The sequence below is a fragment of the Bradyrhizobium sp. MI1.11 genome, from assembly GCF_055811255.1.
Map to the genome: position 1 here is coordinate 1 of NZ_JBVVPM010000001.1, position 56697 is coordinate 56697.

The window sequence follows — 56697 nt, forward strand, 5'->3', positions numbered from 1 at the left end:
CCCCCCCCCCCCCCCCCCCCCCCCCCCCCCCCCCCCCCCCCCCCCCCCCCCCCCCCCCCCCCCCCCCCCCCCGGCCGGGACTTCGGTCATTCCGACGTTGCTGCGGCTAGGCGCGGCACTTGGTTATCACCTATCCCTCGTATTGATCCGGCCCCATCGCCCAAAGCGATTGATCGTGGCCGGATGCATAGTTCCGATTGTTCAGCGCCGGATTGCGATTGACCATCGGCCGCATGAACATCGGGTGGGTGGCGCTGCGCACCTCGTGCTCGACCGTGAACAGCGGCTTGCCGCTGTCGAGATCGACGATGTCGCAGAAGCGGTACTGGTATTGATTGTCCTCGCGCGAGATCAGATCGCGCGCCAGCAGCTTGCGATAAGGGCCGGAAAAATCGGTGATGTACATCTGCACGTGGTGGCCGTCATAGTCGCCTTGCGGCTGATCGGTCTCGCGGAACAACAGATGCTGGTCGCGGCCGGTCTTCACGGCGGCAACCGTGCCGTCGCCGTTCCGCAACTCGGATGGCATGCCCATGATCTCGGGGTAGAAGGTGCAGATGCGCGCGGCAGATCCCACCGGCACGTCGAACTCGACATAGGGAATGCCGAGCGCGACGCGACCGAAGCGCGCGGCGTCGGGCTCGTAACAGCGTAGCCGGTTGCCCCACGGACAAATCGCCTCGACATGGTCGTTACGCTCGGCGAAGGCGAACGCCGTGCCCTCGAGCTTCTTCGCGACTGACGCCAATCGCGCCAGCAGCGCCTCGCGGCCTGCGATGACCAGCCCGACATGACCGCGCAGCACTTGCGGCCGGCCGCTCGGCAAATGAAACTGGCTCCGTCCGGCGTTGATCCACATGTTGGTGTCGGACACCATCAGAAAGGGATCGCGGGTGAGCCCGAGGCCTGCGACATAGAACAGCGTGGCGAGGCGCTGGTCCGGGACCTGGATGTTGACGTGCTCGAAATGGATCGCGTTGCCGAGATCTTCTTTGGATCGATCGAATTGTTGCGGCATGGACGGGGCTCTGATTGGGGAGGGAGGTCCATACTAGAGCACAATTTCCGCCAGTCGAAATGATTCGCCGATCACATCTCGAGGGTGGGGCATGGCGTCCGTTGCCACCTTGCCGCAAATGCCAATCCCTGTAAGCTGACGAACAGCACAAAGGAAAGAGATCGATGGGAGGGGTTCTGGACGGCGTCCGGGTTCTCGATTTCGGGCGCTATATCGCGGGGCCCTATTGCGCGACCTTGCTGGCCGAATTCGGCGCCGAGGTCATTCGCGTGGAAAAGCGCGACGGCAGCGAGGATCGCTTCGTGGCGCCGGTCGGCGAAAATGGCGAAGGCGCGCTGTTCCTTCAGGTCAACCGCAACAAGAAGTGCCTCACGCTCGATCCGATGAAGCAGGAAGGGCAGGAGGTGATGCGCCGGCTGGTTGCGACCGCGGACGTGGTCGTCGCCAACTTGCCGCCGCAGACATTGCGCGCGATGAAGCTCGACTACGATTCGCTCAAGGCGATCAAGCCGGACATCATCCTGACGACGGCCACCGCGTTCGGCGGGCCGGGGCCATGGTCCGACCGCGTCGGCTTCGACGGTGTCGGCCAGGTCATGTCGGGATCGGTGTACATGACGGGCGCCGGCGATCCGCCCTACCGGGCTGCGGTCAACTGGGTCGATTTCGGGACCGCGCTGCATTGCGCGTTCGGCACGCTCGCCGCGCTGATCGAGCGCGGCAAATCCGGGCGCGGGCAGATCGTCGAGGGCGCATTGCTCGCCACCGCCTTGTCCTTCACCAATGCCACGCTGATCGAGCAGGCCGTCATCAACGTCAATCGGGTGCCGACAGGCAATCTCGGCCAGACCGCGGCGCCCGCCGACATCTATCGCACGAGGGACGGCTGGGTGCTGTGCCAGGTCACGGGGCATCCGCTGTTCAAGCGCTGGGCGAAACTGATGGGTGAGGAGGAGGTCTGGCTGAACGATCCGCGCTTTACCGACGACATCAGCCGCGGCAACAACGGCCCTGTCATCAGCGAGCGGATGGCGCGCTGGTGCGCCGAGCGCACCACGCAGGAGGCCGTCGACACCTTGGGCAAGGCCATGATTCCGACCGGCCCCGTGCTGAGCCCGCAGCAGGCGCTGGATCATCCGCACATCCGCTCCGCCGGATTCATGCAGGACGTCGACTATCCCGGCTTGCCGAAGCCCGCACCGGTGGCGCGCGCCGCCGTCCGCCTGTCGGAAACGCCCGGTGAAATCGCGACGCGCCCGCCCACGCTCGGCGAGCATACCGACCTTATCCTGGGCGAGCTCGGCTACGACAAGGCCGCGATCGCGGCGCTCCGGCAGGGCGGCATCGTCTAGCGGTGAACAACGGCACCTGCACGGCGGCTTGCCGTCGTGATCGCCGCGCTTTGCGGCACGCTGAGCAATTGCTTCAACGCCTGTGCATCGGCCGGCGCCGCGCTTTTCTGGTCGTTGTCGAAATAGACATAGACGTCGCAGCCCTGCCGCTTCCAGGACTTGATGCGCCGCGCCCATTGCGCCAGCGTGGGTTTCGCATAGTGCCCGTGATAGCGCCCGCTGGGCCCGTGTCCGCGCACATAGACGAAATCCGCCGTGCGCTTCCATGGCGCCGGCGCGTCGTGATGGTCGGACAGGCACAGCGAAATGTTCTCGTCGGCCAGCATCCGCAAGATGCGCGGTTGATACCAGCTCGGATGACGGAATTCGAAACTGTAACGCCGCTTCCGCGACAGCAGCTTGAAGAAGCCGGCGAGGCGGTCCGCGTCGGCCTCGAATTGCGGCGGCAGCTGGAACAGGATCGGGCCGGCCTTGCCGCCGAGCCGTGAGATGCGATCCTCGAGCAGCTCGAGGCTGTTCACCGAGCGATCCGAGAGGCGCTTCCAATGCGTGATGAATTTCGAGGCCTTCCAGGCAAAGACGAAATCGCGGCCGGTCTGCTCCCGCCAACCCTCGACGGCCTCCGGCGTCGGGGTGCGGTAGAACACGCCGTTCAGCTCGGTGGTGTCGAACTGTCCGGCGTAGTAGCTCAGCTGCTGCTTCAGCGTCACGCCCTCGGGAAAGAACGGGCCTCGCCAGGAGGCGTAATGCCAGCCGGAAGTTCCGATCAGAACGCGCGCCATGTTTGCCGTGTCCATCCGTTGCGATTTGCCGGATGGGAACGTCCGTGCGGCCGATACGTTGCTCGTGAGCTTGATCAACGCAGGACCGGAACCGATGTACGCGCTGTTCGAAGGCAATAAGCAGATCGGCGACCCCTTTCCCACCGAGAAGGAAGTGTGGGAAGCCGCCTTGATCGAGGGGCTGGTGACCGACGTGCCGGTCGCGGACGAGGAGGGCGGCCGGCTTCTGCCTGCCGGCTATCACGTCGCGCAGGTCGAGGAGACGTTCGAGCCGAAGCCGGGCTGGAAGCTGCCGCGCGAGATCTCTTGAGCGGGCGCGTGTTCGCAGGGCGGTGAGCTTACTACGCGCAGCCAGGCTTAGCCGGATGAATGCGCAAGACCCGGTGAGTTCGTTATCGCTTGAAGCACGGCAAGACGGTCGGGCCTCAAGATGATCCGCCGCGGCGGCTGATCGCCGACTTTCGAAATTGGTCCGTCGACGAAGTAGTGGCGCACCTCGTTGAGGCCCGTTCAGCGAGGCATGACGGATTTGGATTTGCTCAGGTTCAGTTCTTCGATGCCGCTATCGCGATGTCGGGCCGAAACCCGAAAGCTCGTCGAGACCGTCACATGGTTTGCATCGAGGTTAAAATGATACTTGGCAGATCTGACGGCATTTGGCTGAATGAGCCGAAACAATGGACCGAGGAGGGCAACAGCCTTGAAGTGGTCACTGACAATGCCACCGACTTCTGGCGCGAGACTCATTACGGCTTTATCCGCGACAACGGACATTTTCTCGGGTTTCTGGCCGGGGATGCCTTCACGGCCGAGTTGCGGGTGCGAGGTAATTTCCAAGCGCTCTACGATCAAGCCGGCATCATGGTGCGCGTAGACGCTAATCGCTGGCTTAAGGCCGGAATCGAATTTGCGGACGGACGGGCCATGCTTTCGAGCGTGTTGACGGATGGGCGGTCGGACTGGGCAACAGCACCCTATGAGCACGACGCACGTGACTTCCGATTGCGGGTAACCGTTGCTCATGGCGTTCTTCGTGTGCAAGCTTCGAACGATGGCAAGGTTTGGCCTCTCATGAGGCTTGCGCCGTTTGCCAAGAAACCTTCCTATCTTGTTGGACCGATGGCTTGCACGCCGGAGCGGGCCGGGCTGGAAGTGGCTTTTTCGGAGTTTCGGATGACGGCGCCGCTCGGCAAGGACCTTCACGATCTAGAATGAGGCTGCTGGCGCGGCCGGAGGCAGCGCTGAAGTCTGAAGTCGCCCATCGCCGTCGGTTGGCGCATTGCAGCGGCAGGTGTGGAGTCGGGGTAGGGCAGAAGCCGTTGCCCGGTGCAGACCGCCGCCTTTGACCCGTCGGAAGCATGGCGGGCATCAAGTGCAGTATCATTCACGGATGCACAGTCTAGTTCGAAGCCAGCGCCGCCTTGGCGACTTCCGCCATCCAGCCCGATGCGACCGGCAGGATCGCGTCGTTGAAATCATAGCGCGGGCCGTGCAGCTCGGCGCCGTCGCGCAATTCGCCATTGCCGATCCAGACGAAGGCGCCGGGGCGCCGCGAGAGAAAGTGGGCGAAATCCTCGCCTGCCATGCTGGGCGCGAGGTCGCGCCGCAGCTCGGCCCGTACCTTGTCCGCGGCGAGGCGGGCGAGATCCGCCTCGGCCGGCGTGTTGATCACGACGCCGACGCCCATGACGATCTCGGGCGTCACCTTGACGCCGAAGCTCGTGGCAATCCCGGCGCAGATCTGTTCGATCCGCGCCACGACGGTGTCCTTCACCGCATCGCGATGGTAGCGCAGCGTGCCGCCGATCGAGACGCGTCCGGCGATTTGGTTGCGTGCCGTGCCGCCTTCGAGCGTACAGAGCGAGAGCACGGCGGTGTCGAGCGGATCGACGCTGCGCGAGACGATCGATTGCAGCGCCACGATCAAATGGCCGGCCGCCATCACCGGATCGCGCGTCAAATGCGGCATGCCGGCGTGACCGGCATGGCCATCGATGGTGATGGTGATGCGCCCGCCGGAGGCCATGACGACGCCGTCATGGACCGCGATGGTGCCGGCGGCAAGCCCCGGCCAGTTGTGAAAACCGAACACCCGCTCCATTGGAAAGCGCTCGAACAGCCCGGCCGCGACCATCGCACGCGAGCCGCCATAACCTTCCTCGGCCGGCTGGAAGATGAAATCAACCGTCCCGCTCCAGCTGGTGTCGGCGGCGAGCAGCGCGGCGGCGCCGAGCAGCGAAGCGGTATGTCCGTCATGGCCGCAGGCATGCATCACACCGGGATTTTGCGAAGCGTAAGCTAGCCCCGTATCTTCGGTGATCGGCAGCGCATCCATGTCGGCGCGCAGGCCGACGCGGCCCTGTGCAGCCCCTCGCGTGAGGGTCGCGACGATACCGTGGCCGCCGATGCCTGACACGAAGGGAATGCCGAGCTCGGTGAGCTTGTCTTGCACGAAAGCGGCGGTGGCTTTCTCCTGGAGGGACAGTTCGGGATGCGCATGCAAATGCCGGCGCCACGCCGTCAGTTTCTGGTGCAGCTCGGGGGTCAAGGCGGGAATCTCTCGGCTTGTGTGTCGGCATCGACACCATAGCCGAATAACCGCAGCTTGCATCAAGCGTCAGCGAATGCCTCGCGTGCAGCAACGCGTTAGTGATTGCCGGGGCAGACCGACTGCGCTCCACTTCACCTCTCCCGCTTGCGGGAGAGGCCGGGAGAGGGCTCGATCGTCATTGGGGATCTCACTGCGGAGACACCCTCTCCCCAATCCTCTCCCGCAAGCGGGAGAGGGGGCGCACTCGCGCTCGTGGCTCCGCGCTACGCCGACAGCTTCGCCAGCCCGTCCCAATCGAAGCTGATGCCGTGGCCGATCCGGTCCGGCGCGAGCGCAAGCCCGTCCTCAAGCACCAGCGGATGCTCGATATATTTGTCGAGCCCAAAACCGTGCGCCTCCAGATACGACCGGTTCGGGCAGGCTGCGAGCAGGTGCACGGTGATGTCGTGCGCGCCGTGGCTGGTGACGGGCAGGTTGAACGCTTCCGCCAGCCGCGCGATCTTCATGAAGGCGGAGACGCCACCGCAATTGGTGACGTCAGGCTCGGGATAGGACACCGCGCCCGCGACGATGTAGTTCTTGAACTCCCACAGCGAGCGCAAATTTTCGCCCGCCGCGATCGGCACGCCACCGGCCTGCATGATGCGGGTGTGGCCCGCGACATCGTCGGGGATAACAGGCTCCTCGAGCCAGGTGAGGTCGTAGGGTTGGAACGCGCGGGCGGCGCGGATCGCGTCCTCGACCGTCCATTTCATGTTGGCATCCACCATCAGCGGAAAGCCGTCGCCGAGATGCTGCCGCATCGCCGCGACCCGGGCGACATCCGATTTCAGATCGGGGCGGCCTGCCTTCATCTTGATCGCGCGAAAACCCTTGGCGAGATTGCCGTCGGTCTGCTTCAGCAGCGCCTCGACCGAAAGATCGAGGTCGATGCCGCCGGCATAGCAGGGCACGCGCGCATCGAAGCCGCCGAGCAATCGATACAGCGGCAATTTCGCGCGCCGCGCCTTCAAATCCCACAGCGCGATATCGAGCGCCGAGAGCGCCAGCACGGCCGGTCCGCCGCGGCCGCCATAATGCAGGCCCCACCAGACCTGATGCCAGATCGCTTCGGTATCATCGGCCTCGCGTCCTTCGACCAGCGGCGGGATCTCGCGCTTGAGGATGTCGGCGACGGCGCCGCCATTGCGCCCGACCGTGTAGGTGTAGCCGACGCCCTCGGCGCCATCGGCATCGCGGATGCGGCAGGTGATCAGCTCGAATGCCGCGATGTCGCCATGGGTCGAGTCGGAGAGCATGACGGGGAGGGGGATCCGGTAGAATCCGGTCTCGATGGTCGAAATGCGCGGCATGCAGCCTCCCTTATTTTTTTCTTGTAGGATGGGTAGAGCGCAGCGAAACCCATCATCGTCATCTTCGCAAGTAGCGATGGGTTTCGCTGCGCTCTACCCATCCTACGAAGTTAGCTCACCGCATCGTTGCGAGCTGCACGGCCAGCGCGCAGGCGCGATCGTATTCGTCGAGATTGATCCACTCGTCGATGGTGTGCGCCTCGTTCTGGCCGGCGCCGAAGGTCACGGTCGGAACGCCGTGGCGGACCATCCAGTTGGCATCGAGGCCGCCATTGGCGGTGCGCACGTTCGGGGTGCCGCCGATGGCGGACACGGCCTCGACCGCGCGTTTGACGACGGGAAGGTTGTCCTTCATGCGGAACGGGAAATAATCGGTCTCGGCCTTGAACTTGACCTTGCCGGACTTGCCTTGCGCATTGGTGACTCTCTTGGCGGCCTTCTCGAACGCGGCTTTGTAGGCTTTCGTGATCTCCTTGAAGAACTTTCCGTCGTGGCTGCGGCTTTCGCCGCGCACATGCACGTAGTCGGTGACGACATTGGTGGCGTCGCCCGCAGGCCGCCCCTCGCCGCCGGTGACGGGGCCGACATTGCTGGTGCCTTGCTGCTTGCGCTTGACCACCTTGCCGAACCAGCCGCCGGCCTTCACGTCGGCGAGCGCGAGGGCCATGATCATGGTCGATGAAATGCCGCGCTCCGGCGCGACGCCGGCATGCGAGGCGCGGCCGAAGATCTCGACGGTCCAGCGGTCGGCACCCACAGCGCCGATGACGACGTTGGAGGCCGAGCCGCCGTCATAGTTGAACGCCATCACCGGCGAGCCGAGCTCGTCGAGATTGACGTGGCGCGCGCCGTAGAGCCCGCTCTCCTCGCGCACGCAGAACAGCAACGTGATCGGCGGATGATCGAGCTGCTGCTTCTCGAGCTCGGCCGCCAGCGTCACCAGCACGCCGCAGCCGCAGCGATTGTCGCCGCCGAGTGCGGTCTTGGCCTCGTTGACGATCTTGCGACCCGACTTCTTCGGCCTGGCGCCGGCGCAGAGCGGTACGGTGTCCATGTGGGTCATGAACATGATGCGCGGCTGGTTGTGCAGCGCGCCGCGGCCGGGCAGATCGACGATGAGGTTGCCGGTCTCGGTCGGCACCGGAATGCGCGTATTGGCGTCATCGAGCCGGATCGCCTTCGCCGGTACGCCGCTTTCCTTCAGCGCAGCCGTGAGCTCACGCCCGATCGCCGCCTCCTGTCCGGTGACGCCCTCGACGGCGAGAAAGCGCATGAGGCGGTCGGTGGCGGCTTTGGTGTCGACAGGCATGAGATGTCCCTTTGATGCACGGTGCCTGCCAGCATCCCCTGCGGCAACTTGTTTCGCAAGGCGGCCTCAACGCATGAACTGTGGCGCCGCGTTGCTGTGCGCGCATGGTCCCAGAACCAACCGCTATTCCCGTCCGATCAGTCGTGCACGATGGCCGTCGCCTCTATTTCGACACGAGCCCGGGCGGGGGTTAAAGCGGCTACCTGAACGAGCGTGCTTGCCGGACGCGTCGCCCCGAATGTTTCGCGATGGGCGCGGGCGACTTGGTGTGTGTCCGCCATATCGAGAACGTAGACGACTGTTCTCACCACGTGCCGCAGCTCCGCTCCAGCATCTGCAAGCGCCTCGGCGACTATCGCGATTGCGCCCAGCATCTGTATGTACGCATCCCCTTCGAGTGCTGGAGGACGAGCCGTCGTTCCGGAGACGAAGACATGGTCCCCGACACGGACGGCACGCGCATAGCCGTAGCTGTCCTCAAAAGGATAGCCGGACATGACGCTTTTCCTGATCAAAACGATTTCCCACGTCTGCATCTACGACATCAGCACGCCTTCCGCACCGGATGTCTGCGAATTGACATCCTCCTGCCGGGACTTCGCCGGCTACATCTGCCGGGCCGCCCCGGAGACCCGGATGCTCGCGCCGGGTTCGGCGCTGATCTCGGCACGCAGCCGCGACGGCACGCCCATGTCCTCGCCCTGACCGATATCAATCGTGCCGCCATGAGGCCAGCCAAGGTCCCGCAGATATCCGGCGAGGGCCGCGGCCGCGGCGCCTGTCGCGGCATCCTCGTAGACCCCGCCGGCTGCGAATGGATTGCGGGCGTGGAACAGCGTGTCGGTCTCGGCATGGACGAGGCTGATGGTGACGAGGCCGGCTGCAGTCATCAACTGCCGCCCTTGCTCCAAGTCATAATGCATCGCGGCCAGCTTCTGCCGGCTCGCCAGGGCCAGGACGAGATGCCGGGCGCCGGCCTCGGCGATCGCGGGAGGTAGGCGCGGGTCGAGATCGGCAACGCTGTACGAAAACAGGCCCAGCGCGGCCGCGACCAGTGCGTCGGGCGCCTGCGCGCTGCGCGTGCGCGGCGATTGCAGCGCCGCCATCAGTGCGGACTGCTTCCGCCAGCCTGTCACCGTGATCGCTGTGTCGTTGAGCTGGAGCGCGAAGGTGCCTTCGCCATGGGCAAGGGCGAGCGCGGCCCCGAGCGCGATCGTTGCATGGCCGCAGAACGGCACCTCGATCTCGGGGGCGAAGTAGCGTACCCGCCAGCCATCCTGGTTTGGCGCGGCGAAGACCGTCTCCGAATACCCGACCTCCGCCGCGATCGCCAGCATCCGGTCGGCCGGAGGCAGCGCGTCGCAGAGTACGACCCCGGCAGGGTTGCCCCCGTTCTCTCCTTGCGAAAAAGCGGCGATCCGCTGCACGTCCATTCGTCCCTCCAGAAGACCAGGAACTCCGAGCCTACCGGTTTTGGACGGTCCGCGTATAGGCCAGAAAGATGAGCGTACCGAACAGAAGCATGGCTGCCATGAACAACAGCACCGCCGGCAGTCCCGCGAACGCGGCCACCGCGCCGGTGATCGACTGCATCAGCGCCGCGCCGAGGAAGAAGGCGAGATTGATCGCCGCGAGCGCCTTGCCTGCCACTTGCGCATCGACGAGCTGCCGCGACATGCCGAACAGCAGCGGCTGTGCCGAGGTCGCCAAGCCAATGAGCACGAACAGTACGAGGTCGTATTGCGGCGGCATCACGGGAAGGCTGAGCAGCTTCGAGACGGCATAATGCGGCGCCCCTAGTGCCATCAGCGCCAGCAGCAATGCGCCGGCCAGGTGTGTTCCCGCCACCAGCGCGCGGCGGCGTCCGAGCCTGCGGTCGATCATGCCGACGAGAAGCGGACCTGCAATCATCGCCAGCGTGAACGCGCCGAGCTGGTTGCCGGCCTCGACCCGCGACAATCCCTTGACCTGCATCAGCCACGGCCCGCCCCACAGGCCGCGCAGCACCAGCGAGGTCGCAAGCGACACCAGCGCCAGCGCGATCAGGCCGCGCAAGGGCCGCGACAATCCGAGCCTGAGCACCTCGATCATCTGCGACAGCGGCGAGGATTCGTCCTTGTGCTCGGCCGGCTGGTTCGGCACCAGCAGGAACACCGCGAGCGCCACGGCGACGCCGCCGAGCGCCGAGATCCAGAACCCGGCGCGCCAGCCGTAGGTGTCGACCACGAAGGCGAGCGGGCTCGACGACAACAGCATGCCGATATTGCCGATCGAGAGGATCGCGCCCGACCACAGCCCGAAGCGCGCAGCCGACAATTGCTTGGCAGCCAATGTCATCGGGCACATCAGCATGCCGGAGGTGGCAACGCCCAGCAGCACCTGACCGACCGCGAAGCTTTCGGGGCCCGTCGCGAACCCCGACGCGATAGCGCCGACCACGGTTCCCGCGAGCAGGCTCAGCGACACCGGCCGCACGCCAAAGCGGTCCATCGCCGCACCGACCGGGATCTGCGCGGCCGCAAACGCGAACGGGTAGACCGAGGTGAGGCTCGCCAGCGCCTGCGGTTCGATGCCGAAATCCGCCGCCATCAAATCGAGGCTGACCGCCGGAATGGTGCGCAGTAAGGTCGAGAGCATGTGCCCGCAGGCCAGCGCAAGCAGCGCAAAGATCAGCGCGCGGGTGGCTCCCGCGTCGTTGGTGGCGGCGGTGGTCATGGGCGTTGCGTCCCGAGAAGGTTTCGGGTGGGGTTACATGATTGACGGGTGCGTGCCAACATCGGGAACGCCATGGCCGCAATGTCATGGATGCACAAGGCAAGTGACATCATGTATCTCGGCATCGACCTCGGCACCTCTGCCGTCAAAACCGTTCTGGTCGACGACGCGCAGCGCGTGGTGGCGAGCCGCAGCCGGTCGCTGACGGTCTCTTCGCCGCGTTCCGGCCATTGCGAGCAGGACCCGGCGCAGTGGATCGAGGCCACATTTGCGACGCTGGACGCGCTGAAGGCAGATCACGCGCGCGAACTGGCCGCGGTCGAGGGCATCGGCCTGTCCGGCCAGATGCACGGCGCGACGCTGCTCGACGCCGGTCACACGCCGTTGCGGCCCTGCATTCTCTGGAATGACGGACGGTCGTTTGCGGAATGCGCCGAGCTGGAGCGGCGCTGGCCCGCCTTGCGAATGACGACAGGCAACAAGGCGATGCCGGGATTCACGGCGCCAAAATTGCTGTGGGTCGCGAGGCACGAACCGGAGATCTTCGCGGCGACAACACTCGTGCTGCAACCCAAGGCCTATCTGCGCCTGGTGCTGACGGGCGAGGCGATTGAGGATGTCTCGGACGCCTCGGGTTCGCTGTGGCTCGACGTTGTCAGCCGCGATTGGTCGGATGAGGGGCTCGCCGCGACCGCGCTGTCGCGCCGGCGGATGCCGCGTCTGGTCGAGGGCTGCGCGCCGGCGGCACGGCTGCAGAGCGAGTTGGCGCAGCGCTGGGGCATGACCGGGCGGCCGATGGTCGCCGGCGGGGCCGGCGACAATCCGGCGGGAGCCGTCGGCATCGGCGCCATCAATCCCGGCGCAGCCTTCATTTCGCTCGGAACCTCCGGCGCATTGCTGGTGCCCACCGAGACGATCGCGGCCAATCCGGAGCGGGTCGTGCACACGTTCTGTCACGCCGTCCCCGACAGGTGGATACAAGCCGGCGCGATCCTCTCGGCGGCCTCGTGCCTGGCCTGGATCGCGCGGCTGTTGGGGACTTCCGAGGCCGACCTGCTGGCGCCGCTCGGGTGCCGCCCGCGGGCGCCGTCGCAGGTCAGCTTCCTGCCGTACCTCTCCGGCGAACGCACCCCGCACGATGATCCGGATGTGCGCGGCATGCTCGACGGGCTCAGTCACGCCACCGATCGTGATGCGATCGTGCAAGCCGTGCTCGAAGGCGTCGCCTTCGCGCTGGCGGATTGCCGGGACGTCCTTGCCGAGACCGGATTGGCGATCGCGGAGGCGGATGTCATCGGCGGCGGCTCGCGGTCGCGGTTCTGGCTTGCAGTGCTGGCCAATGTCCTGAACATCCCCATGCATCGCTTTGCCGACGGCGAGACGGGCGCGGCGTTTGGTGCGGCGCGGCTTGGCCGCCTCGCCGTCACCGGGGAGGCGATTGATGCCGTCTGCACTGCACCACGGCGCGTCGAGACCTTCGAGCCTGAGCCCGCGCTTGCGCAGGCCTATGCCGAGCGGCTTCCGCAATGGCGCCGCCTGTACCGGCCGCGACGCTGATCGCGATACGCGATGATGTGGCGAAGAAAAGGCATCACGCGCGGGATCGGTTCCGTCTGCAAAAGATAAAAGCAGCGCCGGACCGTTCGTCGGCATGCGTGAGGTATTGCCCTGCGCCACAACCTTTTGTTTAATGCTTGCACCCGCGCCGGGGACCAACGAGACGCGGGTGAGATTGCGATGCCGCCGTCGGCGCATGGGGGAGGTGTGATGAGCGAGCCCATCCTCGAGATGCGCCGGGTCTCTAAATCGTTTTTCAGCATCAAGGCGCTGCGCGACGTCGACCTCACCGTCTACGCGGGCGAGATCCACGCTTTGATGGGCGAGAACGGCGCCGGCAAATCCACCCTGATGAAGATCCTGTCGGGCGCCTACCGGCCGGACCCGGGCAGCGAAATCCGCATCGACGGCCAGCCCGTGCAGATCAGCGGTCCGCTCGGCGGCCGCGCGGCCGGCATCGCGATCATCTATCAGGAACTCTCGCTCGCCCCCAATCTGAGCGTCGCGGAGAACATCTATCTCGGTCGCGAGGTCTCCCGCGGCGGCTTGCTGGCGCGCGAGGCGATGCAGGCCGGCGTCGGTCCGATCCTGGCGCGGCTCGGCGCGGATTTCACGCCGCAGACGCAGGTCGCCAATCTCTCGATGGGCCAGCGCCAACTGGTCGAGATCGCGCGCGCGCTGCACGCCCGCTCCAGGATCCTGATCATGGACGAGCCGACCACCGCGCTGTCGGCCGGTGAGAGCGAAAGGTTGTTCGCGCTGATCCGCCAGCTGCGTGCCGAAGGGCTCGCCATCATCTACATCTCGCATCGCATGGACGAGGTCTATGCGCTCGGCGACCGCGTCACGGTGCTGCGTGACGGTACGCTGGTCGGTTCGCTCGACAAGGGCGACATCCGCGCCGACACCATCGTCCGGATGATGGTGGGTCGCGACGTCTCCTCCTTCTACAAGAAGGAGCATGATCCCAGGAATGATGCGCGGTCGGGAGCTCCCGTGCTCGCGGCCGTCGACATCGCCGACGGCAGGCGCGTCAAGGGATGTTCGCTGACGGTGCATGCGGGCGAGGTCGTCGGCCTTGCCGGCCTGGTCGGCGCCGGCCGCACCGAGCTTGCGCACCTCATCATCGGCGCCGCGCCGATGGTCTCCGGTCATGTCGAGATCGAGGGGCGCACGGTCTCGATCCGCACGCCCGGTGAGGCGCTGGATGCCGGCATTGCCTATCTCACCGAGGACAGGAAGGCGCTCGGCCTGTTCCTCGACATGTCCTGCCTCGACAACATCAATCTCGCGGTGCTCGGCCGGGATGCGAAATTCGGCGGCATCCTCGACCGCGACAAGGCCCGCGACCGCGCCAAACGCGCGTTTGCGGGGCTCGGCATCCGTGCTGCGAATGTCGCTGTTCCCGCCGGCGGGCTCTCCGGCGGCAACCAGCAGAAAGTGCTGCTGTCGCGGCTGCTCGCGATCGGCCCGAAGATCCTGATCCTCGACGAGCCGACGCGCGGCGTCGACGTCGGCGCCAAGTCCGAGATCTATTCGATCATCGACAATCTCGCGAAGTCAGGCACCGCGGTTCTCGTCATCTCGTCCGACCTGCCCGAGATCATCGGCATCTGCGACCGCGTCATCGTGATGCGCGCGGGACATATCGCCGGGCAGATCCGGCGCAACGCGACATCGCCGCTCAGCCAGGAGGACATCATGGCCCTCGCCACCGGAACGGAGCACCTCGATGCCTGAGAACGGCGCTTCCTCCAGCACCGCCCCCGCCAAAGCCGTCCCCGTCGCGCCCGGTCTTGCCGCCGCGCAGGAGACGAAGCGGCAGCGGACGCGGATGATCATTCGCGCGGTCGGCATGCTGCCGGTGCTGCTGCTGCTGTGCATCGGTTTTCACGTGCTGTCGGACGGCCGCTTCTTCACCGGCCAGAACATCGGCATCGTGGTGCAGCAGTCCGCGGTCAATACCGTACTGGCAGCAGGCATGACCTTCGTCATCCTCACTGGCGGCATCGACCTGTCGGTCGGCTCCATCCTGGCGGCGTCGGCGATGGCCGGGCTGATCATCTCCAAATTCCCCGATCTCGGGGCGCTGTGGTTGCCGGCCGCGGTGCTCACCGGCGCCGTCTTCGGCATTCTCAATGGCGGCTTGATCGCGCTGTTGCGCCTGCCGCCCTTCATCGTCACCCTGGGGTCGTTGACCGCCGTGCGCGGCGCGGCGCGTCTGCTCGGCGCCGACACCACGGTGTTCAATCCGTCGATCCCCTATGCCTTCATCGGCAACGGCGCTTTGACGCTCATTCCGGGCGTCGTATCGATTCCCTGGCTCTGGGTGATCGCGTTGCTGGTCATCCTGGTGTCGTGGCTGGTGCTCAAGCGCACCGTGCTCGGGGTCCATATCTACGCGGTCGGCGGCAACGAGAGCGCCGCGCGGCTCGCCGGCATCAAGGTCTGGGCCGTGCTGATCTTCGTCTATGGCGTGTCCGGCCTGCTCGCGGGGCTCGGCGGCGCGATGCAGGCGGCGCGCCTTTACGCCGCCAATGGCCTGCAGCTCGGCCAGTCCTACGAGCTCGACGCCATCACCGCCGTGATCCTGGGCGGCACCTCCTTCGTCGGCGGCATCGGCTCGATCTGGGGAACGCTGGTCGGCGCGCTGATCATTGCTGTGTTGTCGAACGGCCTGATCCTGATCGGCGTATCCGACGTCTGGCAATACGTGATCAAGGGCCTGGTGATCATCGGCGCGGTCGCGCTGGACCGCTATCGGCTGCAGGGCTCGGCCCGCACGTGAGCGCGGAAAAAATGCAGCGGGCGCTGCGCCGTCATGTTCATTTCGTCACGGCAACTGGTCGCCGTGCCGGAGCTTCAAACGGACCAGGGAGGAAGCCAATGTTGAAGTCGATCTCGTTTGCCGGCGCCGCGATGGCGCTCGTCCTGAGCTCCGCGCCGTCCTTTGCGAAGGAGCTCAAGTCGATCGGCGTTTCGCTGGGCTCGCTCGGCAATCCGTTCTTTGTCGCGTTGTCGAAGGGCGCCGAGTTCGAGGCCAAGAAGACCAACCCCAACGTCAAGATCACCACCGTCGGCTTCGAATATGACCTCGGCAAGCAGGTCACCCAGATCGACAATTTCATCGCCGCCGGCGTCGACCTGATCCTGCTCAACCCCGGCGATCCCAAGGCGGTCGGCCCGGCGATCAAGAAGGCGCAGGCCGCCGGCATCGTCGTCGTTGCCGTCGACACCGCGGCCGAAGGCGCCGACGCCACGGTGACCACCAACAACGTCCAGGCCGGCGAGATCTCCTGCCAGTACATCGTCGACAAGCTGGGAGGCAAAGGCGACGTCATCATCGAGAACGGCCCGCAGGTCTCCGCGGTGATCGACCGCGTCGTCGGCTGCAAGAACGTGTTCGGCAAGAACCCCGGCATCAAAGTCCTGTCCAACGACCAGGACGGCAAGGGCTCGCGCGAAGGCGGCCTCACGGTGGCGCAGGGCTATCTGACCCGCTTCGCCAAGATCGACGCCATCTTCGCCATCAACGATCCGCAGGCGATCGGCACCGACCTTGCGGCGCGCCAGCAGCAGCGCACCGGCATCATCATCACCGCGGTCGACGGCGCACCCGATATCGAAGCAGCCCTGAAGGACCCGCAGGCGCAGCAGATCCAGGCCTCCGCCTCGCAGGACCCGTTCTTCATGGCCCGCCGCGCCGTGCAGGTCGGCGTCAACATCCTCAACGGCCAGAAGCCGGCGTCCACGGTCGAGCTGCTGCCGTCGAAACTCGTGACGCGCGACAATGTCGGCGAGTACAAGGGCTGGACCTCGGACCGGTCGCAGTAGCGGGCGCGAGACGGCCGGCGCCGGATGTGGCGCTGGCCGGCTTGCGTGGCGTGGTGCTAGCTCGGCATGCAGCGTTTGACCGGGGCTGGGTCGACCGCGCTCTCGTTAGGCTCATGATCTTGAGGTCGCAGGTTCAATCCTGTCCCTAATCATACCCGCAGACTCAACCACCCGACGTCCGCTTTTCGACACGAAGCGGGCCCCTGGCTTTCAATGCACCAGTTCAGCTTGTGACCCATAGGAGACTTCCCACAGCGGTGGTTCCCTCGTTAAGCGGTCTCTACGGAGAGGACACGAACAGCACCGTGATCCTTAAGGTACGCGGAGAGACAGTCGCCAAACTCGTCAAGAAGTGCCAATCCAGCTCTATCAAAGTCATTCTTCCCGCACAGGATCAAGGTCCCGTTTTCATAACGACAGTGGACAGCTTGATGCCATCGACGGTGATCGCGGAATTCAGCTTCGATGTCTTGTGCGGCTATCGCCCCAGCAGAAGCATCGATCCCACTGCAAACAAGTGTGATCTTGAAACTCATCGGCCTCCGACGCCGGTCATGGAATTGCACCCAAATTACTATGCTATTTCGTCCGAGTGAAGGTCGCCTTTTGGCCCATAGCTGACCTGTCCCGCGCAGCCGGTCCATGACCGCTTGTGACCCTTAGCCGACCTCGCGCCGCTTTGGCTCAGGTGCGGACATCAAGTTGCACCAGAATTGCGATCGGACAATTCCACCGGCTTGCGCAGCGACATCGTGTGTTGGTGGGGTGCGCCGCCGCGTCAATGCGTTACCACGATGAAATCCGTGTCTTTTCCCGTCTCCTGGCTAATTCCGTTGTCGGAAACAATCAACGAAGAGGCCGGCGTCAGGAGTTCAGAGATCTTCTCAACCGTACCCTGGGGCATTTCGATGCGGTTGAGCGCCGCGTTGGCTTTGTCGGGTAACGGTTCCGGCGCGGTTTGCTTCGCGGGCGCTTCTCGCCGTTTCGTGGCAGCTTCGGACATACGGGGCAATTCCTCTGGAATCGACACGACGCTCCAGCGAATAGCCGTTCCCTCGTTCTGGAATTCCATTGCGGTAAACACGTGCGTTCCCAGCGGCTCCTCCGGATTTTCGATCTTGACCGGGACATCAAACAACGGCGTGAAGCCCTGACGCACGAACAGCTTGCTCAACTTACGACTGACGAAGATGGAGATCGGGACGATCTTTTTAGGCACGCTTGCAGCGGGAGCCGAGCCCGGCTCCTGGAGACTGGCGGCTTCTGGAGTCTCGGCGCTTGACACCAGTGATCCCTGCGTTGCCGCGGCTGCACCGATGCTCTTGGTTGCGACGGTGGCACTCTGGAATTCGGACGAACCGGACGCGGCTTTCGGTTGAAAAAGATGCGGATTGGTTATCTCGACCGGCTGGACATCACCATGCGCAATGATCACGCGCGTGCCGCGCTTCGTGAGATGCCAGAGTCGAACGGCAAAATCATTTTTCAAACGGATGCAGCCGTGTGACGCTGGATGCCCGGGCACGACACCGGCGTGCAACGCTATCCCTGACCAGGTGATGCGTTGCATGTAGGGCATGGGGGCGGCGCTATAAATATTTGAACGGTGCCATCGTTCTTTGCTGATGACGCTGAACACGCCGAGGGGAGTCGGATGCCCCTCCATTCCCGTGGACACCGAAGAGCGTGCAATCAGGGCCCCGTTGTCAAAAAGCGAGACCCGTTGGTCTGCGAGCGAGATGATGATCTGGAGCGGGCCCTTCGGAAGGGGCTCGGGCCGAACGCTCTTGGCCGTTTCAGAGTTTGTCTGCCGGTGGTGGTGCTTGTCTTTGTACGGAGCGTATGGGCTTCGCCAGAACGTGTGTTGGGGTCCAAACAGAAATTGAGCGTGTGCGATCCCCGCAGGGAGCATGAAAATGGCGAGTACAGCGGTTGTTATCGCGCGCTGCATTGCTGGTAATTCCTTAACGAGCATCGCCCGGTCCCGTAGGCGCGATTCCATCGTTTCGAGACGATGCGCGAAGCCGAAGCCTGATGCGTCATCCTGACAGCGCACCAAGCCTCTCCTCCAAATCTGGTCGCAGTGGGTCGAAAATTGGACCGTACTCACAATTACCGTGGGAGTTGCCGCTGAGACGGGCGCGATTGCTTGCGATCGACGCGTTGCAATCGGGCAACACGTTTCGGAAAAATTGACGAGCGGCCGTTTGCGCCATTGCGCGACCCACATTGAACCCAAGAATGAGCCTCTTCGCATGCTTGGCTTTTCTACACGGCTCCGGTGGAGCCTATGGGGGCAACGGCATCATGAACCCGCGGCGATTTGCGATAGTGGCGCCGACGTTTTGCGGAACGGTCGTTCTCGCGGGGTGGATCGCTGGCTGGCTGGCTGGCTTGGGTCCGGCCGGCACCGAGAACGCCCGCGCAGTGACCATCCAGGACCGCGCAGCATCTCTCGCCGCTACCGCGATGCTCGCGGATGAACCGCAGGCAATCGCAATGGGCAACACCGGACCCGCGAACGCCGCTGTTGCTAGCGCCGAAGTGGCGACGGCCGCTGAGCCCGCGGCGGGGACGGCCACCGACACCACGGCGGCCTCGGATAAATCGGAATCGATCGTCGTGGCCGCGTTGCCCGATTCGTCGCAAACGCTGTCGGCCGATTTACCGCCTGCGCAGGACTCGGTGGACTTGGGCCACCACGATGTCGCCCAGCTGGCGCCGACCACGTGCGGTGCATCCGGCGGTGCCTCCAGCACGGGGCCGCAGGATTTCCGGTATCTCATTTGTTATGTCTGGTCCGAACTGCCGCCTGCCGAGAAGCCGGCGGCGATCGTCTTGCGTTCGTTCAAGGACATCCCGGTCGGAACGCCGGTGGAAGAGATCAAGCGCGCGTCCGACGCTTTCGGTCTGGATTTCACTTTCATGAAGGCCGTGGCCAAGGTCGAGTCCGGTTTCGATCCCAAGCAGCGCACCGGGTCATATATCGGGCTGTTCCAGCTGAGCAAATACGAGTTCAGAAAATTCGGCTCCGGAGACATTCTTAGTCCCCGCGATAATGCCGTTGCGGCAGCCTACAAGGTCATCACGGAAGGCATTCTATTCCAGTGGGTGACGCACAGGAAGCCGGACTTGAACGATCTTTACCTGATCCATCAGCAGGGCTGGGAAGGCGCCGCGGAGCACCTCAGCCAACCCAATCGCATCGCCTGGAAATCGATGTGCGCCACCGGCGAAGGCAGGGAGAAGGGCGAAAAATGGTGCAGGCGCGCGATCTGGGGCAATACGCTTCCGGCCGTCAAAGAGGCGTGGAAATCCGTGGAGAAGCTGACGTCGGAGGCGTTCGTCGGAATGTGGCGCGAGCGGGTTGCTCATTTCCAATCGAAATACATGGGCACCGCGACCGCCGACGCCGAGCGGGCGCAGGCACCAGTGAACTCCCGTTGAGTGGTTAGCAGGAGTTGCCGCACCCGCGGGCGAGCGGGCCTTCCGTCGCTGGTCGCGCGGATGCGCTTTATATTGTTGCCTGATCAGTCATTCGCGCCGACATCGGTAAAAAGGAACCCCGCCGGCGTCTTGGTAAAGACGAAGATGACCTCGCCGCAGAAGACGAAGTAAGTGTCATTGTTCTCTTGATCGCGGTCGTAGACGGCCTTGCCGCGCTGGATACACGCGCGGTTTTTCGCCGTGAACGAGGTCGGATAGGTCTTGGCGCGAAATTGCGCGGCGTCACGAATTGCGCTGTCGTTCATGAACGGCAATCGTGTCATACCGGCGACGGCGGCGGAATCGTTTGTCCTCAGCGCCGCGCGAAACCTCTCGATGAAGGCATCGAATTCCTTCTGCAAGGCAGGAGAAGCGACGGCTTTCTTCGCTTGTACAACGGCTGGAGCAAGGTTCACGAAAGCGGTTGCGAGCATAATTCTCAGCAAAAATCCCAAGGGTCGGCTCCGTCCATCGACTAATCAAGGCCCTCCGACCGATCCAAATCCATGGTGTTCTGTTGCGTCAAGGGCTTTCTGGCGCGCCAGCGCAGCGTTAGCCCGCCCAGGCGTGGACCAACAGCATTTGCTTGGCGCCCACTGCTGCTTTTCAACCCTTAGCCGATCTCCAGGCTGGCGCCGAGCTTGTCCGCTCGTGACGGCGTAGCCGAGCAAAGCCCTCAGGGACTTTAAGAAAATGACCCACGGTGCAAGTCTGCAGGGCATCTGTTGCGGGTCTCTGCAAGCGTCCTCGTCAACAACAATTGCGATCTACGCTGGCTTGAGAATCTATTCGGCAACTCGCGACAGCTCCCCAAGTAGCTTCAACGCATCATCCAGCACCTCGTGAAGCTGCCTTCGTTCAGCGGCCGCATCACGCGTGAATGCGCCGTGCGTTTGCGCATTCTGATTTCCTTTCGGCGCGCCTGATCTCCGTGCGCCGCCGTGCATGCGGCAGCGAGACTTGCCGTGCACGGCGGGTGAGAAGACAGCTATTTTGATCTCGCTCCAATGCGAGCAACGCAAGGATCAGCGCGCGGGCACCGCCCGCGTCGTTGGTGGCGCGGTCCCCATCAGCGTCCCGTCCCGATCAGCTTTTCGGTGGCGTTACACGATCGGGCGGCCCGTGCGCAAGTGGCGCGCCGACAGACCATCGTTGCAGATGGCGAACGGTCAGATCACGGCGTGGAACATCATATACAGCAGGCCGGCGATCAGCATGGCCGCGGGCAATGTCAGAACCCATGCCAACACGATGTTCCTGATCGTGCCCGTCTGCAGCCCCGAGCCGTTAGCCGCCATGGTGCCGGCGACGCCGCTTGACAAGATATGCGTGGTCGACACCGGCATGCCGTAAAACTCAGCGCCGAGGATGGTGCCGGCGGCCACCAGTTCGGCCGAAGCACCTTGCGCGTAGGTCAGGTGCTGCTTGCCGATGCGCTCACCGACCGTCACGACGATCCGCCGCCAGCCGACCATGGTGCCGAGGCCAAGCGCGATCGCGACCGAGACCTTGACTCAGGTGGGAATGAAGCGCGTGCCGTCTTCCAGGCTGGTGCGATAGTTCTTCAGGATCGCGGCATCGGCCGGCTCGAGCTTGGCGCCCGCCTCGGGCAGCAGACGGATGGCGTCGGCTGCCAGGTACATGTCGTTGCGCATATTGGGCGTCGCCGCCGCCGGAACCCGGCTGATCGATCCGTAGCTCTTCACGCCATTGGCGACCTCGTCGGACAGGCTTGCGAGCGCTGCGAACACGTCCGGCCGGTTCAGGTTCCGGGTCTTGAGCGCGGTCCCGATCAGGCCGCGTGCATCGTTCGGACTGACCTGCTGAGCGCCTTGTGCATGCGCCGCGAACACCCACTTCGCCTTGCTGGTGATGTCGACGAACGCCGGCGTGCTCGAATCCGGCATGGTCCGGTTCAGAGCGTAGGCGGTCGGCGCCACGCCGATCAGGATCAGCATGATGAGGCCCATGCCCTTCTGCCCGTCATTGCCGCCATGCGCAAAGGACACGCCGGTGCAGGTCAGGATCAGGATGCCGCGGATCCACCACGGCGTCTTGCCCTTCGGCTCCTGGTACAGCTTCGGCACGGGAACGACGGCCTTCAGCAACAGCAGCAGCAAGGCCGACAACGCGAAGCCGACCACCGGACTGAACAGCAGCGCCTTGCCCACGCTCATGGCCTGGGTCCAGTCGACCCCCGACGTGGCCTGCCCGGCGGGGGCGAGAAGCTCGTTGGTAAGCCCGACGCCCATGATCGATCCGATCAGACAGTGCGACGAGCTGTTCGGGATGCCCATCGACCAAGTCGCGAGATTCCAGATGATTGCCGCGATCAGCAGGGCGAAGATCATGGCGTAGCCGGCGGCGCTGCCGACCTGGAGGATCAGGTCGACCGGCAACAGCGTGATCACGCTGTAGGCCACCGCGCCGGTGGAAACGAGCACGCCGAGAAAGTTGAACACGCCCGACCAGATCACCGCGGTCAGCGGCGGCAGGCTGTGGGTGTAGATGACGGTCGCGACTGCATTGGCGGTGTCATGGAAGCCGTTCACGAATTCGAAGCCGAGTGCGATCATGAGGGCGACGCCCAGCAGCAGCAGCGCACTGATCGCGAGTGGCTCGCCGACGCTTTGCGTATCGGTGAAGATGCCGTAGGCGGCATAGCCGATGCCGCTGACGAGGAAGAGCAGGAAGACCGCCACCATGCTGACATGGGGTTTCTTGTGGAGGTCGGGTTTGGCGGCGGCTTGCGCGGCCGGACGTGCATCGTTGAGTGCGAGATCGGACATGGGGATTGCTCGGCGGTCAGTCTGTCAGCGATGATCCCGGCGGATCAGGAAATCCATGGGAGCCTCAGCTCAGCCGCTGGGCACGGCGCGCAGCCGGCGCAACCGGTGCAGCTCCTTTGCCGCGTCCTTCATCAGGCCATCGGCGGCCTCGCGTTCCTGGCCGACGATGACCCCCGATGTGAAAGCCTGGGCGCGGCGGTGTGCAGGCGGCGCCGCCAGCGCAGCCTCGGTCGCCAGTTTGCGGTGTGTCATGAAGTCGTTCAGCGATCCCAGGGCCGATTGAATCTGCTTCAGCCGGCCGGAAAGAGCTGCAAGCTCCCTCTGGCCGCGATCGCCGTAAAGGCTGCTGAAGAAGTCGGTTGCATAGCGAATCTTCTTGATCTTGATCCGCAGCTTGTGGCGTTGCACCGGATCGAGATTATTCAGTCGCTTGCCTTGCTTTCGCGCCTTCCTGATGCGCCGATCCAGCACCTCCGCGGCGTAGGCGGCGATCGAGCGGTCGTCATCGACGCGAGGCCGTCCGGCTTCGATCCACTCGATCGTATCGATCAGCAGGCGGCGGTAACGCGCCGCCGCGACCGCGTCGCGGGCGCGCTTGAAAGCCGCCATCCTTTGCCTTGAGAACCTCTCGCGGATCGCCCGTGCGCCGCGTGCCGGGACGCCGTGCCTGGTGATCGGCTGTATGCTCTCCTTCAGAAACACGTCGATTTCACGCGCAGGCGCCAGTTCGTCGGTGAGCCATTTCAGCTCGGCCTTGATCCGCGCCGTGCTTGCTCGCGGCAGGATGTCGCCGAACAGCGAAATCGCCGCGCGCAGGCGCCGCAGCCCGACGCGCATCTGATGAACGCCCTCGGCATCGAGGTCACGCACAGGATCGGCGTTCGCCGTGATGTGACGCAGCGTCGAATGCGCGATCACGCGGAATGCCTCGTGCGGCGATTGCTCGGGAATGAGCTCGATCGCCTCGGCATGTTGCGCGCCGCCGCCGCTGTTCGCGACGAGCTGGTAACCGCGCTCGGCCTTGGAGCGCAGATCAAGCTCGGCCCCCGTTCGGCGTTCGAGATGGCGCGCGAGGCGGAACAGGTCCGCGACATGTCCGGATTTGAGTTCCAGCTCCAGTTCGGCAACGGGCCGTGACCGCCGCCCGGCGCTGATGCGGCCCCGGTCGACGGCGAGTTCGATCTGGCTCTTTCGTACGCGGCGGGCCTGCGCCATCCGACGGATGTCGGTCTGGAATACCGGCTTCAGCTTGCGGGGAAGTTTCCCCGTAGCAAGGCGCCGGAGCGGTGTATGGCTGGTCTTGGCAAGATCGGGATTTGCGCCGGAGACCTCGTGCTCCCATTCTCCGCGCCTTACGCCGCCCGCGCTGCCTGCTTTGACGGTTTGCACGTAGCGGTCCTCGATCTTGCGAACGCGTAGCGTTAGGCCGTGGCGCCTCAGCTTGTGCCTGTTCGTATCGTAGTAGGTCGATACCAGCGTCTGCTCGGATTTGTCGCGGCGCTGGCCCGCAGCGCCGCTCCGCAAAATCGACGACAGTTTGTGCGGTGAAATCCGGAATTTCAGTTCCGTTTCTGCATTCATGGCTGGATCTTTCCGTTGCCCATTCAAAGTGGCGCACCCGCGGGAAGTTCCGATGCTGCGAGCATTTCAAAGCGGCTGGCGATCAGGGGCGCCGCAAGTCATGGAAACTTCACGGAACCCGGCGCCAGCGTGCTCGATTGAGGAGCAGCACCACGATTGAAGGAGGCAGCCTTGAGGCGAACGAACGCAATTGCGATCCTGATCATCGTGCTCATCCTCGCTGGCGGTGCTGCTGCGCTTTATCGTCTGGATACCGGCGAAGGAACCCGTACCAGTCGCGCGGATTCGGCAAGGACGGCGTCGGATTGAGCCGGGCGGATCCTGCCGAGAGCCAGGCTTGCCGCAGCGATTGACCGGAGAGCAAATACGTCGATGTCCAGAACCGCGATCACCGTTCGAGACCTCACGGCCGGGGTGCTTGCCATTGTCCATGCGCATCCAGACTGCGAGCTCGTGAAGGAGATCGCGATCACGCCGGTTGAGATCACCGGCGTGGGAAGGACTTGGCACGCGAATCTCGTCGACAGCGGCGGCGCCGATGTGCAGCGCGCGGCCAGCGTCTTGAGGCAGGCGAGAGACGATCTCGAGCCGATGTTTGAATTGGTTGACGAACCGCCACCGAAGGACGAGCCATGAAAAAGCCCGCGATCCATCCAGATGACTTCCCGGTTGAGACCAGCAAGACGACCGTCAAGACCAACAAGTGTGAACCGCTTGCGGACGCCGAAAGCGAGCCGGTGGCGGAGGAGATCGCCGACCGTCTCAACGAGCATGCCTACCGCGAGGAGCACGATCGATGGTCGCCGTGACCTCCGGATATCCACGGTCGCAATCGACGCTACGCGCAACAGCCGTTCGCTGTCATTCCGCCGACGGACTGGCGCGGCTTAGTTCGCGAAGCAGTTCGCCTGCCTGATCCAGCAGCGTCCGAACGTTGTTCCGCTCCGCTACCGCTTCCCCCGTGAACATCCCATGCTTCCGCGCATTGCGGTTGCCGGGCGGCGCGCCTGTCCTTGCGGCGCCGCCATGCATGCGACATCGACTCTTGCCGCGCACCGCCGGCGCGCAACAGGGGGTACCACTACGAGCCCTTGCGCCGCAGCGGCGGCTCGCTTGCATCGGGCTGGTGTTGCGAACGTGATCGCTGCTCATGCGATGGCGCCGTCCTCTACGTCAACGTTCGGCTCCGCGACGATCATGCTGGCGTGTTGCGTGACGTTGCCTACGATCGCCCTGCCGCCGTCCTGCACCGACAAATTCCGGACCGTGATCGCGCGCTCGCCGTTGTTGCGGTGGCGGCTCAGTGCCTCGATCTGGCTTGCGAAGGTGCGGGCCAGCCGGGTCAGCGCGCGTGTGAGGCTCTCCTGCTGCGGGATGTCATCGGTGAGGGCGAGGCGGCAGGCGGAGCGCATCGCTGCGGCGTGAACGGACGCCATCTGCACTGCGAGCATGGCCTCGATCGAGTCCTTCGGCGCGATATTCTTCACCAGCGAGATCAGGAAGGCGAGGTTGGCTTCATCGGGCTTGCGCCCGATCACGCTGGCCTTCACCAATTGGCTGAGCAGACCATGCAGCGCGTCGCGGTCGGCGGCGCCGAGCGCCTCGGCCAGCAGCCGTTCGCCGGCTTGCGGGTCGGCATGAAGGATCGCAATCCCCCGCTTGTAGAGCTTGATCCGCGGGCTCGCGGCGGGGCCGCTGCGATCGTTTGCCGCAACCGGCAGCGTGCTGTGGCGTTTCGCAGATGTCGTCATGTGCTGTGTCCTTTGCCCGAGCGGGCTCATTGCGCGCGGCATCGATCGCTCGCTGCGCGCCTGTGGGATTTTCGGGATGTTGATGAAGGGCTTACGCACAATTGCCGCGAGGCGCCCCGTAGTCGGGCGGCGTGGACGCAGGCGAATGTTGCGATGATGGCATTCTGCCGGTGTTTTGCCCGACGAGTCAAACGAAGATTGCGAAGCGCGCAATCCTCGTTCGTGCAAATTCTGGTCCGTGGAAGTCCTTGTTCTTGCAGGTGCCGGCTACTGTGCATGGGGTTGTTTTCGCGTTTTTTGTTTTGAAGCTGCTCCGACCTGCCGCGCGACGGAATGCCGGCCTGCAAACGCGATTGCGAAATCCGGCACGGCCGCTCATCATGATCCGCGAATCCGCCGCGTCATGCAAAGCGGCGCGATTCGTCTGGGGAGAGAACGAATGCAACGAACGCTTCGCCTGCTGGCGATCGTCGCCGGATTGTGCGCGACGACGGAGGCCCTCGCGCAAAAATATCCGGTGCGGCCGGTCAAGATCATGGTCGGCTTCAGCGCGGGCGGCCCGGTCGACGTCGTCGCGCGCATCGTCGCCGATCGGCTGAGTAACAAGCTCGGACAAGCCTTCGTGGTCGAGAACCGCGCCGGCGCCAACGGCATGATCGCAGCCGAAGGCGTCGCCCGTGCAGAAGGCGACGGCTACACGATGCTGGCCTGCAACTCATCCACGATCACGCTCAACAAGACGCTGTTCAGGGATATCCGCTACGACCCGGAAAAGGACTTTTCGCCGCTCACCACCGTCGTGTCGGCGCCGCTCGTGCTCGTGGTCAACCCGGAGAATCCCAAGACGGCCAACATCAACACCGTCGCTGATCTCGTCGCCGCGGCAAAGGCTGCGCCCGGCGCGCTTGCCTACGGCTCGGGCGGCAACGGCAACCTCGCCCATCTCGCCATGGAGCTGCTCAGCCAGAAAGCCGGCGTCAGGATGATCCACGTGCCTTATCGCGGTGGTGCGGCGTCCGAGGTCGGCATCCTCGCGCAGGAGGTCCTGGCGGTGTTCGATCCCTTGTCCGCCGTGCCGCTGGTGAAGGCCGGCAAGCTGCGCGCGCTCGCGGTGTCCTCAGCCGAGCGGCTGCCGGCGCTGCCGGATGTGCCGACCGTCGCGGAAGCCGGCTATCCCGGTTTCGACATCTCGTTCTGGGTCGGCTTCTTCATGCCGAAGGCAACGCCCGCACCGACGCTCGAGATGCTGCACCGGGAGATCGTCGCCGCCGCCAACGATCCCGTGTTACGTGAGCGGCTGGAGACGCAGGGCGTCGTCAGCGTGCTCAGTCCGGCCGAGTACACCGCCAAGATCGCGAAGGAGACCAAGGAGCTTGCCGAAGTCGTGGCGGCGGCAAACATCAAGGCGGAGTAGGGCGTCTGCTTGGCGTGATGCCGACCACCTCAGCCAGCCGCTCGAGCAGCGGGCGCTGTCCTGTGTTGATCTTCCCGTGCGCTTCTGCGAGCGTGAACCATTCGGCACGATCGACCTCCGGAAAGGTCTGACGTTTGCCGCTGCGCGGCGGCCATTCCATCTCGAAACTGTTGCTGCGAATGCTGCGCACGTCGAGGTCCAACTCAGCCGCGAACGCGGTGACGATCTTGCCGCCGCGCTGCTTGACCTGACCAAGCGAAGTCAGCGGCACGGACAGCTCAAGTCCAAGCTCCTCGGCAAACTCCCGTCGCGCCGCGATGTCTGCGTCTTCTTCGTCCGCATACTCGCCCTTCGGGATCGACCAGGCACCGAGGTCCTTGTTGCGCCAGAACGGTCCTCCGGGATGAACGAGGAGAACCTCAATTCCCCGGCGCTTCCGATAGGCAATGATCCCGGCGCTTTTCGATGGCATCGCAGGTTCCCTGCAGGCGGCGCATTCGCCCGGGAAAAAGTGGAACAGACGGTTTTAGCGCAGGTTAATAGCCAACGCTTTGACCGAACAAGGGAGTGAACCATGATCCGCCTGTTGGCAACGACAGCCTTAGGGCTGGTGCTGGCGAACGCCGCCTTTGCGCAATCGCCAAGCACGAACACCAAATCCGAGCAGACGCCGCAATCCCAGTCGAATTCCGCAGCTCCGTCCAACACGTCGCCCTCTGGCGCGGCACAAACGCAACAGACCACGTCGCAGCCGCAGCAATCATCAACGCCGGCAGCGTCGACGCAGAATACCCAGGCGACCACACCGTCTTCCGGGTCTGCCAATTCCGGCTCCGGGACCAATGCCACCAACAGCGCGGACACGTCGTCCCGGCCATCCAGCGGTACGGCAAACTCGAACGCGGCCGGCAACCAGCCCGCCTCGCAGCAGAGCGCCAATCCGCCGGCGGCGAACGCGAACCAGACGCAGGATCGCTCCAATCCTCCGTCGAACAATACCAATCAGGCACAGCAGGCGCCCGGTGCATCTGGAACCAACCAGGCCCAGCAATCGCCAAACGCGCCGAGCAGCAATCAGGCGCAGGGCGAGCGGACCGGCGCCAATTCACAGACCGCCGCCCGCACTAACGTCAACCTCGACAAGCAGCAGGAGACCAAGATCAGCGCGTCCATCTCCCATCTCAACGTGCGGCCGCTGACCAGCGTCAATTTCTCGCTCAACGTCGGCACGGTGGTGCCGCGCGATGTCCAGCTGTCGACGCTGCCGCCCGACGTGGTCGAGATCGTGCCGCAATATCGCGGCTACAGCTTTGCGCTGGTGAAGGATGAGATCGTGGTGGTCGATCCGGCGACATACAAGATCGTGACGGTGCTGCCTTACTCGGGACAATCCACCGCGACAACGACGACCACGCGCGAGCGCAGCGCCAGCAAGTTTTCGGATCGCGATCGCGAAGTGATCCGCAAGCATGCGAAGACCCGCACCGAGGGACGGAGCGAACGACAGACCACCGGCAGCACTGCGCGGTCCGAAATTCATGTTGGTGACCGCGTTCCCGAGAGTGTCGAGGTCGAGGAATTCCCGAGCAGCGTCTACCGGGACGCCCCCGACCTGCGCGAATACCGCTACATTCACCGCGATACACGGACCTATGTCGTCGAGCCCAGCGAACGCCGCATCATCGAGGAGATCGACTAGTTCGCGGACCACCGGAAGCCGCTCCATCGAGCGGCTTCCGGATTTCGCATCAGCCCGAAGATCGTTCGCGCGCTGCAAAACGGATGGCGCGGGCCTTCGCGCTCTTTCCCGCCGCGCGCGCGGCGATCATGTTGCGTGCCTTACCGTGGGTGCTCTTCCGGATCAGGGACGCGAGCCGCTTGCGTGCGCGGCTGGCCGTCAATCGCGCCGCCAGCTGCTCCGCCTTGCGAATGATGGTCGTGACCGAGGGCGTCAGGTTCACCGGAACCCAGGCGACGTCTTTCGTCTTGGACAGGCTGCCGATGCCCTCGCAGGGAGCTTCGCGCGGCAGGTCGATCCGGATCGCGAGGGCTTCCGCGCGCTCGGTCCAGTCCTCGGCCCTGGTGCCGGTGATGATGCGGACATAGTCGCGTGTCTCACGCGGCAGCTCGCTCTCTTTGGCAAGCCATTTCTGGATCCGGCCGGGGCCTGCGTTGTAGGCGGCTGCGGCAAGTCCGAGATTGCCGAAATCGTCGCGTAGCTTGCGCAGGAATTTGGCCGACGCCGGCAGCGCCTTCATCGCATCGAACGGATCATCCAGCCCGACCTCCGCTGCGGTTTGCGGCATGAACTGTGCGACGCCTTGCGCGCCGGCCTGGCTGACCTCGTTCGACTTGAAGCGGCTCTCCTGCCAGATCAGGCGCGCAAAGAACGGCACTGGAATCCCGCTGGCCTCGGCCGCTCCACGAAGCGCGTGGCAGAAGCGCTCCGTCGGCGAAACCGGCGCCTGCGCGACGGGTTCGACCGTATCCGGCGGCTCGGACGTCTCCTCATAGGACGCACGCGCATTGGCGAGCTCAAGCGCCTGCACGCTTGCGAGGAACAGTTCGACCACCGGAACAAGTGGCGAGGCCTGAGTGTTTTGAAGAACGGTGTGATCGAAGGCTGACGTTTGGCGGGACACCGACGGATCGAAGTCGCACATCAGAATCATGAACGCGGCGCAAGCCGCGACGACAAATCGCATTTGCTGGAGCAACCTCGAACTGTGGGTGAACGGCCAGCGGTGCGCCGGCGATAAGGAGTTCTTAACCGTGCGATTGCGGCAAAGCTGCGGTCTCACCGGTTCCGCCGGTGTTACTACGGTGTTCCCGCCAGGAAACTCTTTTCTCCGCGAATTTGCGGGCATGGCGAATTGGGACGAGCAAGATGATGCGATGGATGCTTGGCGCGGTGATTTCGCTGTCGGTGATCTCTGCGGCGCTTGCAGGCAATCTTGATCCAGCAGCGGTGAACGACGCTGCGCGTCCCGCAAAGCAAATTGCTGCCGATAAGCTCAACGCATCGATCGTGAAGCTTGAGATTTTGCTCGACCGTGCGCGGTTCTCGCCGGGGGAGATCGACGGCAAGCTCGGGGAGAACGCGCAGAAGGCGCTGAAGGCATTCGCCGAGCAGAACGGCGTTGCATCCGACAAAACGATCGCACCGGAGCTTTGGGATAAGTTGAACGCCGCGAGCGAAGGCCCGGTCCTGATCGAATACAAGATCACGGATGCGGATGTGAAGGGGCCGTTTCTGAAGGAGCTGCCCGGCAAGCTTGATGACATGAAGCCGCTGAAGGCGCTGAGCTACACCAGTCCGCTCGAAGGGCTTGCCGAGAAATTCCACATGAGCGCAGATCTGCTCAGGGCGCTCAACCCGGACAAGGCCTTCGACAAGGCCGGAGTGACCATCGTCGTTGCAAACGTTCCGGCGCGGCGAGAGCTGCCGCACATCGCGCGGCTCGACATCGACAAGAAGAACGGCACGCTGAAAGCATTCGACGAGGGCGGCACCCTCATCGCATTCTATCCTGCGTCAATCGGAAGTCCGGATCGTCCCACGCCGAGCGGTACGCTCAAGGTCACCAGCGCCCACGAGAATCCGGTCTATCACTACAACCCCGACTACAAGTTCAGAAGCGTCAAATCGAAAAAGCCGTTCGATGTTCAGCCGGGCCCGAACAATCCGGTAGGAGCATACTGGATCGGCTTGTCCGCGCAGGGTTACGGCATCCACGGAACGGCGGAGCCCGACAGGGTCAGCAAGTCGGCGTCGCATGGCTGCGTCAGGCTGACCAATTGGGACGTGCGCGCGCTGGGCGAGCACGTCAAGCGCGGCACACCGGTGGTCTTCCTGGATGCGCCGACGGACTCCTCGTCCGAGCAGCGGCGGAAGTCCGTCGGCAGGCGCGCCTCGAACTAGTCTTTGGGAAAGTCCTTGCGCATCGCGATCTCGGCGGCATCGCCGGGCGATAGCACGGTCTGGTCGAACGCTGCTTGCGGCCTCGTCATGATGTCGTAAAGCGAGATGCCTTTGATCGGCTTGCCCATGAGCTCGCGGACGCAGTCGGCGAGCGTGCCGTCGTAGACGAGATAGGGCGGACCTCGATCCTTCTGCCTCTCGCCTTTCAGCGACGGCCACTTCTTCAGTTCGGCCGGCGCGTCATAGGCGATCGGCGATTTCTCTTTGAACATGCGCTTGGCCCCTGAAGGCGCGGGTAGCCCAGAAGCCTAGGGCGGCCCGGTAAAACGCTTGTTAAAGAATTAGTTCAAATCAGCCGGCAACAAAGGCGAGCAGAGTGCCGTTCGCCTTGGCCGGCGGCACGCAGATCGCAGACCCGCTGCGCACCGCTGCCGAACCAAGCGCCTTCTCGGTGGCCGCGAGATCGCCGCTCACGAGCACCAGGGCAGCGCCTCCGCGTTCGGAAAGACCCGCGAGCGGCACGCCGGGATAGCGTTTGCCGAGCTGCTCCAGCGTCAAGTAAACGAAATCGGCCCGATCGCCACCGGAGGGCACGGTCACCGCGCCATCGGTTTCACTCTTCGGCTCGCGGTCGATCAGCCGCCCCAGATGCGCAGCTTCCTTCGCGGGTTCGGGCGCTGCGATCAATGTCTGCTTGATCCGCTTGGCCGCATTGGCGTGCTTCATCAGCGCGGGAATCCACACCGTCTCCCGCGTCTTGTGCTGGCAGGCGAAAATGCGCACGCCGCCGGGCGCTTCCGCGGTCGGCCACATAAAGGTGCGGAATTTCGCTGCCGAGATCGTGCCGTCAGGCAGCGTCACGGGCCGTTCGAAATCGGTCGGGCCGATCGGCTCCAGGCCGCGTGCGCGGATTTCCTCTGCGCCGGCGGTGGAATCGACCGCGGTGAAGGCGATGCGCTCGATGCCTTCGCCGCGCTTGTCGAGGAAGGCACGCGCCGGCGCGTTGTGCTCGGTCGCCGCGAGCACGCCGAGCAGCTCCATATAATCCGGGTCGAACATGATGGTGTAGTTGCCGGTGCCCATATGTGCGCTGTGAGTGCCGCGCGGCGAGATGGTGAAGCCGAGCTGCCGGTAATTCTCGGCGGCCTTGTCGAGGTCCTGAACCATGACCACGGCGTGGTCGATACCGATGACGTTCTTGAGAGCCACTGTTCTTCCCCGGATGCAAACTGACTGGACCGCCGTTGACGGCCACAAATCCTGTCTACGCCGGATAGGCGGTCAAGTCATTTTCAAATCGGCGGGACATGCGGAAATTTCATTCCGCGAAAGGCGATATCGACGCGCAATGGTGTCAGCGAGCCTGCTCGAGATAGGCGGCGAGGATGGCGCGCTCCTCGCTGGTCATTTCGGTGATGTTGCCCGGCGGCATGGCATTGGACCAGGCGGCGACGCGGCCGATCAAGCGGATGTTGCGATGGATGTGCTCGGGCGCGTCGAGCAAGATGCCCTTCGGCGCGGTGACGATGCCGGCCCAGACCGGCTCGGCGGCGTGGCACATGCTGCAGCGGGACATCACGATCTCCTCGACATTGGCGAGGGTCGGCTGCGCTGACAGCGCGCTTGTCTTGACCTCGCGCGGGCCGGCCGCCGAGAGAAAGAGGATTGCGATCACGCCGGCCGCTGCAACGCCCCACACCCACCATGGCGATTTGCGCCCGGCATGCCCCTCGTTGAAGAAGTGCCGGATCACGGGGCCGAGCGCCAGGATGATGGCGACGATGATCCAGTTGTAGCGGGTGGCATAGAGTAGGGGATAGTGGTTGCTGATCATCAGCACGACGACAGGCAGCGTCAAATAGTTGTTGTGGACCGAGCGTTCCTTGCTGGCCTTGCCGAGCTTTGGATCGGGCGCCTGGCCCGCGAGCAGGGCGGCCACGATCTTCTTCTGGTTCGGGATGATCAGCGTGAAGACGTTGGCGACCATGATGGTGCCGATGATCGCCCCGATCTGGTTGAAGGCGCCGCGCCCGCTCAGCACGTGGGTGAAAGCATAGGTCAATGCCACCAGGAACAGATAGCCGCCGATGGCGAAGGGGAGCTCGCGCTGCGCGAGCCCGGTACGGCAGGCGCCTTCATAGAGCAGCCATGCCAGCGCGAGGCTGCAGAGGCTGAATAGGCCGGCCTGGAATGGCGTGAGGTCGAGGATCGACTTGTCGACCAGGAACAAATCGGCCTCGAGATAATACACCACAACCATCAGCGCGAAGCCGGACAGCCAGGTGGTGTAGGCCTCCCATTTGAACCAGGTCAGCTCGTCCGGCATCTGGGCCGGCGCGACCAGATATTTCATGATCCGATAGAACCCGCCGCCATGGACCTGCCAGGCCTCGCCCTGCACGCCGTCCGGCAGATCGCTGTCAGGCTTGAGGCTGAGGTCGAGGGCGATGAAATAGAAGGAGCTGCCGATCCAGGCGATCGCTGCGACCACGTGGAGCCAGCGGAGCAGCAGGCTAGCCCATTCCGATATGATGGATCCCCACATGATCACCCCAACAGATGCGACCCCAATGCCGCAGCCTTGATGACCGCAACCGGCGGCCCGCCCTTACAATGTGTCGCACCGATCAGCCGCATTTTCCAGTACGATGGGCTGCGGCTGATGCACATCGTGCGGGCATGAGCTGACGTGGGATTCGGCAGGCATTTGTCCTGTCGCAGAACGTTTGCGCGTCGTTGATGCGCCAGACGTGACGGCCGGGAGGAAACGACGTGAGGAACAGGATTTCGTTCGTAGCGATGTCCGCCGGGTGGCTGGTCGCGGTCGCGAGCTGCGCCCAGGCGGAGCCGGTGCTGCAGGGCAAGGATGCCTACGGCGATTGGCAGGCCGACAAGCCTGGCACGGTCAGATTGATCCGGCCGCAGGATCTGGTCAGGCCCGGCGCCACGCGGTCGGTTGCGAGGTCGTCGCGCGTGGTGCCGCGCCCACCGGAGGGTGCGCTTCAGGTGCCAACCGGCTTCAAGATCGAGCTGTTCGCCGAGGGCCTGCGGGCTCCGCGCATCGTGCGCGTGGCGCCGAACGGCGATATCTTCGTCGCCGAGACGCGCGCGGGCAACATCCGCGTGATGCGCGCCGGCGAAAACGGCAAGGCCGCGACCAATGAGGTGTTCGCTGCCGGACTGCGGCAGCCCTTCGGCATCGCCTTCTTTCCGAACGGCGATAATCCGCAATGGGTCTATGTCGCCAACACCGACAGCGTGGTCCGCTTTCCGTACCAGGCCGGCGATCTCAAGGCGCGCGGCAAGGCGGAGACGATCGTGGCGGGCCTGCCGCATGACGGCGGTCATTCCACCCGCGACATCGTCTTCACACCTGACAACAAGCGCATGCTGGTGTCGGTCGGCTCGCTCAGCAACGTCGCCGAGGGCATGGGTACGCCGCCGGGCGGATTGGATGTGTGGTCGAAAACCCATCCGCTTGGTGCGGCGTGGGCGAGCGAGACCGAGCGCGCCGCCGTGCTGGCCTTCAATCCTGATGGCAAGGAGCGGAAGATCTACGCCACTGGTATCCGCAACTGCGTCGGACTCGCGGTCCAGCCACAGACCGGGCTGCCGTGGTGCTCGACCAACGAACGCGACGGGCTCGGCGACGATCTCGTGCCTGACTATGTGACCAGCGTGAAGGAAGGCGCGTTCTACGGCTGGCCGTGGTTCTATATCGGCGGCAACGAAGACCCGCGCCATGCCGGCGCGCGGCCGGACCTCAAGGACAAGGTGACGATACCCGATGTGCTGGTGCAACCGCACTCGGCCTCGCTCGGCATGACCTTTTATCAGGGCACGCAGTTTCCATCCGAATACCAGGGCGATGCTTTCGCGGCCGAGCACGGCTCCTGGAACCGGTCGAAGCGCACCGGCTACAAGGTGATCCGCATCCGGATGAAGGACGGCAAGCCGACCGGCGAGTACGAGGATTTCGTCACGGGATTCGTGGTGAGCGACACCGAGGTGTGGGGGCGGCCGGTCGGTGTTGCTGTGGCGAAGGATGGATCGCTGCTGGTGTCGGAGGATGGCAACGGGACAATCTGGCGGGTGACAAGCGTGCGCTGAGCCGCGGTGGAGGTGTACCCTCGCCCCTTGCGGGAGAGGGTGGCTCGCCGCGCAGCGGCGAGACGGGCGAGGGGTTCTATCCGCGAACTCCCTTATATGCGTGTGCGGAGAGAAACCCCTCATCCGGCGCTTCGCGCCACCTTCTCCCGCAAGGGGAGAAGGAAGAGGCACTGCGCTTGCGGCGCCTACCCCCGTCTCACACTCGCCCCGCCATCCACCGGCAATGTCACGCCCGTGATGAAATTGGCCTCGTCCGACGCCAGGAACAGCGCGGCATTCGCGACGTCCCACCCCGTGCCCATCTTCCTGCGCAGCGGCACCTTGCTGTCGCGCTCGGCTTCGACTTCGGCGCGGGTCTTGTGCCATTCGCGGGCGCGGGTGTCGACGGCCATCGGCGTGTTCATCAGGCCCGGCAGGATGACGTTGGCGCGGATGCCGTGTTCCGCGTTCTGGTAGGCGAGCTGTTCGGTGAAGGCGATCATCGCCGACTTCGTCGCCTTGTAGGCGACATAGGGATAGGTGGTGATCGCCGCCATCGAGGAGATGTTGATAATCGCGCCGCTTCCTTGCGCGCGCATGATCGGGATCACCTCTTTCGCCGCCCAAATGCAGCTCTTCAGATTGATCGCGACGATACGGTCGAAGGCTTCCTCGGTGATCTGAAGCAACTCGGCGTCGCCGCCGGACAGGCTGACGCCGACGTTGTTGTGCAGCACGTCGATCCGGCCCCAGCGCGCCTGCGCGTCCGCGACCATCGCCTCGATGTCGGCGATCTTGGTCACGTCGGCCTTGAACGCCGCGGCGGTGCCATGCTTCGCGGCGATCATGGCGGCGGTTTCCTGTGCCGATTCCAGATGATGATCGACGCACAGCACCTTGGCGCCCTCGCGCGCGAAGGTCAGTGCGGTGGCGCGGCCGTTGCCCATGCCTTCGCCGGGGCTCTGGCCGGCGCCGACGATAATCGCAACCTTGTCCTTCACGCGCATGTCAGTTCACTCCCGGGATCGGGTACTGCTGGAGTACCTCTTTGTAATATGGCTCGTTGTCGATCTTCATGGTGGCGAGCACGCGCACCACGCCGCAATAGAAGGCGATGGTCAGCACGAGGTCGACCATGTGCTCGTCCGAGAGATGCTGCCTGATCTCGGTAAAGGTTGCGTCCGACATCGCGAGCTCGCGTACCATCTCGCGGGCACCTTTCAGGATCGCCTTCGCCTGTGGCTCGAGCGTCGAGGGTTTGCCGTCGGTCTCAGCCATCAGGCCGGCGATGTCATCGTCGGTGACGCCGAACTCCTTGCCGATCTTCACGTGGTGAGTGAACTCGTATTCCGATTTCTCCATCCAGCCGACCTGGAGGATCGCAAGCTCCCGCAGGCGCGGGTCGAGCTTGCTCTTGAAGCGAATGTATCCGCCGATGCCGTTGAAGGCGCGCGCCATCTCCGGCGAGTTGACCAACAGCTTGTGCAAATTGGTGTTGCGCTTGAGCATGTCGCGATATTCGGGCGCGACCTGGTCGGCCTCGAGATAGGGCAGGCGGGCCATCCCTGTGTTTCCTTCCTTGCTAGTGTTCTTGTGACTCGCGTTCGGGCGCTTGCAGCGTCACCCCGCCGTCCACCACCAGCACCTGTCCGGTGATATAGCGCGCAAAATTGCTGAGCAGGAATTTGACGGCGTGGCCGACGTCCCAGCCGGTGCCTTCCGTTTTCAGCAAAGACGCCTTGGCCCGCTGAGCGCGCGCCTGTTCGCTCATGCCGCGGCCATAGACCATCGGCGTGTACATCGGCCCGGGGCAGATGCAGTTGACGCGGATGCTGTCGCGGCCGTGATCGACCGCCATCGCGCGGGTGAGACCGATGATGGCGGCCTTCGATGTCGTGTAGCTCGTGAGCCCGCGCGGCCGCAGCGCCGAGATCGACGAGATGTTGACGATCGCGCCGCCCCGCGCGGTCTTGATCATCGCAGGGATAGCGTGTTTGGAGAGCAGGAACATGCTCGCGACATTGACCTGCATGACGCGGCGATACTGCTCGGGCGCTTCGTCCACCACGCTGCCGCGGCTGCCGATGCCCACATTGTTGTCGAGGAAATCGAGCCGGCCCCAATGGTCAAGCGTGGCTTCGACCAGCGTCCTGCAATCGCTCTCGCTGGTGACGTCACCGCCATGCGCCGCGGCCGTGCCGCCTTCGGCTGCGATCGTCTCGACGGTTCGTTCAGCGAGCTTGAGCTCGCGATCGGCCACCAGAACTTTGGCGCCGGCGCGGGCCAGCAGAATTGCGGCCGCGCGGCCGTTGCCAATGCCGTCGCCCGCAGCGCCGCCGCCGGTGACCAGCGCCACCTTGCCGGCGAGACCGGGATCGTCCTCGAGCCCCTGCATGTCGTTCATCCCGAATATTTTCGTGCACTCTAGCAATCGCCCCGAGCGGAGAGAAGGGCCGGGCTCCAGCTTTCATGTCATTGACATCGCATGGAATTGCATGCCGCCGCGCGAGAAGGGCGAACGATCGACCTGCCCCGTTAGGAACCGACCTCACACGATCGCGTTTGCTGCCGGAGCCGTTCCCACGTTAGGCTCTGTCCCGGGGCTTCCCAACCGCCAGTGGCTTGCCGATGAATCTGCTCGATCCACAAGGGCCTGTGGCTGCGGCCAACAGCACCATCCTGGTCGATTCCGTCTTCATCATGCTCGCGATCGTGGTGCCGACCATTTTCGCGATCCTGGCTTTTGCATTCTGGTTTCGCGCCTCGAATCCGAAAGCAAAATTTCAGCCGGACTTCGTCTATTCCGGGCGGGTGGAAATGGTGGTGTGGGCGATCCCCGCGCTCACCGTGATCCTGCTCGGCGGCGTCGCCTGGATCGGCTCGCATCAGCTCGATCCCGCAGCACCCGTGCCTGGCACCGGCAGCCCGGTCCGCATTCAGGCCGTCTCGCTCGACTGGAAATGGTTGTTCATCTATCCGGACCAGCGCATCGCCACCGTCAACACCCTGACGGTGCCGGCGGGCGCCGAACTGAATTTCCAGCTGACGTCGTCAAGCGTGATGAACACGTTCTTCATCCCGCAGCTCGGCAGCATGATCTACACCATGAACGGAATGGTGACGAAGCTGAACCTGCGCGCCGACAACGAGGGCAAGCTGCAGGGCCTGTCGGCCCATTTCTCCGGCGACGGGTTTCCGGACATGATGTTCGACGTCAACGTGATCTCGCCGCTCGCCTTTCCGGATTGGGTGGCGACCACGGCGAAAAGCGATGCCGTCCTCAATGAGGACAGCTACAAGAAGCTGATGCAGCAGGGCGTCGAGAAGGGCAGGCCGACCTACCGGCTCGACGATCCCCGGCTGTTCGACCTGATCGCGACCCAGCACATTCCGCCGGGGCCGGGCCCAGAGCTCGCATCCGAAGCAGGCCGGTCGCAAAGTGGAGGCCATGATGCTCGGTAAGCTCGATTGGTCGGCCATTCCGTTCGATCAGCCGATCCCCCTGATCGCTGGCGCGGTGGTGTTGGTCGGGATTCTCGCGGTGCTGGCCTGGGTCGTGGTGAAGGGGCATCTGCCCTATCTCTGGCACGAGTGGATCACCAGCGTCGATCACAAGCGAATCGGCGTGATGTACATCCTGCTGGCCTCGGTGATGCTGCTGCGCGGCGGCAGCGACGCCATCATGATGCGGATTCAGCAGGCTGTCGCATACCAGTCGCAGGGCTATCTGCCGCCGGAGCACTACAACCAGATATTCTCCGCGCACGGCACCATCATGATCTTCTTCGTGGCGATGCCGTTCGTCATCGGGCTGATGAATCTCATCGTGCCGCTCCAGCTTGGCGTGCGGGATGTCGCTTTCCCGACGCTCAATTCGGTCGGCTTCTGGCTGACAGCGACCGGTGCGCTGCTGGTCAATCTCTCGCTCGTGATTGGCGAGTTCGCCCGCACCGGCTGGCTCGCGTTTCCACCGCTGTCGGAACTGTCCTACTCGCCGGGCGTCGGTGTCGACTATTACGCGTGGTCGCTGCAGATATCCGGCGTCGGCACGCTGGTGGCCGGTATCAATCTCGTGACGACGGTGCTGAAGCTGCGCACCAAAGGCATGAACTATCTGCGCATGCCGATGTTTTGCTGGACCACGTTGGCCTCGAATCTTCTCATCGTCGCGGCCTTCCCGATTTTGACCGCCACCCTCGCGATGCTGCTGCTCGACCGCTATCTCGGCTTCCACTTCTTCACCAACGAGGCCGGCGGCAATGTCATGATGTTCATGAACCTGATCTGGGCCTGGGGACATCCCGAGGTCTATATCCTGGTGTTGCCGGCCTTCGGCATCTTCTCCGAGGTGGTTTCGACCTTCTCCGGCAAGGCGCTGTTCGGCTATCGTTCGATGGTGCTGGCGACCATGGCGATCTGCGTCATCTCCTTCATGGTCTGGCTGCATCACTTCTTCACGATGGGCGCGGGCCCCGACGTCAACGCCATCTTCGGCATCGCCAGCATGATCATCGCGATACCGACCGGGGTGAAGATCTACAACTGGCTGTTCACGATGTATGGCGGCCGCATCCGCTTCGAGACGCCGATGCTGTGGTCGATAGGCTTCATGGTCACCTTCATTATCGGCGGATTGACGGGCGTGCTGGTCGCGGTGCCGCCGGCCGATTTCATCCTCCACAACAGCATGTTCCTGGTCGCGCACTTCCACAACGTCATCATCGGCGGCGTGCTGTTCGGCGCTTTCGCCGGCTTCGAATACTGGTTTCCGAAGGCGTTCGGCTTTCGCCTCAACGACCGCTGGGGCAAGCTCGCGTTCTGGTTCACTTTCCTCGGCTTCTATGTCACCTTCATCCCGCTCTACGTCGCCGGCATGCTGGGCATGACGCGGCGCATGCAGCACTATGACGTCGCGGCGTGGCGGCCCTGGATGCTGGTTGCAGCCGTTGGCATGGCCGTGCTGACGATCGGCGTGATCTGCCAGATCATGCAGCTCGTGGTCAGCATCCGCAACCGCGAGGCCCTGCGCGACCACACTGGCGATCCCTGGGACGGCCGCTCGCTGGAATGGGCGACGTCCTCGCCGCCGCCGGTCTTCAACTTCGCTTTCAATCCCGATGTGCGCGGCGAGGATGCCTATTGGGATCTGAAGGCCCATGCCAAGCAGCAATCGCTCCAGCATGATGCGCCCGAGTATCATGACATCGAGATGCCCAGGAACTCGCCGACCGGGTTCGTCTGCGCGTTCTTCGCCACGGTCATGGGCTTTGCGCTGATCTGGCACATCTGGTGGATGGTGATTTTGGGCGGTATCGGAGCGTTCGCGACCTTCGTCGTGTTCGCCTGGCGCGACCATGACGAATACGTCATTCCGGCCGAGGAAGTCGCAGCGATAGACCGCGTCAATCTCGAGGAGCGGCGCAGTCTTGTCAGCATGGCGGGGACAGTCTGATGTCAATGACCGCGACCGCCGGCCGTGCGCACGCCGATCCCCACCACATCGGGCTCGTCATCGAGCATCCCGGCCCGGCGCCGAAGCGCATCGTGACCGCCTATGGCTTCTGGGTCTTCCTGCTCTCCGACATCGTGATGTTCTCCTGCTTTTTCGCGGCCTATGCGGTGCTGGCCGACCAGACCGCCGGCGGCCCGAAGGGTTCGGAGATATTCGAGCAGCGAAACGTCGCGATCGAGACGGTCTGCCTGCTGCTGTCGAGCTTCACCTGTGGCATGGCGAGTATCGCGGCCGATGTGCGCAACCGGCTCTGGTTCTATCTCGGGATGGCCGTGACGTGTTTGCTCGGCCTCATCTTTCTGGTCATCGAGTTTCGCGAGTTCGCCGATCTCGTCGCGCGAGGCTATGGCCCATCGCGCAGCGCGTTCCTGACTGCGTTTTTCTCCCTGGTCGGCTGCCACGGCCTCCACGTCTCGGCCGGCATATTGTGGCTCCTCACCATGATGGCCCAGGTCTTCGCAAAGGGTTTTCGTGCCGACGTGCTGCGCCGGATGATGTGCTTTGCGTTGTTCTGGCATGCACTCGACATTGTCTGGGTCGGGGTCTTCTCCGTCGTCTATTTGCTTGGGAGTGGCGTATGAGCGATCAGGCACATATGCGGACCGAACACGACCTCGCGCCGGGCGAGGAAGAGCAACACAGTGTCGGCACCAGGATTCTCGGCTATGTGGTCGGTCTCGTGCTTGCGCTGCTGCTGACGGCGACCTCGTTCTTCATCGCCGGCACGGATCTGGTCTGGCAGCCTTCCATTCCCGTCGCGCTGATCGTGCTGGCGATCGCGCAAATGGGCGTGCACCTTGTGTTCTTCCTGCACATCACCACCGGCCCCGATAACACCAACAACGTGCTGGCGCTCGCCTTCGGGCTGCTGGTCGTGTTCCTGGTGGTCGGTGGCACCGTCTGGATCATGGCGCATCTGAATGCGAACATGCCAGCCATGGATCAGATCATGCCAATGCGCCGCTAGCGCATTATGCAAAAAAGAAGAGCCGCTTGTTGTGACAAGCGGCCCAAGTCTAGGGAGGAAACGCCCGAGCAAAGCAATCGGGCCAGAGCCGGATTGCCGCCAAGGAAACGCTCGCGCAAAGCGCTCGCGTACGCTTACAAATGCAGAAACTCTCGATGGAGTTCAATTCCGGATGAATACTGTCTCCGGCTTGCGCTCACGGCTGCGTGATGAGCTTCGTCATTTCGGCCGTCGGCAATTGTAGGCCTTGCGGAAGCCCGCAGCCTGGGCGTCGTCTTCCGAGCAGAACCAGCGATCCGGCTTGGTGGTCGCGGGGTAGCTCGGGCAGCCCCGTAAATGGTAGATGCCGATATTGCCGGTCACGCGCGCGCGCACCGCAAGCTTGCCCTTGATGCCACAGCTCGGCGGCATCGTCAGATCCTCGGGAAATAACGCCGCGCGAATCTCCTTGTCGCGGTCGGCGCGGCAGGCGGCGCCCAGCAGCGCGCCATCCTTCTTGCCGGTGCGGAATTCTTGCGGTGCGACAAAACAGCCCTTCCAAATTCCGGCCGAGGTCGATTTTGCGTCGGCCGCGGCCGACTTGACGTTCGCCTTGACCGGCTCGCGGGCAATGGCATAGCCGAGCTTGACCAGCTGCTCGTTCAAGCTGGTCTTGTCGCCTTCGGCCGTGCAGATCGCGCGGTGCCGCTTGCCGAAACTCTTTTCCGGTCCGACATCGTCGCAACGCACCGATCGCTTGCCAATCAGCTTGGCGAGCTGATCTCGGGCCTCGATGCCGCAGGTCCAGGGATCGGCGTGATCGTCGATGCAGACCTGGTCCAGCTCGGGCGCGTCGACGCCGTCGAGACGATAGGTGACGTCGCCGAGCTGGATGGCGTTGCCGTCGCGGACCGTCGCTGCGGCGGTCAGCGCGGAGGCGGGGCCGGTGGTGCCCAGAAATCCGGACAGGGCGAGAAAGGAAACGAACGCAAAAGCGCGGGCGCTGGCAAAGGAGTTTCGGAAGGACATAAGGTCTCGCTATCGATGGCTCGTGCGCCTTGTTCCTAGCATCCGGATGTGGCGATACCAATGGTCTGCGCCCCGCGAAGTGCGACATTCCGGCCTCGTGGCTTTACTCGGCCGTAGCTCTGATCCTATCGTTCGCCGGCCTTGCAGAGCGGAGGCCGAATCGCCCGGGAAGCGGCGAAGGGAGGAAAATTTCGCGATGAAAGACCCCGTGGACGTCCTGATCATCGGCGCCGGCGCTTCAGGCGCGGCGGTGGCGTGGTCACTGGCCGAGACCAAGATGCACATTCTCTGCCTGGAGCAGGGCGGCTGGATGAACCCGGCGGAATATCCCAGCACGGGCCGGGACTGGGAGGCCAAGTTCTACGGCGAGTGGTCGTCCAGCCCCAACGTCCGCGGCCGGCCCGAGGACTATCCGATCAACGACGACAATTCGCCGATCAAGGTCGTCAACTACAATGCGGTCGGCGGCTCGACGGTGATGTACACCGCGCACTGGCCGCGGTTGCATCCTTCCGATTTCAAGGTGAGGACGCTCGACGGCGTCGCCGACGACTGGCCGATCGACTACGACGCACTGACCCCGTTCTTCGAAGAGAACGACCGGATGATGGGCACGTCCGGCCTGTCGGGTGACCCGCTGTCACCGCTGACGCATCCGCCGATGCCGCAACAGCCGCTCGGATTGTCCGGTGCGATCATCGGCAAGGCCATGAACAAGCTCGGCTGGCACTGGTGGCCCTCGGACACGACGGTCGCGACCATGGACTACGAGGGCCGCGCGCGCTGCATCAATCTCGGCCATTGCACGCCGGCCTGCGCGCAAGGCGCTAAATCCTCGACGGACATCACCTATTGGCCGCACGCGGTCCGCGCTGGCGTCGAGCTGCGTACGCACTGCCGGGTGCGCGAGATCACCACGGACGAGAACGGCATGGCCACCGGCGTGGTCTACTACGACAAGGACGGCGTCGAGCAGTTCCAGCCGGCGCATGTCGTCATCATCGCCTGCAACGGCGTCGGCACGCCGCGACTGCTGCTGAACTCGGCGTCGAACCGCTTTCCGAACGGGCTTGCCAATTCGTCGGGCCTCGTCGGCAAGAACCTGATGTTCCATCCCTATGCGCAGATCTACGGCTATGTGAAGGAGCCGACCGATAGCAACCGCGCGCCGCCGACCTGCCTGTGGAGCAAGGAATGGTATGACACGGACCTCTCGCGCGGCTTCGTGCGCGGCTACGGCGTCCAGTTCGTGCGCGGCGCCGGGCCGGTGTTCGAGGCTGTCGTCAGCGAGCAGAAGGGCATTTTGCCGTGGGGCGCCGATCATCACCGCATCTTCCGCAAGCTCAACGGCCACCGGCTCGGCTTTTCCGCGATTTGCGAGGACCTGCCGGAGGAGCACAACCAAGTCACGCTCGATCCGGTCTTGAAGGATGGCCACGGCATTCCCGCGCCGAAGATCAATTACACGATCAGCGAGAACAGCCGGAAGATGATGGAGCATGCGCTGGCGAGGGGCCGGGAGATTCTCGAAACGGCGGGGGCGAGCGACATCTGCGTCAACTCGCCGATCCCGTGGGGCGGCTGGCACCTGCTCGGCACGGCACGCATGGGCACCGATCCCGAACGCTCCGTCGTCAACGAATGGGGCCGCTCGCACGATGTCAAAAACCTTTTCATCGTCGACGGCAGCATCTTCGTCACCTCGGGCGGGGTTAACCCGACGTCCACCATCCAGGCCCTCGCGCTCTACATCGCCGACCAGATGAAGCAGCGCCTCGCCAATCTGTTCGATTGAGGCCGTCATGTCCGCAGACAATCAACTGACGCGCGCCCAGCGCGACGACCTTCGCACCATCGCCGCGATGATCGTTCCCGCGAGCGACGAGTACAAGGTGCCCGGCGCCGACGACCCCGCGATCCAGGCCGACATGCTGGCGACGCTGGGGCGTGACGCAAAATTGGTGGCGGCGGCACTCGACCATCTGGCGCGGCTCGCGGGGCAGCCGTTCGCCGAGCTCGATGCTGCCAGGAGCGATGCGGTGGCGCAGGAGTTTCGCAGTTCCGGCGGGGCGGCTGCGGCCACGCTCGTCCGCGTGGTGCTGCAATGCTATTACCGCGACGATCGGGTGCTGCGCTCGCTCGGCCTCGAACTGCGCGCGCCGTTTCCGAAGGGCTATGTGCTCCCTGATGGCGACTGGTCGCTGCTGGATCCGGTCAAGGCCAAGGCAGGCACGCTGCGGCGAGTGCCCTAGCCATCTGGGCAGTCCAGACTTGCGCCCCGGACGGGTCCCTTGCGCCTGACGGAGCAGGCCACCATCTGTGTGAGCCTCAAGGACTCCTATCATGCTGGATTTCACCTCAGATACCGTCGATGACGCCGCGTCATCGCGAACGGAAACGGCCGCTCCGGTCGATGACCGGGCCCTGCTGGACGCCTACTCCAATGCCGTGATCGACGTGACCGACCGCGTCGGTCCGGCCGTCGTGCGCGTCGAGACCGGACCGAAGGTGCCGAACGGCCGCGAGCGCGGCGGGCTCGGCTCGGGCATCGTGATCTCGCCGGACGGGCTCGTTCTCACCAATAGCCACGTGGTCGGCTCCTCGAAGGAGATCCGGCTGCGCGACGTCGAGGGCCATGTCGGCGACGCCCGGGTGCTCGGCGTCGATCCCGACACTGATCTTGCGTTGCTTCGCGCCAACGGTGTGCGGGACTTGCCCTATGCGGCGCTCGGCAACTCCAAGACCTTGCGGCGCGGCCAGCTCGTGATCGCGATCGGCAATCCGCTCGGCTTTGAATCGACCGTCACTGCCGGCGTGGTCTCGGCGCTCGGGCGCTCGATCCGCTCGGTCAGTGGCCGCACCATCGAGGACGTGATCCAGACCGATGCTGCGCTCAATCCCGGAAATTCGGGCGGGCCGCTGGTGTCGTCGAATGCCGAGGTGATCGGCATCAACACCGCGATCATCAATGGCGCGCAAGGGATCTGCTTTGCGGTCGCCAGCAACACCGCGCAGTTCGTGCTGTCGGAGATCATCCGCCACGGCTATGTCCGTCGCGCCTATATCGGCGTGGCCGGCCAGACCGCGCCGATCCCGCGGCGGCACGCGGTGCTGGCCCGCGTCGAGAACAAAATGGGCGCGCTGCTGGCGCAGATCGAGCCGGACGGGCCGGCGGCGAAGGCGGGCCTGTTGTCCGGCGATGTCGTGATCGGCCTCGACGGCGTCGAGATCAACGGCGTGGACGATCTGATCCGTGTGCTCGACCGCGACCGGATCGGCCGGCGGCTGGCTATGGACGTGCTGCGGCTCGGCCGCCTGCGGGCGATCGAGATCGACCCGGTCGAGCGCAAGCCGGCGCGCTAGCGTGCGGGCGCCCAAGCGGGGTATGACGGTGTCATGGCTCGCTTCGGGAACCCCGCCGCATGATGCCGGCGCATGAGACCTACGATGTCATTGTCGTCGGCGCCGGCGCCGGTGGCATAACGGCCGCGGCCGTCGCCGCCGCTGAGGGCCTGCGCGTGCTAGTGATCGAGAAGACCGCTTTCGCCGGCGGCACCACCGCTTGGTCCGACGGCATGATCTGGATTCCCGCCAATGCCAAAATGAAAGAGGCGGGGCTCTCCGATAGCGTCACAGACGCCGTGCAATATTTGTCGAACACGGTGCCCGAGCCCGCCAATGCGGGTCTCCGCGCCGCTTTCCTCGCGCGCGGACCGGAGGCGGTCGCCTATCTCGAAGCCAACACGCAAGTGCGGCTCCAGCCGGTGAAAGCCTGTCCGGACTATTATCTGGAGCGGCTGGGCGCGACCGCGGGCGGGCGCGTGCTCGAGCCGGTCGTCTTCGACGGCACGCGGCTGGGCGCGCATTTCGCGCGGCTGCGCGCACCGCTGCCGGAGTTCACGCGATTCGGCGGGATGATGGTCAACCGCCTCGACATCCCGCATCTGCGCCGGGCCGGAAGATCGCTGCGCTCGACTGTTCGCGCGATGCGGCTGGTTTCGGAGTATGCGTGGCAGCGGCTGCGGAGCTCGCGCGGCACGACGCTGCATCTCGGCAATGCGCTCGCCGCACGACTGTATGCCTCGCTGCTGGCGCGGCAGGTCGAGATTCTCTTCAGTGCGGACGTCGAGGATTTGTCGATGCAGGGCGAGCGCGTCGGCGGTGTAATTATCCGTCATGGCGCGCGCGATCGCCTGATCGCCGCGCGGCGCGGTGTGGTGCTCGCGACCGGCGGCTTTTCGCACGACGCGACCTTGCGAAAACACTTCTTCCCACCCGCGGCCGGATTCATCTCGGCGACCCACACGTCCGCTACTGGCGACGGGCTCCGCCTTGCGACTGCAACCGGCGCCGCGCTCAATACGGATGCGACGAGCCCGGCCTATTGGGTGCCGGCCTCGCTGTTCCGGCGCGCCGATGGGAGCCGAGGCGTTTTCCCGCACATTGTGACCGACCGCGCCAAGCCCGGCGTGATCGCGGTCAATGCAGCCGGCCGGCGCTTCGTCAACGAGGCGCTGTCGTACCACGAGTTCGTGCTCGCCATGCTGCGCGATGGCAATGGCGACCCGGACCGGCCGTTCTATCTGATCTGCGACCGTCCGTTCCTGTGGAGCTACGGCCTAGGCCGTATCAGGCCGTTCACGCGCAATATCAGGCGCTATGCGGCGGGCGGCGAGTTAATCGAGGCCGCTGATATCGCGCAGCTCGCAGCGAGGATCGGCATCAAGCCGTCGACACTCGCGGCGACGATCGCAAACTACAATTCCGATGCGAAGGACGGCCGAGATCCGGAATTCGGTCGCGGCAGCACCATCTATCAGCGATACCTCGGCGATATCAGCCATAAGCCGAACCCCTGCGTCGCGCCCATCCTCTGCGCGCCGTTCTTTGCGATGCGCATCTATCCAGCCGATCTCGGCACGGCGATCGGCATGAAGGTCGATGCCCAGGCCCGCGTGTTGCGCGAGGATGGCACGCCGGTTACGGGCCTCTACGCCTGCGGCAACGACATGGGCTCGATCATGAACGGCAATTGCCCCGGGCCGGGCATCACGCTCGGGCCGGCGCTGACATTCGGCTACATCGCGGGAAGGCATCTGGCGGAGGGGAGTGTGGCCGGGGCGAGTGCGGCCACAGCGTTGGTCTAGCCTTTACCACCGCTGTCATGCCCCGCGAAGGCGGGGCATCCAGTACGCCGCAGCCCATCGACTAATCACAACCGGCTCGGAGTACTGGATCGCCCGCCTTCGCGGGCGATGACACCGAGAATGTAGCACCAGTCTTCCGCTACTCCGCCGCCACCGCAAAGCGGCTGTTCTCCAGTTCCGCTTCCAGCCGCGCCTTCTCCGCCGCCGCCACCTTGATGTTGGCTTCTTTGATATGCCCGAAGCCGCGGATCGTCTCCGGCAGCCGCGCGAGCCTCGCCAATAGCGGGATCTGCTCCGCTTTCAGCCCGGCGATCCGCTGATCGATCATGTCGAGATAATCCGCGACCAGCTTCCGCTCGGTCCGGCGCTCCTCGGTGCGGCCGAACGGATCGAACGCGCCGCCGCGGAGGAATTTCAGTTTGGCCAGCACGCGGAAGGCGTGGATCATCCAGCCGCCGAATTCCTTCTTCTGGAGATGTCCGGTGGTCTTGTCGCGCTGTGCGAAGATCGGCGGGGCCAGATAGAACTTCAGCTTGAAGTCGCCGTCGAATTTCTCCGAGACCTTCTTGGAGAAGCTGCCGTCGGTGTAGAGCCGCGCGACCTCGTACTCGTCCTTGTAGGACATCAGCTTGAACAGGTTTTTCGCGACAGCTTCGGTCAACTCCGTGGATGACGGCGAGACCGCCTTCTCCGCCTTCCGCACCTTGGCAACGGCCGCGAGGTAGCGGTCCGCGTAGGCCTTGTCCTGATAGCCGGTCAAAAACTCGGCGCGCGTCGCGATGATGTCGTCGAGCGACTTCGCCGGCGTGGAGGCCCGGCTCCTGAACTGCAGAACGCTGCGCACCCGCGACATGTCGTGGGCGGCGAGACGTCCCCAGGTGAAGGCGAGCTTGTTCATCTCGATCGCGGCGCCGTTGATCTCGATGGCGCGGAGCAGCGCTTCCAGCGACAGCGGGATCGCGCCCTTCTGGAAGGCGAAGCCGAGCATGAAGGGATTTGTCGCGATCGAATCGCCCATCAGCGCGGAGGCAATACCTGTGGCGTCGATGATGTCGAGGTTGTTGTCGCCGACGGCGTCGCGCAGCACGGTCTGCATCGTGCCCATCTCGAAATCGAGATCGGGGTTTTGCACGAAGCTCGCGGTCGGCTGGAGATCGGCATTGATATACGCTTTCGTGGTTCCGCGTTCGGCGCGGCTGAGCGCCGAGGGACCTGCCGAGACGATCATGTCGCAGCCGAGGATGACGTCCGCGCCGCCGGTGGTGATCCGGACCGCGGAGATGTCTTCCGGCTTCGCGGCGATGCGCACATGGCTCATCACCGCGCCGTTCTTCTGCGACAGACCGGTGAAATCCAGCGCCGAGCAGCCGCGGCCGTCAACATGGGCGGCCATGCCGAGCAGCGCGCCGATGGTGATGACACCGGTGCCGCCGATGCCGGTGACAAGGATGTTGTAGGGGGCGTCCAGCTCACGCGCGGGTGGCAGCGGCAGGTCGACAAACAGCTGGCCTGAGTCGACTGTCGATGTCTTGATCCGCTTGAGCGTGCCGCCATGCACGGTGACAAAACTCGGACAAAAGCCCTCGACGCAGGAAAAGTCCTTGTTGCAGTTCGACTGGTCGATCTGGCGCTTGCGGCCGAACTCGGTCTCCAGCGGCTGCACCGAGACACAGTTCGAGGCTTGCGAGCAGTCGCCGCAGCCTTCGCAGACCAGCTCGTTGATGAAGGCGCGCTTGGCGGGATCCGGATACAGCCCGCGCTTGCGGCGGCGGCGCTTTTCCGCGGCGCAGGTCTGGTCGTAGACGATGACCGTAAGGCCCTTGATGTCGCGCAGCTCGCGCTGAACGGCGTCAAGCTCGCGGCGATGATGGATGGTCGCGCCTTGCGGGAAGTAATTGCCGTCAGGGTACTTGGTGGGATCGTCGGAGACGATCGCGAGGCGCTTGACGCCCTCGGCCCAGACCTGTTGAGCGATCTGGGCAACGTTGAAGCCGCCCTCGGCCGGCTGGCCGCCGGTCATCGCGACGGCGTCGTTGTAGAGGATCTTGTAGGTGATGCTGATGCCGGCGGCCGATGCCGCGCGAAGGGCAAGCAGTCCGGAATGGGTGTAGGTGCCGTCGCCGAGGTTCTGGAAGATGTGCTGCTCGGTGGTGAAGGGCGCTTGTCCGATCCAGTTCACGCCCTCGGCGCCCATATGCGAGATCAGATCGGTGCGGCGGGTCGGCATGCTCAGGGCCATGCCGTGGCAGCCGATGCCGGCCATGGCGCGGCTTCCCTCGGGCACGCGCGTCGAGGTGTTGTGCGGGCAGCCCGAGCAGAAGAATGGCGTGCGCGCCAGTTTGATTTGCTGGGAGGCCGGAACAGGAGTGTCGAAGGCCTCGAGCCGGGCGAGGCGCTGCTCAAGCACCGGGCTGTGGTGGCCGAGCTTGCGCAGCCGCGCCACCAGTGCGGCTGCAACGACGGTCGGCGTCAGTTCGCCCTCGCTCGGCAATAGCGGCGCGCCTCGCTCGTCGCGTTTTCCCGTCACGGTCGGGCGCCGGGACGCATCGATGTTGTAGAGGATGCGCATCAGCTGGTCTTCGATGAAACCGCGCTTCTCCTCGACGACCAGCACGTCCTGAAGCCCTTCGGCGAAGCGCTTGGCGCCGGTTTCCTCGAGCGGCCAGGTCAGTGCGACCTTGTAGATGCGCAGGCCCAAATCCTGCGCATCCTTGTCGGTGATGCCCAGATCGGCCAGCGCCTGCCGCAGATCGAGATAAGCCTTGCCGGTCGCGACGATGCCGAGCCGTGCCGGCCTGGAGTCGAGCACGATGCGATCGAGCTGGTTGGCACGCGCAAAGGCCTGCACCGCCGCCATCTTCGGGCCGAACAGGCGCCTCTCGGCGTCCAGCGGCGGATCGGGCCAGCGGATGTTGAGGCCGCCGGGCGGCATCTCGAAATCGTTGGGGAGCTTGATCTGGATGCGTTCGGGATCGCTGTCAATCGAGGCCGAACTCTCCACGGTCTCGCTGATCGCCTTGAAGCCGACCCAGCAGCCGGAGAAGCGCGACAGCGCAAAGCCGTAGAGGCCGAGGTCAAGATAGTCCTGCAGTGTCGCTGGGTTGATCACAGGGATCAGCGCCGCTGCGAAGACCTGCTCGCTCTGGTGCGCCAGTGTCGAGGACTGGCAGCCGTGGTCGTCGCCGGCGAGCGCGAGCACGCCGCCGTTGAGCGAGGTGCCGGCGGCATTCGCATGCTTGAGCGCGTCGACCGAGCGATCAACGCCCGGCCCCTTGCCGTACCAGATGCCGAACACGCCATCGACCTTCGCGCCGGGAAACAGGCCGACCTGCTGGCTGCCCCAGACGGCGGTCGCCGCGAGGTCCTCGTTCAAGCCGGGAACGAAGGCGATGTCGTGCTGCTGGAGGTGTGACTTCGCGCGCCACAATGCGTGGTCGTACATGCCGAGCGGGGAACCGCGATAGCCCGAGATGAAGCCGCCGGTGTTGAGGCCCTGAAGCCGGTCGCGTTCGCGCTGCAACATGGGCAGGCGGACCAGCGCCTGCGTGCCAGACAGGAAGATCCGCTTCGATTCGAGCCGGTATTTGTCGTCCAGCTCGACCTGCATCAGCGTCATTCGGAAGTCCTCGTCTCTTGTTTGGCTTTTCTTCGACTTGGGGTTTGCGCTGCGGGAGGGAGGAGCGGCTGCGCGACGCGAATTGTGACAGTCAAAGGCATGCACAGGCGAAGTCAATATCGCTGGCCGCATCCGTGGCGCTCCTGCTGGTCATGGCTTGCTTGCGGAGGACATCGTGACTGCAAGCGCGCTCGACACTGAGATCACGGAGACAGCTGAGGCTCCGATCGGGCCATGGCGCCACCCGCGCCAGATGCTCCAAGCAGAGGTATTGCGCGGTACGGCCGATATCGTTGCTGCGCCGACAGCCCTCGACGTCTTCGCGAACTCATGCCGCTGGCGACCCCATGATCCTCAAGACCTGAAGGTCGCTCTACATGACGACGCTGAAGGCCTCTTGCGCGCACCATGGGGAGGAGCATCGGGGGCTGTATGGAGCGGGTCGCTAGCGCCACCTTCGTCGTTCCGGGGCGCGCGTCGCGCGAGCCCGGATCGATTTCAGCGCGTGTTTAGCCGCCCGATGGATTCCGGGTTCGACGCTTACGCATCGCCCCGGAATAACGACGGAGAGCGCTCATCCTTTGGGCAAATGCACGCCGCAAAGCCGCCGCACAGCGAATAAGCAGACCCCGGCTTTCCTAATAACATTCTGACAGCGCAGTAAATTTTCCTGCGCCGTCGGCTTAATCGCAATTGTACACAATGGCATGGCGCTTGCAGAACTCCTGCAGAGAGAGTTCTCGCGGGGGCCTTGAGTCATGTTGAACTCAACCAAGCCGACACTGGGTGTCATCAGCGCCGAACCGGAGCCGGTCAAGCTCGACTGGCCGGCCACCGCGCTTCTCATCATCGACATGCAGCGCGACTTCATGGAGCCCGGCGGTTTCGGCGAGACGCTGGGCAACGACGTCAGCCAGCTCGCGCGTGCGGTGAAGCCGATCGGTGCCGTGCTGAAGGCCGCGCGGGATACCGGCATGCTGGTGATCCACACGCGCGAGGGCCATCTGCCCGATCTCTCCGACGCGCCGCCGGCGAAAGTCGAGCGCGGCGCGCCATCCCTTCGCATCGGCGACCCCGGTCCCATGGGACGCATTCTCATTCGCGGCGAGGCCGGCCACGACATCATCCCGGAACTCTATCCGCTCGACAGCGAGATCGTGATCGACAAGCCCGGCAAGGGCGCATTCTACGCCACCGAGCTCACCGACGTGCTGGAGAAATACGGCATCGAAAATCTGCTGGTGTGCGGCGTCACCACCGAAGTGTGTGTCAACACCACCGTGCGCGAGGCCAACGACCGCGGCTATCGCTGCGTCGTCATCTCGGACGGCTGCGCGTCCTACTTCCCCGAATTTCACGAGATGGGCCTGAAGATGATCAAGGCCCAGGGCGGCATCTTCGGCTGGGTCGCAAGCTCAGCCGCGGTTCTGGAGGCGATGAAGATTTCCACATCAGCGTAGGGGCATCACCATGAGCACAAGCACGACGGGGACGGCCGGCACCTTCGAGTTCAAGCCGGCACTATGGACACCGGGCGACTGGAACGCGTTTTTCGGCTTCGGCACCAACATCCTCGTCAACATGCTGGTGCTCACGGGCCTGCTGCGCTTCGTCCTGAAGATGCCTGACAGTCTCGTGTTCGGCCGCATCCTTCCCGCACTCGGGTTGATGATGTGCCTTTCCACCTTCTACTACGCGTACCTCGCCTATCGTCTCGCGCAGAAGACCGGTCGCAACGACGTCTGTGCGTTGCCGTCAGGCGTCAGCGTGCCGCATATGTTCATCGTCACCTTCGTGATCATGCTGCCGATCACGATCAAGACCGGCGATCCGCTCAAGGGCTGGTCGGCCGGCCTGGTCTGGGTGTTCTTCCAGAGCTTCATCCTGATGATCGGCGGGTTCATTGCGCCTTTCATTCGAAAAATCACGCCGCGCGCGGCGCTGCTCGGTACGCTCGCCGGCGTCTCCGTCACCTTCATCTCGATGCGACCGGCGCTCGAAATGTACATGACGCCACAGATCGGCCTGGTCTGCTTCGCCATCATCCTGGTGAGCTGGTTCGGCGGCGTGAAATATTGGCGCGGCATTCCCGCCGGTCTCGTTGCGATCGCGGTGGGCATGGTTATCGCCTGGGGCTCGAACCTGTTCGGCCTTGGTCTCGGCGGGCTCAGCGTCAAGGGCGTCAGTGATGCCTTCGCGAATTTCGGCTTCTCGGTGCCGATCCCGGCGGTGGGCTACGTCTTCTCCGGATTCGAATTCCTTGGCGTCATCCTGGTCACTGCCATTCCGTTCGGCATCTATGATCTCGTCGAGGCCATGGACAATGTCGAGAGCGCGGAAGCCGCCGGCGACGAATATCCGACCACGCGCGTGCTCACCGCCGACGGAATCGTCAGCCTGATCGGCTGCCTGATGGGCAACCCCTTTATCAACGCCGTCTATATCGGCCATCCCGGCTGGAAGGCGATGGGCGGCCGCATCGGCTATTCGGCCGCGACCGGCATCATGGTGGTGGTGCTGGCCTGGTTCGGCATCATCTCGGTGCTGCTGGCGCTGGTCCCGGTCGTCGCGATCTCGCCGATCCTGCTCTATATCGGCATGCTCATTGGCGCGCAGGCGTTCCAGACCACGCCGGTCAAGCACGCGCCCGCGATCGTGCTGGCGCTGACGCCGCATTTGGCCGCCTGGGCCAAGCTCCAGATCGACACCATGCTGGGCTCGACCATGAACGCGGCTGCGACCGTCGGCGGAATGGCCGCCGACAAGGCCGACGCGGTCAAGGCTGCCGCGATTGCAGCGCTGCCGCAGCAGGGCGTGTTCTATCACGGACTCGAAGTGATGGGCGGCGGCTCCATCCTCGGCGGCCTGATCCTGGGTGCGATCGGCGTCTTCATCATCGAGCGCGACTTCGAGAAAGCCTCGGCATTCGCGCTGGTTGGTGCGGTCCTGACTTACTTCGGCTTCATGCACGGCGAAGCCGTCGGCATCGGCGGCGGATTTGGCGTCACGCCCGCGGTCGCGTTCGCCTATGCCGTGATGGCCGCCGGTCTGTTCGCGGCCAGCAGGCTCGGCGCGAGCGAGCCTTACATGCCGCACGCGGACATGCACGCGGCACCGGCGGAGTAGCTACCCGCCCTTGACGGCACCAGCGGTGAGCCCGGCGACGATCTGTCGCTGGGCGAACACCGTCAGCAGCAGCACCGGGAGGGTGACGATCAGCGCGGCGGCCGCGAGCGGCCCCCAGCTCAACTGGTCGAACGAAATCATGTTGTAGACGGCGACCGGCAGGGTGCGGGTCTCGCGTCCGGCCAGCACGATGCCGAACACAAAGTTGTTCCAGGAGAAGATCACAGCCAGGATGAAGGCAACGGCGATGCCGGGCTTGGCGATTGGCAGGGCAACGTGCCGAAAGACCTGCCAGCGCGTGGCGCCGTCGATGAGGGCTGCTTCTTCCAGCTCCATCGGCGTCGTCTCGAAATAGCCGATCATAATCCAGATCACGATCGGCACCGTGACCACGAGGTGGATGATGATCTGCGGCACCAGCGTGCCCAGCAATCCCAGCCATTGAAACATGAGAAACAGCGGGATCAGATAGGACAATCCCGGCGTGATACGGGCGATCAGGATCACGATCGCAGATCTGTGCGCGGCCATCCGCGCGATGCCGTAGCCGGCGGGAACGCCGACGAGCAGCGCAAGCAACGTCGCGCTGCCGGTCACGATCAGGCTGTTGATGAAATAGGTCAGGAAGCGGTTGGAGGCGAGCACGTCGGCATAGTTCTTCCAGGCGACATGCTCGGGGAAGAACACCGGCGGGTAGGCGGCGTTGTCGATCTCGAATTTGAGCGACAGCGACAGCATCCAGAGAAAGAACAGGATCGCCGGCGACACGATGACGAACACCGAGAACCACAGGCCGATCTTGCCGACGATTTGCCTTGGAGTCATGTGCCGCTCGCGATCTCGGTCCACAGCATGCGCTGGCGCGCGTAGAGCATCACCGCCGCAAGCAGGACGATCAGCAGGAAGAACACGACAGCAATCGCCGAGCCGTAGCCGAGGTCGTAGTAGGAGAAGGCGACGCTGTAGAGATAGATGTTGATCGTCTCCGACGCCGATCCCGGTCCGCCCTGGGTGATTGCGAAAATGATGTCGAAGCTCTTCACGGCGTCGATCATGCGGATCATGCCCGCGATGAACAGGAACGGCATGATCAGCGGCAGGGTGATGAAGCGGAACACCTGCCAGATGCTGGCGCCGTCGATCTGTGCGCTTTCATAAGGCTCGGTCGGGATCGCGGCGAGGCCGCCGAGCACGATCAGCATGACCAGCGGCGTCCATTGCCAGGTCTCGACCAGCACCAGCGAAGGAATGACGGTCGCGGGATGGAATACCCAGAGCTGCGCAGGGATTCCGACCAGTGACAGCAGATAGTTCAGCACGCCGAGCTGCGGGTGGAACATCATGGTCCAGACCAGCGCGATCGCCACCGGCGTCGCCATCATCGGCATGATGAAGACGCCGCGCAGAAAGCCGCGGCCGGGAAATTTCTGGTGAAACACCACGGCCGCAAACGTGCCGAGCACGAGCGGCAGCAGCACGGACAATATGGTGTAGACCAGTGTATGTCCGACGGCCTCGATGAAGCGGGGATCGCTCGTCAGCCGCAGATAATTGGACAACCCGACGAAGGTGGTCGAGGAGCCGACCTTCCACTCGTTCAGGCTCATCCAGATCGTGAAGACCCACGGGAAGATGATGATCGCGATCACGACGACCAGCGCCGGCACCACGAACGGCCAGTACGACGGCGGCCGCAACGCTTTCTCCGGCGCGACATCAGACTGTGCCGCGCCCGGAGTCGATTGTGTCAACGCACTCACGCCTTCTCGCTACGCTCCAGGATCGGCCGGTACTGATCGTTGGCCTTCTTCAGCTCGGC

The 56697-nt window shown here is 64.3% G+C and carries 52 protein-coding genes and 1 pseudogene (1 of these 53 only partly in view); 25 read left to right on the forward strand and 28 right to left on the reverse strand.

Annotation, left to right across the window (positions count from 1 at the left end):
* Window positions 1–130: 130 nt before the first annotated feature.
* Entirely contained in the window at window positions 131–1018 is an 888-nt protein-coding gene (locus AC0L30_RS00005) for a VOC family protein (protein ID WP_007594178.1), read from the reverse strand.
* 164 nt (window positions 1019–1182) lie between these two features.
* On the opposite strand from AC0L30_RS00005, the gene AC0L30_RS00010 reads away from it, so the two are divergent.
* Window positions 1183–2370, forward strand: coding sequence for a CaiB/BaiF CoA transferase family protein (locus tag AC0L30_RS00010; protein ID WP_473403610.1), 1188 nt, complete (start codon window positions 1183–1185; stop codon window positions 2368–2370).
* On the opposite strand, the gene AC0L30_RS00015 is transcribed toward AC0L30_RS00010, so the two are convergent.
* Window positions 2367–3152: a DUF72 domain-containing protein gene (locus tag AC0L30_RS00015; RefSeq protein WP_007594176.1), complete on the reverse strand. Its 786-nt coding sequence runs from the start codon at window positions 3150–3152 to the stop codon at window positions 2367–2369. The two genes, AC0L30_RS00010 and AC0L30_RS00015, sit on opposite strands and share 4 nt — an antisense overlap.
* A gap of 94 nt (window positions 3153–3246) precedes the next feature.
* Here AC0L30_RS00015 and AC0L30_RS00020 point away from each other — a divergent pair, with 94 nt between their 5' ends.
* Together AC0L30_RS00020 and AC0L30_RS00025 are read left to right on the forward strand one after the other, a co-directional pair.
* Window positions 3247–3462 carry a hypothetical protein gene (locus tag AC0L30_RS00020; protein ID WP_007594172.1) on the forward strand — a complete coding sequence of 72 codons (216 nt, stop codon included), beginning with the start codon at window positions 3247–3249 and terminating at the stop codon, window positions 3460–3462.
* Window positions 3463–3782: 320 nt separating this feature from the next.
* A complete protein-coding gene (locus AC0L30_RS00025) occupies window positions 3783–4367 on the forward strand; it encodes a DUF1349 domain-containing protein (RefSeq protein WP_007594171.1) in 585 nt (194 codons plus the stop codon).
* Window positions 4368–4551: 184 nt separating this feature from the next.
* On the opposite strand, the gene AC0L30_RS00030 is transcribed toward AC0L30_RS00025, so the two are convergent.
* From AC0L30_RS00030 to AC0L30_RS00055, 6 genes are all read right to left on the reverse strand, one after another.
* Entirely contained in the window at window positions 4552–5700 is a 1149-nt protein-coding gene (locus tag AC0L30_RS00030; protein ID WP_473403611.1) for an amidohydrolase, read from the reverse strand.
* A 266-nt stretch (window positions 5701–5966) separates the two neighbouring features.
* The gene (locus AC0L30_RS00035; RefSeq protein WP_007594167.1) at window positions 5967–7055 is read right to left on the reverse strand and encodes a mandelate racemase/muconate lactonizing enzyme family protein; all 1089 of its coding nucleotides are present in this window, start codon (window positions 7053–7055) and stop codon (window positions 5967–5969) included.
* Between the two features lie 115 nt (window positions 7056–7170).
* Window positions 7171–8364, reverse strand: coding sequence for a M20/M25/M40 family metallo-hydrolase (locus AC0L30_RS00040; protein ID WP_007594165.1), 1194 nt, complete (start codon window positions 8362–8364; stop codon window positions 7171–7173).
* Window positions 8365–8501: 137 nt separating this feature from the next.
* The gene (locus AC0L30_RS00045; RefSeq protein ID WP_354127298.1) at window positions 8502–8900 is read right to left on the reverse strand and encodes a Rid family hydrolase; all 399 of its coding nucleotides are present in this window, start codon (window positions 8898–8900) and stop codon (window positions 8502–8504) included.
* A gap of 69 nt (window positions 8901–8969) precedes the next feature.
* Window positions 8970–9797: a PhzF family phenazine biosynthesis protein gene (locus AC0L30_RS00050; RefSeq protein WP_007594159.1), complete on the reverse strand. Its 828-nt coding sequence runs from the start codon at window positions 9795–9797 to the stop codon at window positions 8970–8972.
* A gap of 31 nt (window positions 9798–9828) precedes the next feature.
* On the reverse strand, window positions 9829–11079 hold the full coding sequence (locus AC0L30_RS00055; protein WP_007594157.1) for an MFS transporter: 1251 nt from the start codon (window positions 11077–11079) through the stop codon (window positions 9829–9831).
* 111 nt (window positions 11080–11190) lie between these two features.
* Between AC0L30_RS00055 and xylB the strand changes: the two genes are divergently transcribed.
* From xylB to AC0L30_RS00075, 4 genes are all read left to right on the forward strand, one after another.
* Complete coding sequence (gene xylB / locus AC0L30_RS00060) at window positions 11191–12636, forward strand: xylulokinase (protein WP_035995078.1); 1446 nt, start codon at window positions 11191–11193, stop codon at window positions 12634–12636.
* Window positions 12637–12846: 210 nt separating this feature from the next.
* Complete coding sequence (locus AC0L30_RS00065; protein ID WP_007594148.1) at window positions 12847–14376, forward strand: sugar ABC transporter ATP-binding protein; 1530 nt, start codon at window positions 12847–12849, stop codon at window positions 14374–14376.
* Complete coding sequence (locus AC0L30_RS00070) at window positions 14369–15424, forward strand: ABC transporter permease subunit (RefSeq protein WP_007594142.1); 1056 nt, start codon at window positions 14369–14371, stop codon at window positions 15422–15424. Before AC0L30_RS00065 ends, AC0L30_RS00070 begins: the two co-directional genes overlap by 8 nt.
* 98 nt (window positions 15425–15522) lie before the next feature.
* Window positions 15523–16470: an ABC transporter substrate-binding protein gene (locus AC0L30_RS00075; protein ID WP_007594140.1), complete on the forward strand. Its 948-nt coding sequence runs from the start codon at window positions 15523–15525 to the stop codon at window positions 16468–16470.
* A 269-nt stretch (window positions 16471–16739) separates the two neighbouring features.
* On the opposite strand, the gene AC0L30_RS00080 is transcribed toward AC0L30_RS00075, so the two are convergent.
* Complete coding sequence (locus AC0L30_RS00080) at window positions 16740–17006, reverse strand: hypothetical protein (RefSeq protein ID WP_035993166.1); 267 nt, start codon at window positions 17004–17006, stop codon at window positions 16740–16742.
* 242 nt (window positions 17007–17248) lie between these two features.
* A complete protein-coding gene (locus tag AC0L30_RS00085; protein WP_473403691.1) occupies window positions 17249–18526 on the reverse strand; it encodes a L,D-transpeptidase in 1278 nt (425 codons plus the stop codon).
* A 251-nt stretch (window positions 18527–18777) separates the two neighbouring features.
* On the opposite strand from AC0L30_RS00085, the gene AC0L30_RS00090 reads away from it, so the two are divergent.
* Window positions 18778–19917, forward strand: a complete 1140-nt coding sequence (locus tag AC0L30_RS00090; RefSeq protein WP_007594130.1) for a lysozyme family protein — start codon at window positions 18778–18780, stop codon at window positions 19915–19917.
* A gap of 83 nt (window positions 19918–20000) precedes the next feature.
* Here the strand turns inward: AC0L30_RS00090 and AC0L30_RS00095 are convergent, their stop codons facing one another.
* The 3 genes and pseudogenes from AC0L30_RS00095 to AC0L30_RS00105 all read right to left on the reverse strand — a co-directional run bounded on the left by AC0L30_RS00095 (window position 20001) and on the right by AC0L30_RS00105 (window position 24326).
* The gene (locus AC0L30_RS00095) at window positions 20001–20411 is read right to left on the reverse strand and encodes a hypothetical protein (protein WP_007594128.1); all 411 of its coding nucleotides are present in this window, start codon (window positions 20409–20411) and stop codon (window positions 20001–20003) included.
* Window positions 20412–21125: 714 nt separating this feature from the next.
* Window positions 21126–22745, reverse strand: a pseudogene (locus AC0L30_RS00100) (inorganic phosphate transporter).
* Between the two features lie 69 nt (window positions 22746–22814).
* Complete coding sequence (locus tag AC0L30_RS00105) at window positions 22815–24326, reverse strand: CYTH and CHAD domain-containing protein (RefSeq protein ID WP_473254309.1); 1512 nt, start codon at window positions 24324–24326, stop codon at window positions 22815–22817.
* 156 nt (window positions 24327–24482) lie between these two features.
* Here AC0L30_RS00105 and AC0L30_RS00110 point away from each other — a divergent pair, with 156 nt between their 5' ends.
* From AC0L30_RS00110 to AC0L30_RS00120, 3 genes are all read left to right on the forward strand, one after another.
* A complete protein-coding gene (locus tag AC0L30_RS00110; protein WP_473403612.1) occupies window positions 24483–24635 on the forward strand; it encodes a hypothetical protein in 153 nt (50 codons plus the stop codon).
* A 63-nt stretch (window positions 24636–24698) separates the two neighbouring features.
* Window positions 24699–24962 carry a hypothetical protein gene (locus AC0L30_RS00115; protein WP_219685128.1) on the forward strand — a complete coding sequence of 88 codons (264 nt, stop codon included), beginning with the start codon at window positions 24699–24701 and terminating at the stop codon, window positions 24960–24962.
* The gene (locus AC0L30_RS00120; protein ID WP_473403613.1) at window positions 24959–25135 is read left to right on the forward strand and encodes a hypothetical protein; all 177 of its coding nucleotides are present in this window, start codon (window positions 24959–24961) and stop codon (window positions 25133–25135) included. The genes AC0L30_RS00115 and AC0L30_RS00120 overlap by 4 nt, the downstream gene beginning before the upstream one ends.
* A gap of 52 nt (window positions 25136–25187) precedes the next feature.
* On the opposite strand, the gene AC0L30_RS00125 is transcribed toward AC0L30_RS00120, so the two are convergent.
* Complete coding sequence (locus tag AC0L30_RS00125; protein ID WP_473403614.1) at window positions 25188–25478, reverse strand: HGGxSTG domain-containing protein; 291 nt, start codon at window positions 25476–25478, stop codon at window positions 25188–25190.
* Window positions 25475–26077, reverse strand: a complete 603-nt coding sequence (locus tag AC0L30_RS00130; RefSeq protein WP_473403615.1) for a hypothetical protein — start codon at window positions 26075–26077, stop codon at window positions 25475–25477. The genes AC0L30_RS00125 and AC0L30_RS00130 overlap by 4 nt, the downstream gene beginning before the upstream one ends.
* Before the next feature lie 439 nt (window positions 26078–26516).
* Between AC0L30_RS00130 and AC0L30_RS00135 the strand changes: the two genes are divergently transcribed.
* Window positions 26517–27491, forward strand: a complete 975-nt coding sequence (locus tag AC0L30_RS00135) for a Bug family tripartite tricarboxylate transporter substrate binding protein (RefSeq protein WP_473403616.1) — start codon at window positions 26517–26519, stop codon at window positions 27489–27491.
* Here AC0L30_RS00135 and AC0L30_RS00140 read toward each other — a convergent pair.
* Window positions 27478–27963 (reverse strand): NUDIX hydrolase, encoded by a 486-nt coding sequence (locus AC0L30_RS00140; RefSeq protein WP_007594105.1) that lies wholly within the window; start codon window positions 27961–27963, stop codon window positions 27478–27480. The genes AC0L30_RS00135 and AC0L30_RS00140 overlap by 14 nt on opposite strands.
* A gap of 102 nt (window positions 27964–28065) precedes the next feature.
* Here AC0L30_RS00140 and AC0L30_RS00145 point away from each other — a divergent pair, with 102 nt between their 5' ends.
* Window positions 28066–29190, forward strand: coding sequence for a DUF1236 domain-containing protein (locus tag AC0L30_RS00145; RefSeq protein ID WP_007594104.1), 1125 nt, complete (start codon window positions 28066–28068; stop codon window positions 29188–29190).
* Window positions 29191–29239: 49 nt separating this feature from the next.
* On the opposite strand, the gene AC0L30_RS00150 is transcribed toward AC0L30_RS00145, so the two are convergent.
* Window positions 29240–30196 (reverse strand): lytic transglycosylase domain-containing protein, encoded by a 957-nt coding sequence (locus AC0L30_RS00150; protein WP_007594102.1) that lies wholly within the window; start codon window positions 30194–30196, stop codon window positions 29240–29242.
* 182 nt (window positions 30197–30378) lie between these two features.
* Here AC0L30_RS00150 and AC0L30_RS00155 point away from each other — a divergent pair, with 182 nt between their 5' ends.
* A complete protein-coding gene (locus AC0L30_RS00155) occupies window positions 30379–31413 on the forward strand; it encodes a L,D-transpeptidase family protein (RefSeq protein ID WP_007594100.1) in 1035 nt (344 codons plus the stop codon).
* Here the strand turns inward: AC0L30_RS00155 and AC0L30_RS00160 are convergent.
* The 3 genes from AC0L30_RS00160 to AC0L30_RS00170 form a co-directional block, all read right to left on the reverse strand.
* Window positions 31410–31685, reverse strand: coding sequence for a hypothetical protein (locus AC0L30_RS00160; RefSeq protein ID WP_007594098.1), 276 nt, complete (start codon window positions 31683–31685; stop codon window positions 31410–31412). The two genes, AC0L30_RS00155 and AC0L30_RS00160, sit on opposite strands and share 4 nt — an antisense overlap.
* Window positions 31686–31764: 79 nt before the next feature.
* A complete protein-coding gene (locus AC0L30_RS00165) occupies window positions 31765–32622 on the reverse strand; it encodes a VOC family protein (protein ID WP_007594097.1) in 858 nt (285 codons plus the stop codon).
* 145 nt (window positions 32623–32767) lie between these two features.
* Window positions 32768–33958, reverse strand: coding sequence for a urate hydroxylase PuuD (locus AC0L30_RS00170; protein ID WP_007594095.1), 1191 nt, complete (start codon window positions 33956–33958; stop codon window positions 32768–32770).
* Between the two features lie 227 nt (window positions 33959–34185).
* On the opposite strand from AC0L30_RS00170, the gene AC0L30_RS00175 reads away from it, so the two are divergent.
* Window positions 34186–35523 (forward strand): PQQ-dependent sugar dehydrogenase, encoded by a 1338-nt coding sequence (locus AC0L30_RS00175; RefSeq protein ID WP_473254301.1) that lies wholly within the window; start codon window positions 34186–34188, stop codon window positions 35521–35523.
* 185 nt (window positions 35524–35708) lie between these two features.
* Here the strand turns inward: AC0L30_RS00175 and AC0L30_RS00180 are convergent, their stop codons facing one another.
* Genes AC0L30_RS00180 through AC0L30_RS00190 form a run of 3 tightly spaced genes read right to left on the reverse strand, consistent with a single transcriptional unit; the run spans window position 35709 to window position 37906 of the window.
* Window positions 35709–36509 carry an SDR family NAD(P)-dependent oxidoreductase gene (locus AC0L30_RS00180; protein ID WP_007594092.1) on the reverse strand — a complete coding sequence of 267 codons (801 nt, stop codon included), beginning with the start codon at window positions 36507–36509 and terminating at the stop codon, window positions 35709–35711.
* A gap of 1 nt (window position 36510) precedes the next feature.
* Window positions 36511–37065, reverse strand: coding sequence for a carboxymuconolactone decarboxylase family protein (locus AC0L30_RS00185; protein ID WP_007594091.1), 555 nt, complete (start codon window positions 37063–37065; stop codon window positions 36511–36513).
* A gap of 19 nt (window positions 37066–37084) precedes the next feature.
* A complete protein-coding gene (locus tag AC0L30_RS00190; protein WP_473403617.1) occupies window positions 37085–37906 on the reverse strand; it encodes an SDR family NAD(P)-dependent oxidoreductase in 822 nt (273 codons plus the stop codon).
* Window positions 37907–38130: 224 nt separating this feature from the next.
* Between AC0L30_RS00190 and AC0L30_RS00195 the strand changes: the two genes are divergently transcribed.
* Genes AC0L30_RS00195 through cyoD form a run of 4 tightly spaced genes read left to right on the forward strand, consistent with a single transcriptional unit; the run spans window position 38131 to window position 41981 of the window.
* Window positions 38131–38964 (forward strand): cytochrome ubiquinol oxidase subunit II family protein, encoded by an 834-nt coding sequence (locus AC0L30_RS00195; RefSeq protein WP_007594089.1) that lies wholly within the window; start codon window positions 38131–38133, stop codon window positions 38962–38964.
* Entirely contained in the window at window positions 38954–40954 is a 2001-nt protein-coding gene (cyoB, locus tag AC0L30_RS00200) for a cytochrome o ubiquinol oxidase subunit I (protein ID WP_007594088.1), read from the forward strand. Before AC0L30_RS00195 ends, cyoB begins: the two co-directional genes overlap by 11 nt.
* Window positions 40954–41595, forward strand: coding sequence for a cytochrome (ubi)quinol oxidase subunit III (locus tag AC0L30_RS00205; RefSeq protein ID WP_007594087.1), 642 nt, complete (start codon window positions 40954–40956; stop codon window positions 41593–41595). Before cyoB ends, AC0L30_RS00205 begins: the two co-directional genes overlap by 1 nt.
* A complete protein-coding gene (gene cyoD / locus AC0L30_RS00210; protein ID WP_007594086.1) occupies window positions 41592–41981 on the forward strand; it encodes a cytochrome o ubiquinol oxidase subunit IV in 390 nt (129 codons plus the stop codon). Before AC0L30_RS00205 ends, cyoD begins: the two co-directional genes overlap by 4 nt.
* A gap of 219 nt (window positions 41982–42200) precedes the next feature.
* Here the strand turns inward: cyoD and AC0L30_RS00215 are convergent, their stop codons facing one another.
* Entirely contained in the window at window positions 42201–42989 is a 789-nt protein-coding gene (locus AC0L30_RS00215; RefSeq protein ID WP_007594078.1) for a thermonuclease family protein, read from the reverse strand.
* A gap of 196 nt (window positions 42990–43185) precedes the next feature.
* On the opposite strand from AC0L30_RS00215, the gene AC0L30_RS00220 reads away from it, so the two are divergent.
* The 4 genes from AC0L30_RS00220 to AC0L30_RS00235 all read left to right on the forward strand — a co-directional run bounded on the left by AC0L30_RS00220 (window position 43186) and on the right by AC0L30_RS00235 (window position 48136).
* Window positions 43186–44784 carry a GMC family oxidoreductase gene (locus AC0L30_RS00220; RefSeq protein ID WP_007594076.1) on the forward strand — a complete coding sequence of 533 codons (1599 nt, stop codon included), beginning with the start codon at window positions 43186–43188 and terminating at the stop codon, window positions 44782–44784.
* A 7-nt stretch (window positions 44785–44791) separates the two neighbouring features.
* Window positions 44792–45241: a gluconate 2-dehydrogenase subunit 3 family protein gene (locus AC0L30_RS00225; RefSeq protein ID WP_007594075.1), complete on the forward strand. Its 450-nt coding sequence runs from the start codon at window positions 44792–44794 to the stop codon at window positions 45239–45241.
* A gap of 91 nt (window positions 45242–45332) precedes the next feature.
* The gene (locus tag AC0L30_RS00230) at window positions 45333–46352 is read left to right on the forward strand and encodes a S1C family serine protease (RefSeq protein WP_473403618.1); all 1020 of its coding nucleotides are present in this window, start codon (window positions 45333–45335) and stop codon (window positions 46350–46352) included.
* 59 nt (window positions 46353–46411) lie between these two features.
* Window positions 46412–48136, forward strand: coding sequence for an FAD-dependent oxidoreductase (locus tag AC0L30_RS00235; protein ID WP_007594071.1), 1725 nt, complete (start codon window positions 46412–46414; stop codon window positions 48134–48136).
* A gap of 139 nt (window positions 48137–48275) precedes the next feature.
* On the opposite strand, the gene AC0L30_RS00240 is transcribed toward AC0L30_RS00235, so the two are convergent.
* On the reverse strand, window positions 48276–51752 hold the full coding sequence (locus AC0L30_RS00240; RefSeq protein WP_473254296.1) for an indolepyruvate ferredoxin oxidoreductase family protein: 3477 nt from the start codon (window positions 51750–51752) through the stop codon (window positions 48276–48278).
* Between the two features lie 758 nt (window positions 51753–52510).
* On the opposite strand from AC0L30_RS00240, the gene AC0L30_RS00245 reads away from it, so the two are divergent.
* Window positions 52511–53212, forward strand: coding sequence for a cysteine hydrolase family protein (locus tag AC0L30_RS00245; protein WP_007594065.1), 702 nt, complete (start codon window positions 52511–52513; stop codon window positions 53210–53212).
* Between the two features lie 10 nt (window positions 53213–53222).
* Window positions 53223–54878: a hypothetical protein gene (locus AC0L30_RS00250; RefSeq protein WP_007594063.1), complete on the forward strand. Its 1656-nt coding sequence runs from the start codon at window positions 53223–53225 to the stop codon at window positions 54876–54878.
* On the opposite strand, the gene AC0L30_RS00255 is transcribed toward AC0L30_RS00250, so the two are convergent.
* The 3 genes in view from AC0L30_RS00255 to AC0L30_RS00265 are tightly spaced (each overlapping or abutting the next) and all read right to left on the reverse strand, a layout consistent with a single transcriptional unit that may run on beyond the window.
* Entirely contained in the window at window positions 54879–55703 is an 825-nt protein-coding gene (locus tag AC0L30_RS00255) for a carbohydrate ABC transporter permease (protein ID WP_007594061.1), read from the reverse strand. It lies immediately after the preceding gene.
* The gene (locus tag AC0L30_RS00260; RefSeq protein WP_007594059.1) at window positions 55700–56638 is read right to left on the reverse strand and encodes a carbohydrate ABC transporter permease; all 939 of its coding nucleotides are present in this window, start codon (window positions 56636–56638) and stop codon (window positions 55700–55702) included. Before AC0L30_RS00260 ends, AC0L30_RS00255 begins: the two co-directional genes overlap by 4 nt.
* Window positions 56635–56697, reverse strand: partial view of an ABC transporter substrate-binding protein gene (locus AC0L30_RS00265; RefSeq protein ID WP_007594058.1) — the 3' portion only. Its footprint extends 1260 nt past the window's final position; the window shows 63 of its 1323 coding nt (coding positions 1261–1323); its start codon lies beyond the right edge, outside the window; it ends in the stop codon at window positions 56635–56637. Before AC0L30_RS00265 ends, AC0L30_RS00260 begins: the two co-directional genes overlap by 4 nt.

Bases quoted from the DNA above. Each gene is read 5' to 3' on its own strand.
- AC0L30_RS00005 (WP_007594178.1), bottom strand. From the start codon at position 1,018: ATGCCGCAACAATTCGATCGATCCAAAGAAGATCTCGGCAACGCGATC.
- AC0L30_RS00010 (WP_473403610.1), top strand. From the start codon at position 1,183: ATGGGAGGGGTTCTGGACGGCGTCCGGGTTCTCGATTTCGGGCGCTAT.
- AC0L30_RS00015 (WP_007594176.1), bottom strand. From the start codon at position 3,152: ATGGCGCGCGTTCTGATCGGAACTTCCGGCTGGCATTACGCCTCCTGG.
- AC0L30_RS00020 (WP_007594172.1), top strand. From the start codon at position 3,247: ATGTACGCGCTGTTCGAAGGCAATAAGCAGATCGGCGACCCCTTTCCC.
- AC0L30_RS00025 (WP_007594171.1), top strand. From the start codon at position 3,783: ATGATACTTGGCAGATCTGACGGCATTTGGCTGAATGAGCCGAAACAA.
- AC0L30_RS00035 (WP_007594167.1), bottom strand. From the start codon at position 7,055: ATGCCGCGCATTTCGACCATCGAGACCGGATTCTACCGGATCCCCCTC.
- AC0L30_RS00040 (WP_007594165.1), bottom strand. From the start codon at position 8,364: ATGCCTGTCGACACCAAAGCCGCCACCGACCGCCTCATGCGCTTTCTC.
- AC0L30_RS00045 (WP_354127298.1), bottom strand. From the start codon at position 8,900: ATGCAGACGTGGGAAATCGTTTTGATCAGGAAAAGCGTCATGTCCGGC.
- AC0L30_RS00050 (WP_007594159.1), bottom strand. From the start codon at position 9,797: ATGGACGTGCAGCGGATCGCCGCTTTTTCGCAAGGAGAGAACGGGGGC.
- AC0L30_RS00055 (WP_007594157.1), bottom strand. From the start codon at position 11,079: ATGACCACCGCCGCCACCAACGACGCGGGAGCCACCCGCGCGCTGATC.
- xylB (WP_035995078.1), top strand. From the start codon at position 11,191: ATGTATCTCGGCATCGACCTCGGCACCTCTGCCGTCAAAACCGTTCTG.
- AC0L30_RS00065 (WP_007594148.1), top strand. From the start codon at position 12,847: ATGAGCGAGCCCATCCTCGAGATGCGCCGGGTCTCTAAATCGTTTTTC.
- AC0L30_RS00070 (WP_007594142.1), top strand. From the start codon at position 14,369: ATGCCTGAGAACGGCGCTTCCTCCAGCACCGCCCCCGCCAAAGCCGTC.
- AC0L30_RS00075 (WP_007594140.1), top strand. From the start codon at position 15,523: ATGTTGAAGTCGATCTCGTTTGCCGGCGCCGCGATGGCGCTCGTCCTG.
- AC0L30_RS00080 (WP_035993166.1), bottom strand. From the start codon at position 17,006: ATGAGTTTCAAGATCACACTTGTTTGCAGTGGGATCGATGCTTCTGCT.
- AC0L30_RS00090 (WP_007594130.1), top strand. From the start codon at position 18,778: ATGAACCCGCGGCGATTTGCGATAGTGGCGCCGACGTTTTGCGGAACG.
- AC0L30_RS00105 (WP_473254309.1), bottom strand. From the start codon at position 24,326: ATGAATGCAGAAACGGAACTGAAATTCCGGATTTCACCGCACAAACTG.
- AC0L30_RS00115 (WP_219685128.1), top strand. From the start codon at position 24,699: ATGTCCAGAACCGCGATCACCGTTCGAGACCTCACGGCCGGGGTGCTT.
- AC0L30_RS00120 (WP_473403613.1), top strand. From the start codon at position 24,959: ATGAAAAAGCCCGCGATCCATCCAGATGACTTCCCGGTTGAGACCAGC.
- AC0L30_RS00125 (WP_473403614.1), bottom strand. From the start codon at position 25,478: ATGAGCAGCGATCACGTTCGCAACACCAGCCCGATGCAAGCGAGCCGC.
- AC0L30_RS00130 (WP_473403615.1), bottom strand. From the start codon at position 26,077: ATGACGACATCTGCGAAACGCCACAGCACGCTGCCGGTTGCGGCAAAC.
- AC0L30_RS00135 (WP_473403616.1), top strand. From the start codon at position 26,517: ATGCAACGAACGCTTCGCCTGCTGGCGATCGTCGCCGGATTGTGCGCG.
- AC0L30_RS00140 (WP_007594105.1), bottom strand. From the start codon at position 27,963: ATGCCATCGAAAAGCGCCGGGATCATTGCCTATCGGAAGCGCCGGGGA.
- AC0L30_RS00145 (WP_007594104.1), top strand. From the start codon at position 28,066: ATGATCCGCCTGTTGGCAACGACAGCCTTAGGGCTGGTGCTGGCGAAC.
- AC0L30_RS00150 (WP_007594102.1), bottom strand. From the start codon at position 30,196: ATGCGATTTGTCGTCGCGGCTTGCGCCGCGTTCATGATTCTGATGTGC.
- AC0L30_RS00155 (WP_007594100.1), top strand. From the start codon at position 30,379: ATGATGCGATGGATGCTTGGCGCGGTGATTTCGCTGTCGGTGATCTCT.
- AC0L30_RS00160 (WP_007594098.1), bottom strand. From the start codon at position 31,685: ATGTTCAAAGAGAAATCGCCGATCGCCTATGACGCGCCGGCCGAACTG.
- AC0L30_RS00170 (WP_007594095.1), bottom strand. From the start codon at position 33,958: ATGTGGGGATCCATCATATCGGAATGGGCTAGCCTGCTGCTCCGCTGG.
- AC0L30_RS00180 (WP_007594092.1), bottom strand. From the start codon at position 36,509: ATGCGCGTGAAGGACAAGGTTGCGATTATCGTCGGCGCCGGCCAGAGC.
- AC0L30_RS00185 (WP_007594091.1), bottom strand. From the start codon at position 37,065: ATGGCCCGCCTGCCCTATCTCGAGGCCGACCAGGTCGCGCCCGAATAT.
- AC0L30_RS00190 (WP_473403617.1), bottom strand. From the start codon at position 37,906: ATGAACGACATGCAGGGGCTCGAGGACGATCCCGGTCTCGCCGGCAAG.
- AC0L30_RS00195 (WP_007594089.1), top strand. From the start codon at position 38,131: ATGAATCTGCTCGATCCACAAGGGCCTGTGGCTGCGGCCAACAGCACC.
- cyoB (WP_007594088.1), top strand. From the start codon at position 38,954: ATGCTCGGTAAGCTCGATTGGTCGGCCATTCCGTTCGATCAGCCGATC.
- AC0L30_RS00205 (WP_007594087.1), top strand. From the start codon at position 40,954: ATGTCAATGACCGCGACCGCCGGCCGTGCGCACGCCGATCCCCACCAC.
- cyoD (WP_007594086.1), top strand. From the start codon at position 41,592: ATGAGCGATCAGGCACATATGCGGACCGAACACGACCTCGCGCCGGGC.
- AC0L30_RS00215 (WP_007594078.1), bottom strand. From the start codon at position 42,989: ATGTCCTTCCGAAACTCCTTTGCCAGCGCCCGCGCTTTTGCGTTCGTT.
- AC0L30_RS00220 (WP_007594076.1), top strand. From the start codon at position 43,186: ATGAAAGACCCCGTGGACGTCCTGATCATCGGCGCCGGCGCTTCAGGC.
- AC0L30_RS00225 (WP_007594075.1), top strand. From the start codon at position 44,792: ATGTCCGCAGACAATCAACTGACGCGCGCCCAGCGCGACGACCTTCGC.
- AC0L30_RS00230 (WP_473403618.1), top strand. From the start codon at position 45,333: ATGCTGGATTTCACCTCAGATACCGTCGATGACGCCGCGTCATCGCGA.
- AC0L30_RS00235 (WP_007594071.1), top strand. From the start codon at position 46,412: ATGATGCCGGCGCATGAGACCTACGATGTCATTGTCGTCGGCGCCGGC.
- AC0L30_RS00240 (WP_473254296.1), bottom strand. From the start codon at position 51,752: ATGACGCTGATGCAGGTCGAGCTGGACGACAAATACCGGCTCGAATCG.
- AC0L30_RS00245 (WP_007594065.1), top strand. From the start codon at position 52,511: ATGTTGAACTCAACCAAGCCGACACTGGGTGTCATCAGCGCCGAACCG.
- AC0L30_RS00250 (WP_007594063.1), top strand. From the start codon at position 53,223: ATGAGCACAAGCACGACGGGGACGGCCGGCACCTTCGAGTTCAAGCCG.
- AC0L30_RS00255 (WP_007594061.1), bottom strand. From the start codon at position 55,703: ATGACTCCAAGGCAAATCGTCGGCAAGATCGGCCTGTGGTTCTCGGTG.